Origin of the sequence: Protofrankia symbiont of Coriaria ruscifolia (assembly GCF_900634745.1) — a bacterium.
GTDB classification, from domain to species: domain Bacteria; phylum Actinomycetota; class Actinomycetes; order Frankiales; family Frankiaceae; genus Protofrankia; species Protofrankia californiensis.
This window is the reverse complement of sequence record NZ_CAAAFR010000173.1, coordinates 1-57671: the sequence shown is the minus strand read 5'-3', so window position 1 is coordinate 57671 and position 57671 is coordinate 1. Positions and strand designations below refer to the sequence as shown.

At 68.7% G+C, this 57671-nt stretch carries 44 protein-coding genes (1 of these 44 running past the window's edge); 29 read left to right on the top strand and 15 right to left on the bottom strand.

The window, feature by feature from the left end; translation table 11 throughout:
- From CV1CTNOD_RS19085 to pspM, 9 genes are all read left to right on the top strand, one after another.
- Nucleotides 1-1222: the 3' portion of a ribonuclease J gene (locus CV1CTNOD_RS19085; RefSeq protein WP_131787378.1), read on the top strand. It extends 464 nt beyond the left edge of the window; 1222 of the gene's 1686 nt are visible here — the last part of the coding sequence; its start codon lies beyond the left edge, outside the window; it ends in the stop codon at nucleotides 1220-1222.
- Nucleotides 1223-1589: 367 nt separating this feature from the next.
- Nucleotides 1590-4007 carry an FtsK/SpoIIIE family DNA translocase gene (locus CV1CTNOD_RS19080; RefSeq protein ID WP_242606834.1) on the top strand — a complete coding sequence of 806 codons (2418 nt, stop codon included), beginning with the start codon at nucleotides 1590-1592 and terminating at the stop codon, nucleotides 4005-4007.
- Nucleotides 4008-4102: 95 nt separating this feature from the next.
- Entirely contained in the window at nucleotides 4103-4945 is an 843-nt protein-coding gene (locus CV1CTNOD_RS19075) for a helix-turn-helix domain-containing protein (protein WP_131787376.1), read from the top strand.
- A 9-nt stretch (nucleotides 4946-4954) separates the two neighbouring features.
- Nucleotides 4955-6424 carry a MiaB/RimO family radical SAM methylthiotransferase gene (locus CV1CTNOD_RS19070; RefSeq protein WP_131787375.1) on the top strand — a complete coding sequence of 490 codons (1470 nt, stop codon included), beginning with the start codon at nucleotides 4955-4957 and terminating at the stop codon, nucleotides 6422-6424.
- Nucleotides 6421-7035: a CDP-alcohol phosphatidyltransferase family protein gene (locus tag CV1CTNOD_RS19065; protein WP_131787374.1), complete on the top strand. Its 615-nt coding sequence runs from the start codon at nucleotides 6421-6423 to the stop codon at nucleotides 7033-7035. Before CV1CTNOD_RS19070 ends, CV1CTNOD_RS19065 begins: the two co-directional genes overlap by 4 nt.
- A complete protein-coding gene (locus CV1CTNOD_RS19060) occupies nucleotides 7025-8302 on the top strand; it encodes a competence/damage-inducible protein A (protein WP_131787373.1) in 1278 nt (425 codons plus the stop codon). The genes CV1CTNOD_RS19065 and CV1CTNOD_RS19060 overlap by 11 nt, the downstream gene beginning before the upstream one ends.
- A gap of 119 nt (nucleotides 8303-8421) precedes the next feature.
- Nucleotides 8422-8769: a helix-turn-helix domain-containing protein gene (locus CV1CTNOD_RS19055; protein WP_131768258.1), complete on the top strand. Its 348-nt coding sequence runs from the start codon at nucleotides 8422-8424 to the stop codon at nucleotides 8767-8769.
- Nucleotides 8770-8831: 62 nt separating this feature from the next.
- A complete protein-coding gene (locus CV1CTNOD_RS19050) occupies nucleotides 8832-9629 on the top strand; it encodes a PspA/IM30 family protein (RefSeq protein ID WP_131768257.1) in 798 nt (265 codons plus the stop codon).
- Nucleotides 9630-9634: 5 nt separating this feature from the next.
- Nucleotides 9635-10381: a phage shock envelope stress response protein PspM gene (gene pspM, locus CV1CTNOD_RS19045; RefSeq protein ID WP_207386553.1), complete on the top strand. Its 747-nt coding sequence runs from the start codon at nucleotides 9635-9637 to the stop codon at nucleotides 10379-10381.
- A 31-nt stretch (nucleotides 10382-10412) separates the two neighbouring features.
- On the opposite strand, the gene CV1CTNOD_RS19040 is transcribed toward pspM, so the two are convergent.
- Nucleotides 10413-14912, bottom strand: a complete 4500-nt coding sequence (locus tag CV1CTNOD_RS19040) for an ATP-dependent helicase (RefSeq protein ID WP_131787371.1) — start codon at nucleotides 14910-14912, stop codon at nucleotides 10413-10415.
- Between the two features lie 40 nt (nucleotides 14913-14952).
- Here CV1CTNOD_RS19040 and CV1CTNOD_RS19035 point away from each other — a divergent pair, with 40 nt between their 5' ends.
- The 7 genes from CV1CTNOD_RS19035 (at nucleotide 14953) to CV1CTNOD_RS19005 (ending at nucleotide 22175) form a co-directional block, all read left to right on the top strand.
- Nucleotides 14953-15147, top strand: a complete 195-nt coding sequence (locus CV1CTNOD_RS19035) for a DUF3046 domain-containing protein (RefSeq protein WP_131768250.1) — start codon at nucleotides 14953-14955, stop codon at nucleotides 15145-15147.
- A 263-nt stretch (nucleotides 15148-15410) separates the two neighbouring features.
- Nucleotides 15411-16460 (top strand): recombinase RecA, encoded by a 1050-nt coding sequence (recA, locus tag CV1CTNOD_RS19030; protein ID WP_131787370.1) that lies wholly within the window; start codon nucleotides 15411-15413, stop codon nucleotides 16458-16460.
- 45 nt (nucleotides 16461-16505) lie between these two features.
- Entirely contained in the window at nucleotides 16506-17018 is a 513-nt protein-coding gene (locus CV1CTNOD_RS19025) for a regulatory protein RecX (protein WP_131787394.1), read from the top strand.
- Between the two features lie 267 nt (nucleotides 17019-17285).
- Nucleotides 17286-19043 carry a ribonuclease Y gene (gene rny, locus CV1CTNOD_RS19020; RefSeq protein ID WP_131787369.1) on the top strand — a complete coding sequence of 586 codons (1758 nt, stop codon included), beginning with the start codon at nucleotides 17286-17288 and terminating at the stop codon, nucleotides 19041-19043.
- Nucleotides 19044-19144: 101 nt separating this feature from the next.
- Entirely contained in the window at nucleotides 19145-20557 is a 1413-nt protein-coding gene (gene miaB / locus CV1CTNOD_RS19015; RefSeq protein ID WP_242606833.1) for a tRNA (N6-isopentenyl adenosine(37)-C2)-methylthiotransferase MiaB, read from the top strand.
- On the top strand, nucleotides 20554-21327 hold the full coding sequence (locus CV1CTNOD_RS19010) for a hypothetical protein (protein ID WP_131787367.1): 774 nt from the start codon (nucleotides 20554-20556) through the stop codon (nucleotides 21325-21327). The genes miaB and CV1CTNOD_RS19010 overlap by 4 nt, the downstream gene beginning before the upstream one ends.
- Before the next feature lie 65 nt (nucleotides 21328-21392).
- On the top strand, nucleotides 21393-22175 hold the full coding sequence (locus tag CV1CTNOD_RS19005) for an alpha/beta fold hydrolase (protein WP_242606832.1): 783 nt from the start codon (nucleotides 21393-21395) through the stop codon (nucleotides 22173-22175).
- Nucleotides 22176-22197: 22 nt separating this feature from the next.
- Here the strand turns inward: CV1CTNOD_RS19005 and hflX are convergent, their stop codons facing one another.
- The 4 genes from hflX to lexA all read right to left on the bottom strand — a co-directional run bounded on the left by hflX (nucleotide 22198) and on the right by lexA (nucleotide 26539).
- On the bottom strand, nucleotides 22198-23652 hold the full coding sequence (gene hflX / locus CV1CTNOD_RS19000; protein ID WP_242606828.1) for a GTPase HflX: 1455 nt from the start codon (nucleotides 23650-23652) through the stop codon (nucleotides 22198-22200).
- A 213-nt stretch (nucleotides 23653-23865) separates the two neighbouring features.
- Nucleotides 23866-24795: an EAL domain-containing protein gene (locus CV1CTNOD_RS18995; RefSeq protein WP_131787365.1), complete on the bottom strand. Its 930-nt coding sequence runs from the start codon at nucleotides 24793-24795 to the stop codon at nucleotides 23866-23868.
- A gap of 47 nt (nucleotides 24796-24842) precedes the next feature.
- The gene (gene miaA / locus CV1CTNOD_RS18990) at nucleotides 24843-25757 is read right to left on the bottom strand and encodes a tRNA (adenosine(37)-N6)-dimethylallyltransferase MiaA (protein WP_131787364.1); all 915 of its coding nucleotides are present in this window, start codon (nucleotides 25755-25757) and stop codon (nucleotides 24843-24845) included.
- A gap of 17 nt (nucleotides 25758-25774) precedes the next feature.
- A complete protein-coding gene (gene lexA / locus CV1CTNOD_RS18985; protein ID WP_131787363.1) occupies nucleotides 25775-26539 on the bottom strand; it encodes a transcriptional repressor LexA in 765 nt (254 codons plus the stop codon).
- 429 nt (nucleotides 26540-26968) lie between these two features.
- Here lexA and CV1CTNOD_RS26965 point away from each other — a divergent pair, with 429 nt between their 5' ends.
- The 3 genes from CV1CTNOD_RS26965 to CV1CTNOD_RS18970 all read left to right on the top strand — a co-directional run bounded on the left by CV1CTNOD_RS26965 (nucleotide 26969) and on the right by CV1CTNOD_RS18970 (nucleotide 30698).
- On the top strand, nucleotides 26969-27115 hold the full coding sequence (locus CV1CTNOD_RS26965) for a LysM peptidoglycan-binding domain-containing protein (protein WP_242606827.1): 147 nt from the start codon (nucleotides 26969-26971) through the stop codon (nucleotides 27113-27115).
- Between the two features lie 108 nt (nucleotides 27116-27223).
- Entirely contained in the window at nucleotides 27224-27685 is a 462-nt protein-coding gene (gene nrdR, locus CV1CTNOD_RS18975; RefSeq protein WP_131768233.1) for a transcriptional regulator NrdR, read from the top strand.
- A 91-nt stretch (nucleotides 27686-27776) separates the two neighbouring features.
- Nucleotides 27777-30698: a vitamin B12-dependent ribonucleotide reductase gene (locus tag CV1CTNOD_RS18970; RefSeq protein WP_131787361.1), complete on the top strand. Its 2922-nt coding sequence runs from the start codon at nucleotides 27777-27779 to the stop codon at nucleotides 30696-30698.
- 84 nt (nucleotides 30699-30782) lie between these two features.
- Here CV1CTNOD_RS18970 and CV1CTNOD_RS18965 read toward each other — a convergent pair whose 3' ends face one another.
- On the bottom strand, nucleotides 30783-32186 hold the full coding sequence (locus tag CV1CTNOD_RS18965; RefSeq protein ID WP_131787360.1) for an amylo-alpha-1,6-glucosidase: 1404 nt from the start codon (nucleotides 32184-32186) through the stop codon (nucleotides 30783-30785).
- Nucleotides 32187-32678: 492 nt separating this feature from the next.
- On the opposite strand from CV1CTNOD_RS18965, the gene CV1CTNOD_RS18960 reads away from it, so the two are divergent.
- Nucleotides 32679-33953 (top strand): RNA polymerase sigma factor, encoded by a 1275-nt coding sequence (locus tag CV1CTNOD_RS18960; protein WP_131787359.1) that lies wholly within the window; start codon nucleotides 32679-32681, stop codon nucleotides 33951-33953.
- A gap of 121 nt (nucleotides 33954-34074) precedes the next feature.
- Here the strand turns inward: CV1CTNOD_RS18960 and CV1CTNOD_RS18955 are convergent, their stop codons facing one another.
- Nucleotides 34075-36105, bottom strand: coding sequence for an acetoacetate--CoA ligase (locus CV1CTNOD_RS18955; RefSeq protein WP_131787358.1), 2031 nt, complete (start codon nucleotides 36103-36105; stop codon nucleotides 34075-34077).
- A gap of 654 nt (nucleotides 36106-36759) precedes the next feature.
- Here CV1CTNOD_RS18955 and CV1CTNOD_RS18950 point away from each other — a divergent pair.
- Together CV1CTNOD_RS18950 and CV1CTNOD_RS18945 are read left to right on the top strand one after the other, a co-directional pair.
- Complete coding sequence (locus tag CV1CTNOD_RS18950) at nucleotides 36760-40131, top strand: SpoIIE family protein phosphatase (protein ID WP_242606826.1); 3372 nt, start codon at nucleotides 36760-36762, stop codon at nucleotides 40129-40131.
- 283 nt (nucleotides 40132-40414) lie between these two features.
- Nucleotides 40415-41239, top strand: coding sequence for an ABC transporter ATP-binding protein (locus CV1CTNOD_RS18945; protein ID WP_131787357.1), 825 nt, complete (start codon nucleotides 40415-40417; stop codon nucleotides 41237-41239).
- On the opposite strand, the gene CV1CTNOD_RS18940 is transcribed toward CV1CTNOD_RS18945, so the two are convergent.
- The gene (locus CV1CTNOD_RS18940; RefSeq protein WP_242606825.1) at nucleotides 41236-41571 is read right to left on the bottom strand and encodes a hypothetical protein; all 336 of its coding nucleotides are present in this window, start codon (nucleotides 41569-41571) and stop codon (nucleotides 41236-41238) included. The genes CV1CTNOD_RS18945 and CV1CTNOD_RS18940 overlap by 4 nt on opposite strands.
- A gap of 538 nt (nucleotides 41572-42109) precedes the next feature.
- Between CV1CTNOD_RS18940 and CV1CTNOD_RS18935 the strand changes: the two genes are divergently transcribed.
- Nucleotides 42110-42451, top strand: a complete 342-nt coding sequence (locus CV1CTNOD_RS18935) for a histone-like nucleoid-structuring protein Lsr2 (protein WP_013874753.1) — start codon at nucleotides 42110-42112, stop codon at nucleotides 42449-42451.
- 257 nt (nucleotides 42452-42708) lie between these two features.
- Here CV1CTNOD_RS18935 and CV1CTNOD_RS18930 read toward each other — a convergent pair whose 3' ends face one another.
- Nucleotides 42709-44130 carry an aminopeptidase P family protein gene (locus tag CV1CTNOD_RS18930; protein WP_131787392.1) on the bottom strand — a complete coding sequence of 474 codons (1422 nt, stop codon included), beginning with the start codon at nucleotides 44128-44130 and terminating at the stop codon, nucleotides 42709-42711.
- Between the two features lie 270 nt (nucleotides 44131-44400).
- Between CV1CTNOD_RS18930 and CV1CTNOD_RS18925 the strand changes: the two genes are divergently transcribed.
- Nucleotides 44401-45516, top strand: coding sequence for a CaiB/BaiF CoA transferase family protein (locus CV1CTNOD_RS18925; RefSeq protein WP_131787355.1), 1116 nt, complete (start codon nucleotides 44401-44403; stop codon nucleotides 45514-45516).
- A gap of 384 nt (nucleotides 45517-45900) precedes the next feature.
- Nucleotides 45901-47037 carry an LCP family protein gene (locus CV1CTNOD_RS18920; protein WP_347402961.1) on the top strand — a complete coding sequence of 379 codons (1137 nt, stop codon included), beginning with the start codon at nucleotides 45901-45903 and terminating at the stop codon, nucleotides 47035-47037.
- 13 nt (nucleotides 47038-47050) lie between these two features.
- On the opposite strand, the gene CV1CTNOD_RS18915 is transcribed toward CV1CTNOD_RS18920, so the two are convergent.
- The 4 genes from CV1CTNOD_RS18915 to ppgK all read right to left on the bottom strand — a co-directional run bounded on the left by CV1CTNOD_RS18915 (nucleotide 47051) and on the right by ppgK (nucleotide 51184).
- Nucleotides 47051-48034, bottom strand: coding sequence for a YihY/virulence factor BrkB family protein (locus tag CV1CTNOD_RS18915; RefSeq protein ID WP_242606824.1), 984 nt, complete (start codon nucleotides 48032-48034; stop codon nucleotides 47051-47053).
- A gap of 420 nt (nucleotides 48035-48454) precedes the next feature.
- The gene (locus tag CV1CTNOD_RS18910; protein WP_131768226.1) at nucleotides 48455-48658 is read right to left on the bottom strand and encodes a DUF7455 domain-containing protein; all 204 of its coding nucleotides are present in this window, start codon (nucleotides 48656-48658) and stop codon (nucleotides 48455-48457) included.
- A gap of 168 nt (nucleotides 48659-48826) precedes the next feature.
- Nucleotides 48827-50155 carry a septation protein SepH gene (sepH, locus tag CV1CTNOD_RS18905; RefSeq protein ID WP_131787353.1) on the bottom strand — a complete coding sequence of 443 codons (1329 nt, stop codon included), beginning with the start codon at nucleotides 50153-50155 and terminating at the stop codon, nucleotides 48827-48829.
- Nucleotides 50156-50368: 213 nt separating this feature from the next.
- Nucleotides 50369-51184: a polyphosphate--glucose phosphotransferase gene (ppgK, locus tag CV1CTNOD_RS18900; RefSeq protein ID WP_131787352.1), complete on the bottom strand. Its 816-nt coding sequence runs from the start codon at nucleotides 51182-51184 to the stop codon at nucleotides 50369-50371.
- 266 nt (nucleotides 51185-51450) lie between these two features.
- On the opposite strand from ppgK, the gene moaA reads away from it, so the two are divergent.
- From moaA to CV1CTNOD_RS18885, 3 genes are read left to right on the top strand one after another with little or no spacing between them, the layout of a single operon-like run.
- A complete protein-coding gene (moaA, locus tag CV1CTNOD_RS18895) occupies nucleotides 51451-52437 on the top strand; it encodes a GTP 3',8-cyclase MoaA (protein WP_131787390.1) in 987 nt (328 codons plus the stop codon).
- Nucleotides 52434-53093, top strand: coding sequence for a molybdenum cofactor guanylyltransferase (gene mobA, locus CV1CTNOD_RS18890; protein WP_131787351.1), 660 nt, complete (start codon nucleotides 52434-52436; stop codon nucleotides 53091-53093). Before moaA ends, mobA begins: the two co-directional genes overlap by 4 nt.
- Nucleotides 53090-53341, top strand: a complete 252-nt coding sequence (locus tag CV1CTNOD_RS18885) for a DUF6457 domain-containing protein (RefSeq protein ID WP_131787350.1) — start codon at nucleotides 53090-53092, stop codon at nucleotides 53339-53341. The genes mobA and CV1CTNOD_RS18885 overlap by 4 nt, the downstream gene beginning before the upstream one ends.
- On the opposite strand, the gene CV1CTNOD_RS18880 is transcribed toward CV1CTNOD_RS18885, so the two are convergent.
- Together CV1CTNOD_RS18880 and CV1CTNOD_RS18875 are read right to left on the bottom strand one after the other, a co-directional pair.
- Nucleotides 53338-53841, bottom strand: a complete 504-nt coding sequence (locus tag CV1CTNOD_RS18880; RefSeq protein ID WP_165485625.1) for a hypothetical protein — start codon at nucleotides 53839-53841, stop codon at nucleotides 53338-53340. The genes CV1CTNOD_RS18885 and CV1CTNOD_RS18880 overlap by 4 nt on opposite strands.
- Before the next feature lie 107 nt (nucleotides 53842-53948).
- Nucleotides 53949-54770 carry a DUF5995 family protein gene (locus CV1CTNOD_RS18875; protein ID WP_278043941.1) on the bottom strand — a complete coding sequence of 274 codons (822 nt, stop codon included), beginning with the start codon at nucleotides 54768-54770 and terminating at the stop codon, nucleotides 53949-53951.
- A 344-nt stretch (nucleotides 54771-55114) separates the two neighbouring features.
- Here CV1CTNOD_RS18875 and CV1CTNOD_RS18870 point away from each other — a divergent pair, with 344 nt between their 5' ends.
- A complete protein-coding gene (locus CV1CTNOD_RS18870; protein WP_165485626.1) occupies nucleotides 55115-57601 on the top strand; it encodes a sensor domain-containing protein in 2487 nt (828 codons plus the stop codon).
- Nucleotides 57602-57671: the final 70 nt, after the last annotated feature.

Sequence of the window (57671 nt, the reverse complement as noted above, 5' to 3'; positions counted from 1 at the left end):
CGCCCTGGCCGTGGCGATCCGGACGCCGGCCGGTCTGGTGCTGCACACCGGCGACTTCAAGATGGACCAGCTTCCCCTCGACGGCAGGCTCACCGATCTGGGTGGCTTCGCCCGGCTCGGCCGGGAAGGAGTCGATCTTCTTCTGTCCGACTCCACCAACGCCGAGGTGCCCGGTTTCGTGACCTCGGAGCGGGAGATCGCTCCGGTCCTCGACGGTGTGTTCCGGAACGCGGGCAAGAGGATCATCGTTGCGTGTTTCGCCAGCCACGTGCACCGTGTGCAGCAGATCATTGATGCTGCGGAGGCGCACGGCCGCTCGGTGTGCTTCGTGGGACGCTCGATGGTCCGTAACATGGGGGTAGCCCGCGATCTCGGACTGCTGCGGGTCCCGCCTGGCATCATGATCGACATGCGTGACGTCGCCGCTCTGCCGGACCGCAACATCTGTCTGGTCTCGACCGGATCCCAGGGTGAGCCGCTGTCGGCCCTGTCCCGGATGGCGAACCGGGACCATGCGATCCAGATCGAGGCCGGCGACACGGTCGTGCTCGCCTCCAGCCTGATCCCGGGCAACGAGAACGCGGTCCATCGGGTGATCAACGGGTTGACCCGATGGGGAGCGAAGGTCGTCCACAAGGGTGTGGCCAAGGTGCACACCTCGGGGCATGCGCCAGCCGGCGAGCTGCTGTACGTCCTCAACGCCACCCGACCGTCCAACGTCATGCCCGTGCATGGTGAGTGGCGGCATCTGCGTGCGCATGGCGCACTTGCCGAGGCAACCGGCGTGCCCGCGGACAGGGTCGTGCTCGCCGACGACGGCATGGTCGTCGACCTGGTCGACGGGCAGGCGAACATCACCGGTGTCGTCCCGTGCGGCTATGTCTACGTCGACGGGCTTGCCGTCGGCGACGTCGGCGAGCCGAGCCTGAAGGACCGTCGCATCCTGGGCGAGGAGGGCTTCATCACGATTATGGTCGTGGTCGACGCCGCGTCCGGGAAGGTCGTGGGTGGCCCCGAGCTGTCGGCCCGGGGGTTCTCCGACGCCCGCGAGACATTCGAGCCGGTTCGCGCTCTGGTGACCGAGGCGCTGGCCGAGGCGATGCGGTCGGGCATGGTGGACGTAGGCGCGCTGCAGCAGCTGGTGCGCCGCACGGTCGGCCGCTGGGTGAGCGACACCTATCGGCGCCGGCCGATGATCGTTCCGGTGGTCGTCGAGGTCTGAGCTCGAGGTCCGAGCTGGCGGCGGTTTGAGAACGCAGTCCGGCGTGGGCGACGCGCCCGGAAGGTCGGGGTTGCCGGATGTCGCAGCAGGAGACCGGTACCGTCCTGGAGTGGCCACACGGGCGAGTGGCACGCGGACGCGTGCCCAGGCTGGGAGGTCCGCCTCCCGGGCGGCGCCCGCGCGGCGTCCACCGGCCGCGGGAAAGTCGACGGGGAGCAAGTCGACGGGGAGCAAGCCCCGGGCGAAGGCCAACCCCGCGAAGGCCGGTGCGAGCAAACCTCGTGTGCCTTTCACCCTGCTGACCGCCCGTGCCGCGATCCGGCTGACGATCCGGTTCTGGCGGACCGCGGCTGCGCTGCTGGGCAGCATGGTCCGCCGGATCGGTCGGGGCGCCCGTGACCTGCGCATCGACGAGACCCACCGGCGGGACGGCGCGGGGCTTGCCGCGTTCGGTGCGACCACGCTCACCACAGCCGCGGTCTGGTTCCACGCCGCTGGGCCCGTGGGCCGCGTCATTGCCGGCACATTGCACTTCCTGGTCGGTGCGGGAGCCGTGGTGCTCCCACTGTTCGGTCTCGGCGCGACGTGGCGACTGATCCGTAGTCCGAGCGATCCGGACAGCCGTGGCCGGGTGCTGATCGGTTGGACCGCGTTCGCGGCGGGTGTCCTGGGGCTGGTGCACGTCGCGCACGGGGTTCCCGATTTCGGCGCCGGTACCGGCGCCATCGGGCGGGCAGGCGGGCTGGCCGGGTTTCTCGTGAGTTCGCCGCTTTCCAGCGCAGTCACCCCGTACCTGGCGGTACCCCTGCTGATCCTGGTGAGCGTGTTCGGCATACTCGTGATCACCAAGACCCCGATCCGCGCGATCCCCGAGCAGCTGCGTGAGCTGCGGGACAGGCTCATGGTCGGCTACGAGCGCAGGGACGAGGTGGGCGAGCCGGCCTCTGACAGCCTGGCGCAGGCCCAGCCCCAGGCCCCCGGGTCGCTGGTGGAGGATCTGCTCGGGATCGGCCCTGCCGAGGATACCCAGGTCGGCGATGCTCGGGCCGGCCGGGGCCGGCGCTCCCGGTCGGTGCCGGACCCGGACGTGTTCGACATCGACGCGCTCGGTGGTGAGGCGTCCGATGGGGCCGGGGACGGCGTGCCCGCGGCCGGCGCGGCCGGGGATGAGGGGCCGCCGGCGGACGGTCCCGTGCCCGGCCGGGCCGGCGGACGGCGAGCACCGAAGGTGCGTGGGCGTGGGCCGGTACAGACGCGTCTTCCCGATCCGTCCGAGGTGGAGCACTTCGTCGCTCCCGACCTGAGCGGGATGGCGGACAGTGACTACGTCCTGCCGTCGCCGACCCTGTTGCAGCAGGGCACGCCCCCGAAGGTGCGGTCGGCGGCGACAGACGTGGTGATCGCCTCGTTGACGGATGTCTTCACCCAGTTCCGGGTGGACGCCAAGGTGACCGGTTTCACCCGGGGTCCGACGGTGACCCGTTACGAGGTCGAGCTGGGTTCGGCCGTGAAGGTCGAGCGGATCATCCAGCTCACCAAGAACATCGCATATGCGGTGAAGAGCCCGGACGTGCGGATCATCAGCCCGATCCCGGGCAAGAGCGCGGTGGGTATCGAGATCCCGAACACCGACCGGGAGCTGGTCTCCCTCGGTGACGTGCTGCGCAGTGAGGAGTCGACGGGCAACCCGCATCCGCTGCTGGTCGGCCTCGGCAAGGACATCGAGGGCGGCTATGTGGTCGCGAACCTGGCGAAGATGCCGCACATCCTCATCGCGGGGGCGACCGGGGCGGGTAAGTCGACCTGCATCAACACGTTGATCACGAGTGTGCTGGCGCGGGCCACGCCCGATCAGGTGCGGTTGGTGCTGGTGGACCCCAAGCGGGTGGAACTGACCAGCTACCAGGGGATCCCCCATCTGATCACGCCGATCATCACGAGTCCGAAGAAGGCAGCGGACGCGCTGGCGTGGGTGGTCAAGGAGATGGAGAACCGGTACGAGGATCTGGCGTCCTGCGGGGTCCGCCACGTCGACGACTTCAACCGCAAGGTCCGGACGGGGGAGATCGTGGCGCCGCCGGGGTCGGAGCGGGTGTATACGCCGTATCCGTACATCCTGACGATCGTGGACGAGCTGGCGGACCTGATGATGGTGGCGCCGCGCGACGTCGAGGACGCGATCTGCCGGATCACCGCGATGGCCCGCGCGGTCGGTATCCACCTGGTGCTGGCCACCCAGCGGCCCTCCGTCGACGTGGTGACCGGGTTGATCAAGGCGAATGTGCCGTCGCGGCTGGCGTTCGCGACGTCCTCGCTGGCGGACAGCCGGGTCATCCTGGATCAGGGCGGGGCGGAGAAGCTGGTCGGTCTCGGTGACGCGCTGTTCCTGCCGATGGGCGCGGGCAAGCCGGCCCGCATCCAGGGCGCGTTCGTCTCCGAGGAGGAGATAGCGGCGATCGTCGCCCATACCAAGGAGCAGGCGGCCCCGGCGTTCCGCGTGGACGTGTTCGACAGCGCAGCCGAGTCCAAGAAGGAGATCGACGAGGACATCGGGGACGACCTCCAGCTGTTCGTGCAGGCGGTCGAGCTGGTGGTATCGACCCAGTTCGGGTCGACGTCGATGCTCCAGCGCAAACTTCGGGTGGGGTTCGCCAAGGCTGGCCGCCTGATGGACCTCATGGAAAGCCGCGGCATCGTCGGTCCGACCGAGGGGTCGAAGGCGCGGGACGTGTTGGTCATACCGGATGAGCTTGAAGGTCTTTTGATAACTCTACGTAATGGCTAGCAGTGGCGACGGCGATCATCAGGGTGTGCTTTCGGCTACTGGCCAACCACCGTAGACTCGTCAGCACTGCCGATCCGACCGGGCGGAGGTTGGCCATGCAGTCCGCTGACCCGACGGCGTCCGCCGGCAGCCCGTCCCCTGAGGGTGTGGGTGCGGCGCTCTCGGCCGCTCGCACCAGGCAGGGTCTGTCGGTCGCGGATGTCAGTGAGCGGACCCGCGTCCGCGCCGCTCTGATCGAGCAGATGGAGATCGACGATTTCACCGGTTGCGGCGGTTCGGTGTATGCGCGTGGTCACATCCGCAGCATTGCCGGTACGTTGGGAGTCGATCCCGTACCGCTGATCGCCGAATTCGACCGGGCCCACAGCCGGACGAGCGAGCCGCAGGCGCTCTCTTCGCGGCCGTTCGACCCGTTGATCCCGAACGGGGCGGGAGCCCGTCGGGGATTCCCCTGGATGCCCGCGGTGATCGTCGCACTGGTCGCGATCTGTGTGCTGGCCGCTCTCGCCGTCCTCGTCCCGGACGGCTCCGACAGCGCGCTGCGCGACCCGGCCGATGTCCGGGCGGTGGCCACGGGCTCGCCGGTGTCACCTGGTGTCGGGGCTGCACCCGGGGCGTCCGCCTCGCCCGCGCAGTCCGTGACGACCGCACCGAGCGGGGTGAACGTCGAGGTGGCGGTGCGGGACGAACCGAGCTGGCTGGAGATGCGGGACGAGACGCAACGGGTCCTGCTGCAGCAGCTCCTGCAACCCGGCGACAGCCGGTTGGTGAAGGCGGCCCGCTCCGTAGAGATCAAAATTGGTAACGCCGGGTCGGTGGAGGTCTTCTGCAACGGGCGGGACCTGGGTCTGGGGGGCAATCCCGGTCAGGTTGTCACCGTACGTGTGGGTTTGGGCGCGTCAGGGGACTGTGCCGTTGGTAACCCGGCGTCCCGGTAGCCTGACGTCGTGCCCGATCGCCCCGTTCGTCGTGTCGCACTGATCACGTTGGGATGTTCCCGCAACGACGTGGACTCCGAGGAGCTTGCGGCGCGCCTGGGAGCGGACGGCTGGACCGTGGTCGACGATCCAGCTGCCGCCGACGCCGTGGTGGTCAACACGTGCGGCTTCGTCGACGTCGCCAAGAAGGACTCGATCGACACGCTGCTCGCCGCCGCCGACCTGCGCGATGCCGCCACAGGTGCCGCCACAGGTGCCGGCGGTGCTGCCGGCGGCCCGAAAGCGGTGGTCGCGGTGGGCTGCCTGGCCGAGCGGTACGGCCGGGAACTCGCCGACAGTCTGCCGGAGGCCGATGCCGTTCTCGGCTTCGACGCCTACCCGGCTCTCGGCAGCCATCTGGACGCGGTGCTGCGCGGCGAGACGCCCTCGGCGCACGCTCCGCGTGACCGGCGGACCCTGCTGCCGATCACGCCGGTCGACCGCCAAGCGGTGCGGGTGGGGCGAGCCGGGCCCGCATCCGGCCCGCCGGTCCTGCGACAACGTCTGGCCGGCGGGCCTGTCGCGCCGTTGAAGATTTCCAGTGGCTGTGACCGGCGCTGCTCGTTCTGCGCGATCCCGACGTTTCGCGGATCGCACGTCTCCCGGCCACCGCAGGACGTCCTCGCCGAGGCCGAGTGGCTCGCCGGCCAGGGTGTGCGGGAACTCGTCCTGGTCAGCGAGAACTCGACCTCCTACGGCAAGGATCTCGGGGACCTGCGGGCGCTGGAGAAACTGTTGCCTCAGCTGGCTGCGATCACCGGTGTGGTGCGGGTCAGGGCGGTGTACCTGCAGCCTGCGGAGGTACGCCCGTCCCTGCTGGAGACGTTGTTGACGACCCCCGGCATCGCCCCCTACCTTGATCTGTCGTTCCAGCATGCGAGCCCGTCGGTGCTGCGGCGGATGCGCCGCTTCGGCGGCGCGGACGCCTTCTGCGACCTGTTGGCGCAAGCCCGCGCATTGGCCCCGGACCTGGGCGCGCGCTCAAACGTGATCGTCGGCTTCCCGGGCGAGACCCGTGCGGACGTCACGCTCCTCGAGCGGTTCCTCACCGATGCCGACCTCGATGCCGTCGGGGTCTTCGGGTACTCCGACGAGGACGGGACCGAAGCGGCCACACTGACCGACAAGGTCGCGCCGGCCACGGTGCGCCGGCGCCAGGCACGCGTGACCGATCTGGTCGAGCAGCTGACCGCCGCCCGTGCGCAGCGGCGGATCTCTTCGATCGTCGAAGTGCTCGTGGAGGAGGTCGCCGGTGGGTTGGCGCATGGACGGGCCGCGCACCAGCAGCCCGAGGTCGACGGGGCGTGCACGATCCGCCTCCCGGGCGCCTCGGTCATGCAGGTACGAGTGGGTGATCTGGTGAGCGCGAAGGTGGTCGCCTCCGAAGGGGTGGATCTGACCACCGAGTTCCTCGACGTCGTCGATCCTGTGCTGACGTGAGCGAACCTCGGCCCGGTACTGCCGTCAGCCGACTGAACCTCGCCAACGCGCTCACTGTTGCGCGGGTCGCGCTCGTTCCGGTGTTCGTGGTGTTCATGTTTTCCGGTGGTGACAACACCTCCGGCTGGCGGGTGATGGCGTTTGCCACCTACGCGCTCGCGGCGGTCACCGATCAGGTAGACGGATATGTCGCCCGCAGCCGCGGGGTCGTCACGGATTTCGGGATCATCCTCGACCCGATCGCGGACAAGGCCCTCACCGGCGCCGCGCTGCTGTGCCTGTCGTTGCTGGGCGACCTGCCATGGCTGGTGACGGTGGTCGTCGCGGTCCGGGAGATCGGGGTCACGCTCCTGCGGTTACGGATGATCCGGTACGGGGTCATGGCGCCCAGCCGTGGGGGCAAGCTGAAGACCCTGCTGCTCAACTGCGCGATCGGTCTCTACGTGCTCCCGCTGGAAGGGCCCGCAGCCTCCGTCAGGGCGGTCGTTCTCGCCGCCGGGGTGCTGGTGGCGGTGGTCACCGGTCTTGACTATGTGGGACGGGCGCTGGCCCTGCGGCGGCAGGCGACGCATCCGGTCCCAGCGATCTCTGAGGAGAGCGATGCGGGCTGAACTGCTGGCTGTGGGTGACGAGCTGCTGTTCGGGGACATCGTCAACGGCAACGCGGCGTGGCTCGGGCGGCAGCTCGCCGACGTGGGCGTGGAGCTGACGACGTCGACGGTGGTGGGCGACAACGTCGAAATGATCGCGGCCAGGGTCCGCGAAGCGCTGGGTCGCGCGGACACGGTCATCCTGACCGGCGGTCTCGGGCCGACCCAGGACGACCTGACCCGGGAGGGGATCGCCCTGGCGGCCGGTGTGGCCCTGCGCCGGGACCCCTTCCTGGAGGCGGCCTTGCGCCGCCGGTTCCAGGCGCTCGGGCGGCAGGGGCCGGTCGGCGCGGGTTTCGAGGCACCGGAGATGAACTACCGGCAGGCGGATCTTCCCGGGGGCGCCGAACCGCTGCCGAACGAGGTCGGCACCGCCCCCGGTATCCGTCTGGAGACAGCCGGTGGTGTGGTGTACGCGATGCCCGGTGTTCCGGGCGAGATGTATCCCATGTTCACCGGATCGGTCCTGCCGGACCTGCTGCGCCGGGCGGGGGAGCCGGCGGTCGTGGTGCACCGGGTCCTGCGGACCGCCGGGGTCTGGGAGTCGGTGGTGGCCCAGGCCCTCGCCGGGGAGGTCGACAGGCTCGCCCCCGTCGGCAACCCGATGATCGCCTTTCTCGCCAGCGGCGGACAGACCCGGGTCCGGATCAGCGCCCGCGCCGGTGACCGAGCCGAGGCCCGCAGACTCATCGAACCGGTGGAGGAGGCGGCCCGCGCCGCCCTCGGGATAGCGCTCTACGGCGTCGACGACGACACGCTGGAGGGGACTGTCCTGCGGCTGCTTGCCGAGCGGGGTGAAACGCTCGCCGTCGCCGAGTCGATGACCGGCGGGCTGGTCGCGGGTCGGCTCACCGACGTCGCCGGTGCCAGTGCCGTGTTTCGCGGCGGGGTGGTCTCCTACGCCACCGAGGCCAAGGAGTCCGTGCTCGGGGTCGACCCGGATGTGCTGGCGACGTCCGGCGCGGTGTCCCCGGAGGCGGCCGCGGCGATGGCCGCGGGCGTACGGGATCTGCTGGGGGCGACCAACGGGCTGGCGGTGACCGGGGTGGCCGGCCCCGACGAGCAGGAGAGCAAGCCGGTCGGGACTGTGCACATAGGTATGGTCGGTGCCTTCGGCACGCTGACGAGGTCCCTTCGCCTCCCCGGTGACCGTCGTACGAACCGCATCTATGCGGTCGTCCAGGCGTTGGACGCTCTTCGGCGTACCCTGTCGGTTCATACTTGTTGACTGGGATGAAGTGCCGGACGCCTGTTGCTTACATGGTTACAGTCGTATCAACGGCCGGCCATCACGGTGGACAGCAGGTATACGGTAAGGCCCAGCCCGAGGACGAAGGAGGAGGCACGATGGTCCTGCTCCGACGCATGCTCGGCGAGGCATTGCGCCGCCGCCGTCAAGATCAACACAGGACCCTGCGGGAGGTGTCCTCCAACGCGAGGGTCTCGCTCGGGTACCTCTCCGAGATCGAGCGAGGGCAGAAGGAGGCAAGCTCGGAACTGCTCGCCTCGATCTGCGGTGCGCTCGGCGTCCGGCTTGCCGACCTGCTGCGTGAGGTGAGCGACGATCTCGAGCTCGCCGAGCTCACGGCTGGCGGACCGGCGCGGGTGGGCGCTCCGATGGCGGGGATGCCGCCGATGGCCGCCATGCAGACCCGCGGTGGCGCCACCACCGCGGTGGTCGATCGTGCCGCCTAACCGACTTTGTTTTCGACGGCCGGGGCTCACCAGCGTCCAGCTTGACGTGCGACGATCGATGTATGGCGAACGTCGTCCGCAAGTTGTACCGCTATCTGTCCGCTTCGGCGAACCGGAAGCTGGACGAGAAGGCTGATCCGCGGGTCCAGATCGACCAGGCGATCACCGAGGCACAGCGGCAGCACCAGGCGCTCGTGCAGCAGGCTGCCGCGGTTGTCGGCAACCAGCGGCAACTGGAGATGCGGATGGCCCGCCAGATCGACGAGGTCGAAAGCCTCACCGAGTCCGCGCGCCAGGCCGTCCTTCTCGCGGACGCAGCCAGCTCGAACGGTGAGGTGGACGCGGCCGGGCGCTACGAGCAGACCGCGCAGGCGTTCGCCAGCCAGCTCGTCGCCGCGGAGGGTGCCCTCGACGATCTCAAGGCCCTGCACCAGCAGGCCGTACTCTCGGCCGAACAGGCCCGCCGGGCGGTGGAGGACAACACCCTGCGACTGCAGGGGCAGCTTACCGAACGCGCCCGGCTGCTGACCCAGATCGAGCACGCCGCCATGCAGGAACAGATGAGCAAGGCGCTCGACGGCATGTCCCAGCTCACCCCGCCGAGTGACACCCCGACGCTCGCGCAGGTCCGGGACAAGGTCGAACAGCGCTACGCGATCTCCCTGGGACGGCACGAGCTCGCCTCCCAGGGGGTGGAGTCGCGGATGCTGGAGATCCGCCGGGCGTCGTTGGACGCGAAGGCGTCCAACCGTCTTGCCGAAATCCGTACGGCTCTGTCGGCCGGACCGAGGGCGGACGGCGCCGGCTCCGGTGATCAGTTGTCCCTGGACAAGGGATCTCCCGGCCGACCGGACGCCTGACGATGATGCCGGCAGGCAAGACCGGGCTGGGCAGCCGCCTGCCGGACTGGCTGCGCGCCGACATCGAACGCCGGAGCCTGCTGCGCGGCGAGCAGCGGCTGGTCCGTACCCAGGCCCGCCTGCGGCGGCGCGCCGCCGCGTCCGCGCGGGTGTGGGCCGGGGTCGCCGTCCTTACCCCGGCGGCCGCGGTCCTGGACGGGACGTGGAAGTGGCTGGTCGTGGGCGCCGGCGCGCTTGTGCGGGCCGGCCTGTCCTGGCGTCAGGCGCGGCTGGCCCCTGTGCTGCCGGCCCTGCCGCTGCCGATGGCGCCGCTGCCCTCGCGGTTGATGTTACGGGGTTCGGCCGCCGCGGAACCCCTGCGTCGCGGCGAGGCGGCGATGGTCGCGCTCGCCGCCATGCTGCGGGCGTTGCCACCCGGGGCCGCCGCTGAAACGGTCCGCGCGGCGATGGTGTCGGCCGCGCAGGTGGTCGACGGCCTTCGCGTCGAGGCCGGCCGGGTCCTGGCCTGTGAGTCGGCCGCTCGTACGGTCGCCGGCCCTGGCCGTCGGGCGGAGATCACTGCCACGATCTCGGATCTGGTGAGCTCGATGACAACCGCCGCGGATGCACTCGACGGGATGCTGGCCGCAGCCAGTGACCTGCTTGCCTCGACGTCGTCGACGCTGTCACCGGCGGGGCGCGACGGTGGCCTCGAACACGGGACCGCAGCCCTGCGCGGTTTCGCCGACGGCCTGCGCGAACTCATGCGCTGACCAGTTCTCCGGTTCGGCGACCCCGAGGTGGTCAGCCCCGCAGCCGCAGGCCGCGCGGAGTGGGATGGAAACCGGCGTGCTCCAGAGCACGACCGAGTGCGCTGGTGAGCACCGACTGGCCGTCGGCCTTCTCCACCGACAGCTGTCCGAGCCAGCCGTCCCGCACGGCGAGTGCAAGGGCGTCGACCGCCGGCTGCACCCGCTCGGGGTCGTCGGTCCAGGTCAGCAACGTCCTGCCACCGCGTTCGACGTACATCATCAGCTCGCCGTCGACCAGGACGACAAGCGCGCCCGGTGAGCGTCCCGGCCGATGCCCGCCGCCGGCTTGACTCGCCGGCGGCGCCGGCCAGGGCAATGCGGCGCCGTAGGGATTCGCCGGGTCGGTCGCGGCGAGCACGATCGCGCCGCAGGTCGGTGGGGCCGCCCGCAGCCGGTCGACCGCACCCGGGACGGCGAACTGGGCCGCGCCGAGGGACTCCACGAAGTAGCCGCGTCTGCACCGCCCACCGTCCTCGAAGGCGGACAGTACGCGGTACAACCCGGCGAAACCGCCCGGGACTCCCTCGGCCGTGACCGCGCCGCGGGTGACGATCCCGTACCGGTCGAGAAGCATCTCGGCCTGGGCGTGGGCTCGCAGGGTCGGATCAAGGTCCCGGTCGGGCAGCAGCGACCAGCGGCCTGCCACCGTAGGTGGGCCGGTCCGCGACGGCATGGTCGGGTGGGAGTAGCGAGCCGGACGCGCCCGGGGGCTGCGGCGGGTGGCCGGATGAGCGCCACGGCGGGCACCCAGCGAGGCCCGTAGCGGGGCGAGGCTGTCGTTGGTGACCAGGCCCGCCCACACCAGATCCCACAACGCGCTCGCGAGCGCGTTGTCGTCGAGGCTGCCGACCCGGTCCGACAGGGTCCGGAAGAACAGGGCGGCCCCTGTGTCGAGGGTGTCGAGCACCGCGGTGTGCAGGGGGGTGCTTGCGGCCTCCGGCGCGGGCGGTGCCAGCAGCAGGGCGGCGCTGTCGGCGAGGACCAGGGTCATCCAGCCGTCGTTTCCGGGCAGCCCGCCCGCGCCGGCCCACAGCACCTCGCCGGATACGCACAACTCGTCGAGCATGGCCGGGTGGTAGTCCGCCACTCGGGAGGGCAGGACGAGTTGCTCCCAGGCGCTGGCCGGCATCAGTGTGCCCTGCAGCTGCTCGACGGTCCGCACCACCGCGTCGACACCGTGTGCGCCGGCGCCCTGGCCACGTGACACCCCCTGCCAGGCGGGCAGGAAGCGGGCGAAGGCCTCCACCGCGACGGGTTCGACGTCCCGGCGGGAAGCCGCGAGGCTGCGCCGGCGCAGCGTGCGCAACACCGTGTCGTCACACCACTGCTCGCCGGTGCCACCCGGGCGCAGCTCGCCGCGGACGAGCCGGCCGGTGGCGAGTATCCGTTCCAGGCCCGCGGTCACCACGCCGACACCCAACCCGAACCGGCGGGCGATCGCCTCGGTGTCGAACGGGCCGTGCGTGCGCGCGTAGCGGGACAGCAGGTCACCCAATGGGTCGCGGACTGCTTCGGTGAAGGTCGTGGGCACACCGACCGGTACCGGGATGCCCAGGGCGTCACGCAGCCGTCCGGAGTCCTCGATCGCGACCCAGCGTTCCTCACCGGCGATGCGGACCCGCAGCGCACGGTGGGTGTCGGTGAGTTCGGCGAGCCAGGCCGGGGTCGCGCCCCGGGCCAGCGCCTCCGGCGTGCTGAGGTCGCCGACCACGCGCAGCAGGTCGGCGACCCCTTCGACGTCGCGCGCATGCCGGTAGGGCGCCAGGTGCTGCAGCTCGGCCTCTATCTGCGCGAGCACGTTCGTGTCGATCAGTTCCCGCAGGTCGGCCTGGCCCAGCAGCTGGGCGAGCAGGGAGCTGTCCAGTGCGAGTACCTGGGCTCGGCGCTCGGCCAGCGGGGTGTCCCCGGCGTACATGAACGCCGCTACGTAGCCGAACAGCATCGAGCGGGCGAACGGCGACGCCGCGGTGGTCTCCACCTCCACGACGCGCAGATTGCGCGACGCCACGTCACGCATCAGCCCGACCAGCGCGGGGACGTCGAAAACGTCCTGCAGGCATTCCCGCATGGTTTCCAGCACCATCGGGAAGTCGTCGAAGCGTGCCGCCACCTCCAGCAGGTGGGCGCTGCGCTGCCGTTGCTGCCACAGCGGGGTCCGGCGGCCTGGAGTGCGTCGTGGCAGCAGCAGCGACCGGCCCGCGCACTCCCGGAACCGGCTCGCGAACAGCGCGCTGGCACCGATCTCGGCCCGCACGAGCGCGTTGATCTCGTCGGGGTCGAACACGGCCACGTCGGCGGTGGGGGCGAGGTCGGCGTCGGGTATCCGCGCGACGACGCCGTCGTCGGAGTGCATGATCTGCACCTCGACGCCGTAGCGATCGCGTAGCCGTGCGCCGATGGCCAGCGCCCATGGCGCGGTCACGGGGGCGCCGAAGGGTGAATGGACCGCCAGCCGCCAGTCACCGAGCTCGTCCCGGAAACGCTCGACGACGATCGTCCGGTCGTCCGGGAGACGACCGGTGGCCTCCCGCTGTTCGGCGAGATAGGAGAGCAGGTTGTCGGCGGCCCACTCGTCGAACCCGGCTGCCCGGAGGCGCTCTCGTGCGCCCTCGGTGCCCAGGCGGGCCAGTTCACGGGTGAAGGTGCCGATCTCGCGACCGAGTTCGGCCGGACGCCCGGGTGCGTCACCGTGCCAGAACGGCAGTCGGCCCGGCCGACCCGGCGCAGGGGTCACCAGCACCCGGTCGGGGGTGATCTCCTCGATCCGCCAGCTGGACGATCCGAGCAGGACGACGTCACCGACCCGGGACTCGTACACCATCTCCTCGTCCAGTTCGCCGACCCGGCTTGCCTTCTCGCCAACCAGGAAGACGCCGAACAGGCCGCGGTCGGGGATGGTGCCGCCGCTGGTGACCGCCAGCCGTCCGGCGCCGGGCCGGCCGGTAAGCGTGCCGGTGGCCCGGTCCCAGACGACGCGGGGGCGCAGCTCGGCGAAGCCGTCGCTGGGGTACCGGCCGGAGAGCATGTCCAGTACCGCATCCAGGACGGAGGGTGGCAGCGTCGCAAACGGAGCTGCCCGGCGGACCAGCGCGGCGATGTCGTCGACCTGCCAGGGGTCCATCGCGACCATCGCCACGATCTGCTGGGCGAGCACGTCCAGTGGGTTACGCGGATACCGAAGTTCCTCGATCCCGCCGTCGCGCATCCGTTCGGCGACGACGGCGCACGGAAGCAGGTCGCCGCGGTGCTTGGGCAGGATCACCCCCCGGCTGGCGGCTCCGACCTGGTGCCCGGCTCGTCCCACCCGCTGCATGCCGGCGGCCACGCTCGGCGGTGACTCGACCTGGACGACGAGGTCGACAGCCCCCATGTCGATGCCGAGCTCCAGGCTCGACGTGGCCACGACCGCGGGCAGCCGGCCGGCCTTGAGATCGTCCTCGATGAGCGCCCGCTGCTGCCGGCTGACGCTGCCGTGATGCGCCCGGGCCACCTCCATCGCGTCGGCGGGCCGCCCGGCCCCGGCGTTGCCCATCATCTCGGCCGGCATGCGCTGCTCGGGCGGCATGTTCTGGAAGCGGTTGGCGTACGCCTCGTTCAGCCGGGCGCACAACCGTTCGGCGAGCCGCCGCGAGTTGGCGAACACGATGGTCGAGCGGTGCGCGAGGACGAGGTCGAGGATCCGTTCCTCCACGGCCGGCCAGATCGACGCCGTCGGTTCCGTGCCGGTGCCGGTGCCGGTCTCGGTGAGGCGGGTCATGTCCGCCACCGGTACGACCACGTCGATTCGCAGGGTCTTTCCGGTCGACGGGTGGACCACCGTGACCTCGCGGGCACCCCCGAGGAAGCGCGCGACCTCCTCGGTCGGGCTCACGGTCGCCGACAGGCCCACCCGCTGCGCCGGTCTGTCCAACAACGCGTCGAGACGTTCCAGGCTCAGGGCAAGGTGAGCGCCGCGTTTGGTACCGGCCACGGCGTGCACCTCGTCCACGATGACCGTCTCCACCCCACGCAGCGCCTCGCGTGCCCGGCTGGTCAGGATCAGGAACAGCGACTCGGGCGTGGTGATGAGTACATCCGGTGGGAGACGCCCGAACGCACGCCTCTCGGCAGCAGGAGTGTCACCGGACCGGATGCCCACCCGCACGTCGGGTTCGGGCCGGCCGAGGCGCGCCGCGGCAGCCTGGATCCCCGCGAGCGGGGCTCGCAGGTTGCGTTCGACGTCCACGGCCAGCGCCTTGAGCGGGCTGACGTAGAGCACGCGGCAGCGCCGGGAGGGTTCCGCCGGTGGGTCGGTGCGGGCGATCCGGTCCAGCGACCACAGAAAGGCTGCGAGTGTCTTGCCCGAGCCGGTCGGGGCGACGACCAGGACGTTGTCCCCGTGGCCGATCGCCTTCCACGCGCCTGCCTGCGCGGGAGTGGGCGCGGGGAACACGCTTTCGAACCAGGCCCGGGTGGGGGCTGAGAACAGCGCGAGGGGGGACGGGACGGGCATGCCTTCGAGTCTGCCTCCCGGGAAAGGCAGACTTGCAGCTGTGCGACTGACCGAATTCTGGGCGCGAATGAACAAGCAGTTCGGCTCCGGGTATGCGGAGTCGGTTGCCCGCGACCATGTTGTCGCCGGGCTCGGCGGGGCCACGGTCGACGAGGCCCTCACCCGCGGTGACGACGTCAAGGACGTCTGGCGGGCCGTGTGCGAGGAGTTCGACCTGCCCGCGCGCGAACGCTGAAGATCTGGGAGTGCTGAGATCCGGGACGGGTCCTGAAAAGCCGCTGGGGCCTCCGGTGTGTCGACCATGTGATCGAACGCGTGTTCGCCTACTGTGGATGTCGAGTACCGAGGTTCCCCGGTGGTGCGAGAAAGGCCATGATCGTGTCTCCTCCGACCATCCAGTTGTCCACAGGCACGACTCGGCGCTCGAAATTGTCGGACCCGCCCCCTACCGTCGCCATCGTGGCCAAGACTCGACGACCTCAGCCTGGAGCGACTCCCATGGCAGGACTCGACCGCGAGAAGGCGTTGGAGAACGCCCTCGCACAGATCGACAAGCAGTTCGGCAAGGGCTCGGTGATGCGGCTCGGTGACGACACCCGCCCACCGGTCCAGGTCATCCCAACCGGTTCCATAGCCTTGGACGTGGCGCTGGGCATCGGCGGGCTTCCACGCGGGCGTGTCGTGGAGATCTACGGCCCGGAGTCGTCCGGGAAGACGACCGTCGCGTTGCACGCGGTCGCGAACGCCCAGGCAGCCGGTGGGATCGCGGCCTTCATCGATGCCGAGCACGCGCTCGACCCCGACTACGCAGCCAGGCTCGGGGTCAATACCGATGCGCTGCTGGTCTCCCAGCCCGACACCGGTGAACAGGCGCTGGAGATCGCGGACATGCTCATCCGCTCCGGGGCGATCGACATCATCGTCATCGACTCGGTGGCGGCTCTCGTGCCCAGGGCCGAGATCGAAGGCGAGATGGGTGACAGCCACGTCGGCCTGCAGGCCAGGCTGATGTCCCAGGCGCTGCGCAAGCTCACCGGCGCACTGTCACACTCGGGCACCACCGCCATCTTCATCAACCAGCTCCGTGAGAAGGTCGGTGTCATGTTCGGTTCGCCCGAGACGACCACGGGCGGAAAGGCACTCAAGTTCTACGCGTCCGTGCGGCTGGACGTCCGTCGTATCGAGACTCTGAAGGACGGTACGGATGCCGTGGGTAACCGTACCCGCGTGAAGGTTGTGAAGAACAAGATGGCTCCCCCATTCCGTACGGCGGAGTTCGACATCGTCTACGGGGGTGGTATCAGCCGGGAAGGCTCTCTGATCGATATGGGGGTCGAGCACGGTATCATCCGCAAGTCGGGGGCCTGGTATACCTACGACGGTGATCAGCTGGGTCAGGGCAAGGAGAACGCGCGCTCCTTCATGCGTGACAACCCCGACATCGCCAACGAGATCGAAAAGCGAATCAAGGAAAAGCTCGGCCTGGTGCCGACGATTGATCTGGATCCAGCATCCCCGCCGCCGGTCGATCTTCGAGCTGATCTTTGATCTCCGAGTCGCTCCCTGGTCGGTGGAAAGGTGTTGATCGGCGTGATGCCATCAGATCATGGTCGGAAAGAGGCTGCGGACCCGGCTGCCAGGGCGCGGGAGATCTGCCTGCGCCAGCTTGAGACCCGCCCGCGAAGCCATGCGGAACTGGCTGCCACCCTAGGGCGGCGCGGGGTGGATCCCGATACGGCGGAGGCGGTGCTAGCCCGTCTGATCGAGGTGGGTCTTGTCGACGACAAGGCGTTTGCCACCGCGCTGATCTCTTCCGCGCGGGCGAACCGCAGCCTGGGGCGACGTGGGCTTGTTCATGAGTTGCGTCGCCGCGGGGTCGATGTGGAGGTTGCGTCCGCGGCGCTCGCCGACCTGGATACCCTGGACACCCATGATGAGGAGGCCGCCGCGCGGGAGCTGGTGCGACGCCGTATGCCGGCGATGGATCGGCTGCCGAACCAGGTACGTGCCCGACGCCTCACCGCGTTGCTCGACCGTCGCGGCTACCATCCTGATCTTGTTGTGCGGGTGGTCACCGAAGAGCTTACAGATGGTTCGCTTGACTAGCTTTTCTTGACCGTCCACGAGCCGCAGACCTACTCTCACCAAAGGTGAGAGGGCTCCCGCGATGACGCGGTTCCGATAGCGTGAAACAACTTCACACGAGGGTGGCTGGCCCGGATCGCGGCGTCTGTAGACGCCGCTGCATCCGCCTGGGCTCAATCGTTTGTCGGCAGCGACGCGCATTATAGTTCCGGAACAGCCCGTTTCGTGGGTCCTTCGCCGTTCCGGCCCGTTGATCGCGGGCCAATGTCGGCAGAGGGAGGAGGACCGATGAGCGTTCTCCTTGCCGTGCTCGCTGCCTGCATGCTCATGGGCTTGGTGGTAATTACGGTGCTTCTCGTTCGGGTCCTGGGTTCGGGGGTCCTGGGGGTCTCCCGATCCCGTACCGAGGCAGACACCGACCCCGACGTAAAAGAGACCGAGCCTCCCGACGGTCAGCGCACCGCGCTTCCCAACGCTGATCTCCAAACGGCGCAATCCGAAGCCACTGAGATCATCAGGCAGGCTGTCGAGCTTCGCGAGCAGGCGGAGCGGGATGCCGCGGAACTTCTCCGCCGCGCGGAGGAGAGTGCGCGAGCGGTACGGGAGCGGGCAGAGGCGGAGTCGGCGTTGCGTGGCTCCCTCGTCGAGGCGCAGGCACGTGAGGCCGGTCGGAAGTCGGCCGAAACCTTCCGGACGCAGGCCGAGGAGGAGGTGCGGGTGCTGCGGGCAGAGCTTCACGAGCGGGATGCCCGCCTCGTCCAGCGCGAACAGCGTCTGGAGGCCCGCGCTACCGCCGTTGACGAACAGGTACGTCAGATCGAGGCCAGGGACCACGACCTCGCGGCCCGGGAGGCCGAACTTGCCAGGCGGCGCGCGGAGGTCGTCGACCTGGAGGAAGAACGTCGCAGGACGCTGGAGAACGCCGCCCGGCTCACCGCCGCCCAGGCGCGTTCCGAGCTCGTCAAGGTTGTCGAGGCCGACGCCCGCCGGGATGCGGCCGTGCTGGTCCGCGACATCGAGGCGCAGGCCCGTGAACGGGGTGAGGAGCGAGCCAGGAAGATCGTTACACTCGCCATCCAACGGGTTGCCTCGGAGGCGACCACGGAGTCGGTCGTTTCCGTCCTGCACCTGCCCAGCGACGAGATGAAGGGCCGCATCATCGGCCGTGAGGGGCGCAACATCCGGTCGTTCGAGTCGGTCACCGGTGTGAACGTCATCATTGACGACACGCCCGAAGCGGTTCTGCTCAGCTGCTTCGATCCGGTGCGCCGCGAAATCGGTAAGATCACGCTGGAGGCCCTGGTCGGAGACGGGCGGATCCATCCGCACCGCATCGAAGAGGAGCACGACCGGGCCAGGCGTGAGGTCGAGGCGCGCTGTCTGCGGGCCGGTGAGGACGCGCTCGTGCAGACCGGTGTCGCGGAAATGCATCCCGAACTGATCGCCCTCCTCGGGCGGCTGCGGTACCGGACCAGCTACGGCCAGAACGTCCTGGCGCACCTCGTCGAGTCCGCTCACCTGGCGGGGATCATGGCTGCCGAGCTACGACTTCCACCGGCACTGGCCAAGCGGGGAACCCTGCTCCACGACCTCGGTAAGGCGCTGACCCACGAGGTGGAGGGCAGTCATGCTCTCATCGGCGCCGAGATCGCCCGCCGTTACGGCGAGGACGAGGAGGTCGTCCATGCCATCGAGGCGCATCACAACGAGGTCGAGCCGCGTTCGATCGGGGCGGTTCTCACCCAGGCCGCCGACCAGATCTCCGGTGGACGACCGGGTGCCCGTCGGGAGAGCCTGGAGTCCTACGTCAAGCGGCTCGAACGCATCGAGCAGATCGCCGCTGAACGTCCGGGTGTCGAAAAGGTCTTCGCGATGCAGGCCGGCCGTGAGGTCCGGGTAATGGTCGTGCCGGACCAGGTGGACGACATCGCTGCGCACATGCTGGCCCGTGATGTCGCCAAGCAGATCGAGGACGAGCTGACCTATCCCGGTCAGATCCGTGTCACGGTGGTTCGGGAGACCCGCGCCGTCGAGACCGCACGCTAGAATGATCGTCAGATGGTGGGAGTCGTCGTCTGGTTGCGCCTGCGCCGTAGGCTGGCTGCGTGAGTCCCCGCAGTTACCAGGTCCGGACATTCGGATGTCAGATGAACGTCCACGACTCCGAGCGGATCGCCGGCATGCTGGAGGCCGCTGGCTACGTGCCCGCAGCCGCTGATGTCACTCCGGACGTGGTGGTGTTCAATACCTGCGCCGTGCGCGAGAACGCCGACAACCGGCTCTACGGCAATCTTGGTCAGATGTATCCGGCGAAGAAACACCACCCGGGTATGCAGATCGCGGTCGGCGGCTGCCTCGCGCAGAAGGACCGCGGAACGATCACCGAGCGGGCTCCCTGGGTGGATGTCGTGTTCGGTACCCACAACCTGCACCGGCTGCCCGCACTGCTCGAGCGCGCGCGGCACAACGCGGCGGCCGAGGTCGAGATCGTCGAGGCGCTGGAGGTCTTCCCCAGCGCTCTTCCCTCCCGCCGCTCGACGCACCATTCGGCGTGGGTGAGTATCAGCGTCGGCTGTGACAACACGTGCACCTTCTGCATCGTGCCGAGTCTGCGGGGCAAGGAGGCCGATCGGCGTCCCGGGGATGTGCTGGCCGAGGTCGAGGCACTGGTCGACGAGGGCGTCCTCGAGATCACCCTGCTCGGTCAGAACGTGAATTCCTACGGCCGGTCACTGGGTGATCCCGGGGCGTTCGCAAAGCTGCTGCGTGCCTGCGGGACGATCGACGGGCTGGAGCGGGTGCGGTTCACCTCACCGCATCCGCGGGACTTCACCGACGACGTGATCGAGGCCATGGCGGCGACCCCGAACGTCTGCCCGCAGCTGCACATGCCGCTGCAGTCGGGGTCGGACGTCGTACTGCGACGGATGCGCCGCTCCTATCGGCAGGAGCGCTTCCTGGGAATCCTCGAGCGGGTCCGGACCGTGATGCCGCACGCCGCCATCACCACCGACATCATCGTGGGCTTCCCGGGCGAGACGGAGGCCGACTTCGTCGACACCCTGCACGTGGTGCGCGAGGCGCGGTTCGCCGGCGCCTTCACCTTCCAGTACTCCCCGCGGGAGGGAACACCGGCTGCCACGATGGACGGTCAGGTCGACCCGGTCGTCGTACGGGACCGTTACGAGCGGCTCGCGGCCGTCCAGGAGGAGATCTCCTGGGAGGGCAACCGCGCGCTTGTCGGCCAGCGGGTGGAAGTCCTCGTCGTCGAGGGGGAGGGGCGCAAGGACGCCGTCACCGGGCGGCGTTCCGGTCGCGCCCGTGACGGCCGGTTGGTCCATCTCGGTGCACCGTCGGCCGCCCTGATCCGTCCAGGTGACGTGGTACAGGCGATGGTCACGCGGGGTGCGCCCCACCACCTCGTTGGGGACGGTCCGCTGCTGGCCCACCGGCGGACCCGGGCCGGTGACCTGTGGTGGGAGACCGCTCAGGGTGCCCTCGAGGGCCCTGAGCAGGGCCGACGGTCGACCGATCTCGGTATGCCGACACTCCGACGGTGACGCTGGTCGCGGCGGCGGTCTGTCCGCATCCACCGTTGCTCGTCCCCGAGATTGCCGGTGGTGAACCCGTCGCGGTACGGGAACCGGCTATCCAGGCTGTGCGCCGGCTCGTGGCGGGTGCCCCGGACCTGGTCGTCGTCGTCGGTGACGCGCCATGGACCCAGCCCTGTGCCGCTGGCGAGTCCGGGACGCTGGCCGGTTACGGCGTGCCGCTGTCGGTCACGCTGGGACGCGCCGCGGGCTCCTGCGTACCAGCCCCGGCCCCGAACCGGCCGACCCTGCCGCTGTCGCTGACGGTCGGAGCCTGGCTGCTCGGACAGACCTCGTGGGAAGGGGCGGTCACCGGCTTCGGTGTGAGCGCGACGACCAGCGCGGCGGATGCCGCGCGGATCGGCGCCGAGCTTGCCCGCTCGGCGGAGCGGGTCGCCCTGCTGGTGATGGGCGACAGCAGCGCGCGGCGGACGGTCGGTGCGCCCGGCGGATTCGACAGCCGTGCAGCCGCCCACGACGGCGCGGTGGCGGCGGCGCTCGCCGGTGGCGACGCGGCCGCGCTGCTGCGGCTGGACCCCGGTCTCTCGCGCGAGCTGATGGCGGCCGGCCGTGCGTCGTGGCAGGTGCTTGCCGGTGCAAGCCTCGCCGTCACCACGCACGACCAGGACACGACCATGAGCGACACGCACACGTGGTCATGGACGTCTCGTGCTGAGTATGTCGCCGCCCCTTACGGTGTGGGGTACGTGGTCGCCGTGTGGGAGCGGGGGAGTTCTTAGCAATGGTCTCGACGTCGACGGAATTGCCGTCTGGGGTACAGCGCTCGACCTGCGCGGGCTTGGCGGTGCTGCGAGCCGGATCGTCCGTCGACCCGCCGGTGGTCCTGCTGCCCGGTTACACCGGAAGCAAGGAGGACTTTCTATTGATCATTCCTCGTCTTGCGCAGGCCGGGTTCGACGTGATCGCGGTGGACCAGCACGGCCAGTACGAGTCACCCGCTACCAACCCGGAATGGGAATGTACCGTCGAAGCTCTCGCCGGGCATGTCGGTCGGGTGATCGACGAGATCGGTCGGCCGGTGCATCTGCTCGGTCATTCCTTTGGGGGGCTGGTCGCAAGGTCCGCGGTCATTGCACGGCCGTCGGGTGCGGCAAGCCTTGTACTGCTCAGTTCCGGCCCCGCCGGGATCGTCGGTCCTCGGCGGATCGCGTTGCGGGCGATGCGGGTCGTGTACAACCGCAGCGGCCGGGACGCGGTGTGGGCTGCTGTCCGGGCCGCGGACACCGTCGTGTACCCACCCGCTGGCCTTGAGTTCCTCAAGCGCCGGTTCTTCGCGAGCAGTGATGTCGGCCTTCGGGTCATGGGGGAACAGCTCCTGGACGAGCCCGATCGCGTCAGCGAACTTGCTGCCACCGTCGGTGACGCGGATGTGCCCGTACTGGTCGCACACGGGATCGCTGACGACGCCTGGCCACCCCGTCTGCAGGCGGAGATGGCGGCGCGCCTGGACGCCCGCTATGAGGTGATCGCTGGGGCGGCACACTCACCGGCGACCGAGAACCCGAAGGCCACCGCCGCGGTGCTGGTCGAGTTCTGGCGCAATGGCGTGGGCCAGCAGGCTGCGTAGTTGTAAGCCGTAGTTGTAAGCCTCAGGCCGGCTCGAGGAGGAAGGCGGCGAGCTGGGAGGCAAGCCCGACCGGTACGCGTGCCCGCAGGAGTGTACCGGTCGCCGTGTGTTCGAGATCGAGGACCTCCCCCGAGGCGTACACCCGTGACACCAGATCTCCACGGGTGAACGGCACCAGCACGCACACCTCGACGTCGGGGTGGGGAACGCGCTCGGTCAACACGTCCACCAGGGTGGAAAGCCCATCCCCGGTGCGGGCCGACACGAAGACCGCGTCGGGGATGCTGCGGCGCAACCGGGCGAGCACGTCCGGATCGGCAGCATCGATCTTGTTCACCACCACCAGTTCGGGTACGTCCCCGGCGTCGATGTCGTTGACCACCGTGCGGACCGCGGAGATCTGTGACATCGGGTCGGGGTGCGAACCGTCGACCACGTGCAGCAGCAGGTCGGCGTCGGCGACCTCCTCCAGGGTGGAGCGGAACGCCTCCACGATCTGGTGCGGCAGGTGGCGGACGAAGCCGACGGTGTCGGCGAGGGTGAACGTCCTGCCGTCGGGAAGCGTGGCCCGCCGCACAGCCGGGTCCAGGGTGGCGAACAGCGCGTCCTCGACCAGTACCCCGGCGCCGGTCAGCCGGTTGAGCAGCGAGGATTTGCCGGCGTTGGTGTAACCGGTGATCGTGACTGCGGGGACACCGCTACGCTGCCGCGACGACCGTTTGGTCGCCCGGACGGTCTTCATCCCGGCGAGTTCCCGGCGAAGTTTGGCCATGCGCGCGCGCAGGCGCCGCCGGTCTGTTTCGATCTTGGTTTCGCCGGGGCCGCGGGTGCCGATGCCACCACCGGTCCCCATACCGCCACCGGACCGTGACATCGACTCACCCCAGCCCCGCAGCCGCGGCAACATGTACTGCAGCTGAGCGAGCTCGACCTGAGCCTTGCCCTCCCGGGACGTGGCGTGCTGGGCGAAGATGTCGAGGATCAGTGCGGTCCGGTCGATGACTTTGACCTTGACGACATCCTCCAGCTGCCGCAGTTGGCCGGGGGCCAGCTCACCGTCGCAGATGACCGTGTCGGCGCCGGTGGCGGTGACGACGTCACGCAGTTCGCGTGCCTTGCCGGAGCCGACGTATGTCGAGGCGTCGGGAGTGTCCCGACGCTGTACGAGCGCGTCCAGGATGACCGAGCCGGCCGTGGTTGCCAGCGCCGCGAGTTCGGCCATGGAGGTCTCCGCCTCGCCGGCCGTACCCGAGGTCCACACGCCGATGAGGACCACTCTTTCCAGGCGGAGCTGGCGGTACTCGACCTCGGTGACGTCGTCGAGCTCGGTCGCCAGGCCCGGTACCCGGCGCAGGGCGGAACGGTCGGCGAGGTCGAGCCCCTCACCGGAGGCGTCGAAGAACTCTTCACTCGAGGTGCTGAAAAGCCGGTCGTGGTCGTGGTCGTGGTCGGGGCGATCGGTGGCGGGAAACGTCATGTCGCTCTTCTCTGGTGGGGCTTATCCCTGGTGTTGCTGGGCGCCGGCCTCACGTCCGGTCGAGCCGGCTGCGGCTGCGGGGCGGTGCGCTCCGCCTGATCCCGGCGGCCGTCCGCGGCCGGCAACTCCTTTATCGCAGAGTCCCACGTCCAGTCAGAGGTCGCGACTGCTTTTTGCCGACGGCCGGGGCTGCGTCGGGTGAGGGCGTGCCGGTCAGCTGACAGCGGCCGGGGTCGGCATCGGGATCGTGCCGGTGGCTGTGGCGCGGTCGGCGGGGGTGGGCGCCGTGCGGCTCGTGCCGCCGCCGGCGGCGGCGCTGGCTGGTCGGGAGCGCTGGCGCCACCGGTTCGGTCGGCCCCGGCCCAGAGCAATCATCCGGGCGTCATCGGTAGGGACGGGCGGGCAGAACAGGCGGCCGGCTGCCCGGTCACAGTGCATCGCGGCCAGCCGGGACGCCGTGACCACGCTGTCGACGCCTTCGGCGGTTACGACCATCCGACGCCGGTGAGCCAACATGATAATCGAGGCCAGTACCGCCTCACCCTCCAGGTCCCGCTGCATCGCGCGGAGGAACCGGCCGTCGATCTTCACCATGTCCAGCGGCAGGACGTCGAGGGTGGACAAAGACGCGTACCAGGTGCCGAAACCGTCGACGCCTATGGCCGGTCCGAACGAGCGCAGCCGGGCCAGCAGCCGGGGCACCCCGACGCGCGCGAGGCCCAGGGTCTGCTCGGTGAACTCCAGTCCGAGCGCTCCCGGTGGCAGCGCACGGGCGTGCATGAGCTGTTCCACTTCGATCGCGAAGCTCGGTCGGGTCAGCTGGTCGGCGGTCACGTTCACCCACAGTCGGGGTGGGCGAATCGCGGTTCCCGCAGCCATTTCGTGCCATGTCCGTGCCTCAGCCACAGCGGTCCGTAACACCCAGCGGCCGACCTGTTCGGACAGGCCAGCGGCTTCGGCGACCGGCATGAACTGCGACGGGTTCATCAGCCCCTGGTCGGGATGTTGCCACCGCAGGAACGCCTCCATCGCGGGAACCGACCCGTTGCGCAGGTCGACCTCGGGTTGGTAATGCAGTTGTAACGACCCGTCGTCAAACGCGGCACACAGGGCCGGGACGAGGTTCAACTCGATCGCGGTCACAGATGTCTCCAGACGACGGGAAGAACGGGCCGCGGGCCCGTCGCACGTCAGGCCGAGCCGACCATGCCCGCCACCTGTTCGACGTCGGGACGGTCCAGCCAGATTATGCGAGGATCGCGCCGAAACCACGACCTTTGTCTGCGAGCTAATCGGCGCGTCGCGGCAATTGTCGCGAGCCGGGCCGACTCGGCCGAATCGAGCGCGCCGTCGAGCCAGGCGAGAACCTGGGCGTAGCCCACCGCCCGGGATGCGGTGGGACCGTCCCGCAGGCCCGTGCCGGTGAGTGCCCGGACCTCCTCGACCATGCCGGCGGCCCACATGCCCGCCACGCGGTCGGCGATCCTCGCGTCGAGCTGCGGATGGTCGACGCCGATCTGAACCACGTCATAGATCGAGCGGGGTTCCGGCAGGGAGGCGGTGAAGCTGCCGGTGAGCTCCACCACCTCCAGCGCACGCACGATGCGGCGGCCGTTACCGGGCAGGATGGCGGCGGCCGCGGCCGGTGCCCGCGCAGCGAGATCGGCGTGCAGCGCGGTCGCGCCCCGCTCGGACAGCTCCCGTTCCAGGCGCGCCCGGACAGCCGGGTCGGTGCCGGGAAAGGCGAGGTCGTCGATGACGGCCCGGACGTAGAGCCCTGATCCGCCCACGAGCACCGGCGTGCGGCCGACAGTCAGAAGATCGTCGATGACCCCTCGGGCCAGCCTCTGGTAGGACGCCACGTCAGCGGCACGGGTGACGTCCCAGACGTCGAGCAGGTGGTGAGGGATGTCTCTTCGTTCTTCCGGCGGCATCTTGGCGGTACCGATGTCCATGCCTCGGTAGAGCTGCATGGAATCGGCGTTGACGATCTCCCCGCCCAGTTCGACGGCCAGACTGATCGCCAGGTCGCTCTTGCCGGCCGCTGTCGGCCCGACGACAGTCACGACCCGACCGGCTGTGCGCCGGTCGACGCCTACGTCCATGTTCACCCCCGGGAGGATCAGACCCGACGAAGGACCGCGACGATCCGGCCGAGGATCGTCGCACTGTCACCCGGAATGTCAGCATAAGCCGGGTTCTGCGGTTCGAGCCACACGTGGCCGTCACGGCGGCGCAGCGTCTTGACCGTCGCCTCACCGTCGATCATCGCGGCGACGATCTCGCCGCTGTCCGCGACCGGCTGCTGGCGGACGACCACCCAGTCACCGTCGCAGATCGCGGCATTGACCATGGAATCACCGATGACCCGCAGGGTGAACAGCGTGCCCTCGCCCACGATCTCGCGGGGGAGCGGGAAGACGTCCTCGACTGCCTGTTCGGCGAGAATCGGGCCGCCCGCCGCGATACGGCCGAGGACCGGTACGTACGCCGCCTGCGCGGGAGCGTCCGGCGTGGCGTCGGTCGCCGGCAGGCCTTCCATGGGCGTGCCGACGGGAGGAGCCTCCCGTACCACCGGTCGTACCGGCGCCTGCGCGGACAGGACCTCCATGGCCCGTGGGCGGTGGGGGTCGCGACGCAGGAAGCCCTTCTCCTCCAGCGTCTTCAGCTGGTGCGCGACGCTGCTGGTGCTCGTGAGCCCCACCGCATCACCGATCTCACGCACGCTCGGCGGGTATCCTCGGCGCTCGACGGCGTTGCGGATCACCTCAAGCACCTTGCGCTGGCGGGGTGTCAGGGCCGAGGCGTTTGCCGGTCCATCCGGCAGGTCGCGTACGGAGCCACGTGGGGGCCGGCCACGGCGGGTGCGGTTCTGGTCGGTGGTCATGCCTGCCGCTCTCCTTCGTTGTCGGTCATGGCAGACTCCGATCCCGGCATACCTGACGTTTTGCCGTGAACCGGAGCTGGCGGTCACGACCTGGATCTGATCGCTACGACCGTAACCGCCGCGACTGAATATCTCAAACGCCTGTTCGAGCGTGTCATGACGATTCTGTCGGAGCCGTGCGGTACAAACTCAACCAGATATTCGATCGAACAGGTGTTCGATGATCATGTTGTTGGAAGTGGCACGTGCTGGTGAAAGTTGGGGAGGTGGATGGTGCAGAGGTCGGCTGAGCCCCCGTTGAGGCTGACCGGGCGGGGTCGAGTTGTCCTGGTTATCCTTGTTATGGCGGTGTCCTGCCTGGTTCTATCCGTAGCCCGGGTGACGTCGTCGGCCGCGCCGACCAGGGGTGACGGAGCAACTCGCGTTCACGTGGTTCGGCCCGGGGAGACGTTGTGGGGTATCGCCCGCGTGCTGGCTCCCGACGGTGACACCCGGGTGGGCGTGGCGCGCCTGGCCGGTCTGAACCGGCTTGAGACGATCGATCTCGTCCCTGGTCAGACGCTCCGTTTGCCATGAGGGGCCCACGCGCTGGCGACTTGCCAGGTCGTGGTGTCCAGTCCTACTGTTGACCACAACATCTTGTAGTTACGTGGCTGTAAGTCGACAAAATCTTGGGGGTTGTCCGTGCGGTGTCCGTTCTGTCGACACCCCGACAGCAGGGTTGTCGACAGTCGGGAGGCTGAGGAGGGCGCCGCGATTCGTCGACGTCGATCGTGTCCGTCCTGCGGCCGGCGTTTCACGACGATCGAAGAGGCGTCACTACGAGTCATCAAGCGCAGCGGTGTCACCGAGCCGTTCAGTCGCGGGAAGGTGATCGCGGGCGTGCGCCGGGCATGTCAGGGTCGACCGGTCGAGGCGGACGCGTTGGCCCAGCTCGCACAGCTGGTCGAGGACACGTTGCGTGCGTCGGGGGCTGCCGAGGTTCCCTCGGACGAGATCGGCCGGGCGATTCTTGGGCCGCTGCGGGAGCTCGACGAGGTCGCCTACCTGAGGTTCGCGTCGGTGTATCTGTCCTTCGGCTCCCTGGAGGACTTCGAGACGGCGATCGCCGATCTGCGGGGGCAGGCCAGGCAGTCGCCGTCGTAGCCACGTACCCCTGACACGACATGTCAGACAGCACGACACGTCAGACAGCCGGTGAGAGACACCATCCGACCGACGCCAGACGAGGAGCGCCATGACCGACAACCGTGGCACGAAAGCGAGCAAGTCCGCCACCAAGGCCGCCGGCCTGAAGGTGCGACGCGTCAACACCTCGCCGGGCGTCCACCCCTATGACGAGGTCACCTGGGAACTGCGGGACGTCGTCATGACCAACTGGCGGGACGGCTCGGTCAACTTCGAGCAACGCGGGGTGGAGTTCCCCGACTTCTGGTCGGTGAACGCCACGAACATCGTCACGAGCAAGTACTTCCGTGGTGCGCTTGGCAGCTCCTCCCGCGAGTGGTCCCTGCGTCAGCTCATCGACCGGGTCGTGCGCGCGTACGGCGCGGCCGGCGCTGAGAACGGGTACTTCGCCTCGGCGGCGGACGCCGAGATCTTCGAGCACGAGCTGACCTGGATGCTGCTGCATCAGGTGTTCAGTTTCAACAGCCCCGTGTGGTTCAACGTCGGCACGTCCGCGCCGCAGCAGGTCTCGGCCTGCTTCATCCTCTCGGTCGACGACACGATGGAGTCGATCCTCAACTGGTACCGGGAAGAGGGTCTGATCTTCAAGGGCGGGTCGGGCGCCGGGCTGAACCTGTCGCGTATCCGATCGTCCAAGGAGCTGTTGTCCTCAGGCGGCACCGCCTCGGGCCCGGTGAGCTTCATGCGCGGAGCCGACGCCTCGGCCGGAACGATCAAGTCGGGCGGCGCAACCCGGCGGGCCGCGAAGATGGTCGTGCTCGATGTCGATCATCCGGACATCGTCGACTTCGTCGAGACCAAGTCCCGCGAGGAAAGCAAGATCCGTGCATTGCGGGACGCCGGCTTCGACATGGACCTCGGCGGTCGTGACATCGTCTCGGTGCAGTACCAGAACGCCAACAACTCCGTTCGGGTGACGGACGAGTTCATGCGGGCCGTCATCGACGACACCGACTTCGGCCTGCGGGCCAGGCTCGACGGGTGCACGGTCGAGACCATCTCGGCCCGGTCGTTGTTCCGTACGATCGCCCAGGCGGCGTGGGACTGCGCCGACCCCGGGATCCAGTACGACGACACGATCAACGACTGGCACACCTGCCCGGAGTCCGGTCGGATCAGCGCCAGCAACCCCTGCAGCGAGTACGTGCATCTGGACAACTCCAGCTGCAACCTGGCGTCGCTCAACCTGATGAAGTTCCTGCGCAAAGACCTCAGTTTCGACGCCGACGCGTTCGTGGCAGCCGTTGAACTGATCATCACCGCGATGGACATCTCGATCTGCTTCGCGGACTTCCCGACCCCGGAGATCACACGGGTGTCCCGGATGTTCCGCCAGCTCGGCATCGGCTACGCCAACCTCGGCGCGCTGCTGATGGCCACCGGCCATGCGTACGATTCCGAGGGCGGTCGGGCCATGGGCGCGGCCATCACGTCGCTGATGACCGCTGTGGCCTACCGCCGTTCGGCCGAGCTTGCGGGTACCGTCGGTGCCTACGACGGTTTCGCGCGCAACGCCGACGCCCACCGTCGGGTGATCCGCAAGCATGCCGCTGCCACGGACACCGTCCGCACGGTCGGGACCGACGACGCGCGGGTGCTCGCCGTCGCCGTCCGCGAGTGGGAACGCGCGCAAAGTCTCGGAGAGAAGCACGGATGGCGCAACGCGCAGGTCAGCCTGCTCCCCCCGACCGGCACGATCGGCCTGGCGATGGACTGTGACACCACCGGCATCGAGCCCGACCTCGCGTTGGTGAAGATGAAGAAGATGGTCGGCGGTTCCAGCATGCGGATCGTCAACCAGACGGTTCCCGCCGCGCTGCGCGCTCTCGGCTACGCCGAGGAGACCGTCGAGGCGATTGTCGAGTACATCGCCGAGCACGGTCACGTTATCGACGCTCCCGGTCTGCGCCGCGAACACTACGAGGTCTTCGACTGCGCGATCGGGGAGCGGGCCATCAGCCCGATGGGCCACATCCGGATGATGGCGGCGGTCCAGCCGTTCCTGTCGGGAGCCATCTCCAAGACCGTCAACATGTCCACGTCGGCCACGGTCGAGGACGTCGAGCAGATCTACCTGGAGGGTTGGCGACTCGGTCTCAAGGCACTGGCGATCTACCGGGACAACTGCAAGGTCGGCCAGCCGCTGTCGGACCTGCGTGGCGCGAAGAAGTCCGCGGTCGCAGTCGTGAGGGGGGATTCGGCCGTGGACGTCGCCGTCGCACCGTCAGATGAGCACCGCCCGGTCCGACGCCGTCTGCCGAAGATCCGCCAATCGCAGACCGTCTCTTTCACTGTGGGTGGCGCCGAAGGGTACCTGACCGCCGGGTCATATCCGGACGACGGGCTCGGCGAGGTCTTCATCAAGATGTCGAAACAGGGCTCGACCCTATCCGGCGTGATGGATGCGTTCGCCATCGCGGTCTCGATCGCGCTCCAGCACGGCGTCCCGTTGGAGACCTACGTCCGCAAGTTCATCAACATGCGCTTCGAACCGGCCGGCATGACAGACGACCCGGACGTGCGGATCGCCCAGTCGGTGATGGACTACCTCTTCCGCCGCCTCGCCCTGGACTACCTTCCCGAGCAGACCCGTGCGGAGCTCGGTGTCCTGAGCGCGCAGGAGCGGGCTCGCCAGCTCACCGGACAGTACGGCGGGTCCGGCCCGGCGGATACGGCCGAAGTGGCCGATGCGGCTGACGCGGAGGCGGCCGGGGCAGCTGGTATCGGGGCGGCTCCTGGCGCCACCACCGGGTCCGTGCCGGTGCCTGTCGAGGCCATCCACACCCACCAGGTGGGGGTCTCGGCGCGGGAGGTACGGGCCGCGATGCCACGGGAGGTACCACCGGGTGAGTCGATGTCGGCCCAGAACGTGGTGGACGCGCCGCTGTGCTTCACCTGCGGGGTCACCATGCGTCCCGCGGGCAGTTGCTACGTGTGCGAACAGTGCGGTTCCACCAGCGGCTGCAGCTGATCGTTCGGGGTGGCGGGCCCGGGGTGGTGGCGGGTCTGTTCGGGGTATGGCCCTGACCTGTTGTCCGGTCGGCGCGGCGGCTGATCAGCCGTCGCGCCGGCTCAGGTGTTCCCCGTCCAGAACTTTCCGGGCGGACGGCATGTGGTGCGTGGGCCTCCGGCCGTCGAGCAGGTCCAGGAGCAGGGCCGCCGTCCAGGAGAAGTGGTTGCTACCCACCCCGGCACCGTCGAACGGCGAGTAGTACTCATACAGTCCTTCGGCGCCCGCAATCATGGAGATCGTGTCGGTGCGCAGCAGTTCGGCGAGCTCGCCGCGGCCGGCACGGTCGAGCCCGTCGGCGAGCAGCCAGTTCATGTTCACCCATACCGGACCCTGCCAGTAGCAGCGTGGCTGGAAGTCGGGATCGTCAGTGGGGGTGCTGGCGATGCCGTGGGTGGGCCAGAATCGCTGCGCGGTCATTCGGGTGACAAGGTCCTCGACACCGGAGGGGGGCACGACACCCGCGTACAGCGCGAGGAAGCCGGCGATCGTGGGCCTTCGGATCAGCTTGCCGGAACGTGCGTCACGGCTCCAGTACATGCCGTCGGCGAACAGGGTGGCGAACGCCGCCCTGGTCCGGCGGGCCGAGCGTAGGAGCTGATCGGGCAGCTTCTCGCCGATTTCGGTGGAGATGTCGCGCAGGTGGTCGTTCGCGCGGGCGAGAATCGCGTTGAAGGCAACGTCTTGAACCAGGGGAACACGGGAGGCCCGGATCCGGCGGAAGTCGTAACGGGCGTCGCGTAGCTCCCCGACCAGGTGGTAAAGAGTGAAAAGGTCGGTAGCGGACAGTCGCTGGCCGACTGGGACCTCCTTGTTGTCCCGGCGCAGCGCGTCGAGTGCGCTGTCCCCGTTGAGCCGGCGGATGAGCTTCAGGGGGATGGGAGCCGCACGACGCGTCAGCTCCATCCAGGTGGGGGTGTTGTCCATCCCCGACTCCCACGAGTGGACGAGGGCGACCAGCCCGGTGTCGTCGGGGTCGCGTTCCCGGTACAGCCAGCAGTGGTAGCGCACCAGGCCCGGGTAGACCGCGTGGTAGAAATCCCGTCGCCGGGCCGGGTCAAGCACCTCGCCGATGCGTACGACGGCCTCGGCGATCATCGGAGGCTGGGTGACGCCGGTCGTCTGCACCTGCCCCGGGGCGGTGTTGACAAGATCGGAACGCCACCGGTTGGGCCCGGCGTGATAACTGCCGGACCCGGAGAAGATGACATGCGGGATCATGCCGTTGGGCCATTGGCCCCGTAGCAGCGAGAGGATTTCCCGGCAGGCCCGCTCGGGATCGACGCAGCGAAGTCCGATGGCGATGAAGCAGCTGTCCCACAGCCACTGGTGGGGGTAGAGCGTCGGGGACGGTCGTGTCGCGTCGCCCAGATCGTTGTCTTGGAGTACCCGGATCGCGGACGTTCGGAGTTCGGCGAGCACCTCGGACGACAGGACCGGTAACGACATCGTGCGAGGGTACCGGGGGACGTGAACACCGCCCATCAGATTCCGCCTGCGCGTCCCCGGCCACGTCGTTGCCAGTTGTTGCCGGTCGTTGCCACGGCGGTTGCTCCAAGCGCCCGGTAACAGGGGCGGGTGCCAAACTCCGTGACCCGACTCCCCTGTTGTCAGTTGCTCTAAGTGATGATTGTTACGGTCCGTCTGTCATAATTGTGGTCATGTTGATGGATCGTCGTGGCAAGTCTTGTTCTTGCCTCGCGGATATGGAGAGCTGAAGAGATAATTAGTTATTCGTGACACACCGGCCGATCTGCGGAGTACTCTTCGCGACAGCGGGTGCAGCGTCCCGAGGGTGAGGGTCTACACTGCTTCGTAGACCCGGCGATCGCTTACGTCCGGTTGTGTCTGAACGCGGAATGGGAGAGACGTCTCCAGACGTTGCCCATACGTGCAAGCACCAAGACCCGCCACCCGCACCGACCTTCGGATCTGCTACTGATGACGCTGCCTGCCCTGGAACTTCATGAGCGCCCCGACGAGCCGCGTACGCGTGCCGTGAGCACGCGACGGACTCGTCGGTCATCCACTCCTGTACGCACGGCTCCCAGCCGCGGCTTGGCCGCCGTGCCCGATGATACCGACGAACTCGACGTTACTCAGGTCGCCGAGCTCGTCGCGCGTGGACGTGAGTCCGGCGAACTCAGCCGTGCCGAGCTTCGCGAGGCACTGGAGACCGCCGATCTCGGTCTTGAACTGCTGCCTGTCCTGGTCGCCCGGCTGACCACACTCGGGGTCGAGGTTCTCGACGAGGAGGAGGAAGCACCGGGTGGGGCTCCTGTCGCGCGTGCGACGTCCGAGCACGCCGGAACCGCCGACCTCGTCCGCATGTACCTGCGTGAGATCGGCAAGGTGCCCCTGCTCAACGCCGCGCAGGAGGTTGAGCTGTCGAAGCGGGTCGAGGCCGGGCTGTTCGCCGAGCACAAGATCGACACTGATCCCGACCTGGCCCCGGATCTACGGCATGACCTGCAGACCCTGGTCCGTGACGGGCATGCGGCAAAGCAGCAGCTGGTCTCGGCGAACCTGCGCCTGGTCGTCTCGGTCGCCAAGAAGTACAGCGGCCGGGGAATGACCTTGCTCGACCTGGTGCAGGAGGGCAATCTCGGCCTGATCCGTGCGGTCGAGAAGTTCGACTACGCCAAGGGTTACAAGTTCTCGACCTACGCCACCTGGTGGATCAGGCAGGCCATCGGTCGGGCACTGGCCGATCAGGCCAGAACCATCCGGATCCCGGTTCACGTGGTCGAGCAGATCAACAAGATCACTCGGCTGCAGCGGCAGCTCGTCTCCACGCTCGGTCGGGAGCCGACCGACGAGGAGCTGGCGCTGGAACTCGACATGCCGATCGAGCAGGTCGTCGAACTGCGGCGGTACGCGCAGGACACGGTCAGCCTGGAAACCGCGGTCGGCGACGACGGCGACTCCGTTCTCGGCGACTTCATCGAGGACGCCGACGCCACCTCTCCCGCGGACGCCGCCTCCTACGGCGCCATGCAGGACGAGATCGAAGGTGTGTTGAACGCGCTCACGCCACGTGAGCGCGAGGTCATGCGGCTGCGGTTCGGTCTTGCCGACGGCAAGCAGCACACCCTCGCCGAGGTGGGTAACCGCCTGGGGCTCACCCGGGAGCGGATCCGCCAGATCGAGCGTGACACCCTGCGTGAACTGCGCAAGCCGGCGGTCGCGAGCAAGTTGCGGGAGTTCCTCGACTAGCGCTTCCTGTGCCTTGTGCGAGACCGAGAGCCCCTGCCCGGGTACCCGGGCAGGGGCTCTCGCGTTGTACCGACCCGCTTGGACGGGTCCGGTCCATGGATCCCATCCGAGGGAGGCGGGGTCAGCGTGTTGTCGGCGGCACGAACGGCAGCAGTGCCTGGGGATTGGCGACGGCACCGAGGCTGACCGCATGATCCAGCGGTTCGCCCAGCAGCAGCCGCCTGATTGGTACCTCAAGCTTCTTGCCGTTGTGGGTGTGGGGAATCTCGGCGATCCGTTCGATGCGGTCGGGCACGTGACGTGGACTCAGCTCGTGACGGATCGTGGTTCGCAACACCTGGGTGAACGCATCGTCGAACACCGCGTCGTCGGCCAGGCAGACGTAGAGGACGAGTTCACCGGGCCGGTCGGCGGTCGAGGTGTCGATGACAAGACTGTCGGTCACACCAGGGGAGCTCTCCACCACCTGATACAGCTCGGCGGTACCGATCCGGATTCCCGCGCGGTTGAGCGTGGCGTCGGATCGGCCGTGTATGCACACGGTTCCGCGGGAGGTGATGCATGCCCAGTCACCGTGGCGCCACACGTCCTCATAGGTCGAGAAGTAGGAGGCCCGCAGCAGCGAACCGTCGTGGTCTCCCCACAGGAAGATCGGCATGGAGGGCATGGGAGCGGTGATCACCAGCTCGCCGACCTTGTCGACGACCTCTTTGCCCTGCTCGTCGAAAGTGGCCACTGCGCAGCCGAGCCCGCGCATGGGGGTCTCTCCGGCATGCACCGGCAGAGTCGGCAGGCCGAGCACGAACGCCGTGCACACTTCCGTCCCGCCGCTGATGGAGGACAGCATCAGGTCGGAGCCGACGGACTCGTAGACCCAGGCGTAGGTCTGCGGGGACAGCGGTGAACCGGTGGACCCCACGGTGCGCACCGCCGAAAGGTCGGCAACCTCGCGGGGGACCGTGCCCGAGCGCGCGCATTCGGCCAGGAAACCCGGGCTTGCTCCGAAACAGGTGACGCGGGCGGCCTCGGCGAGGCGCCAGAGAGCTCCCAGGTCGGGAAACTTCGGGCTCCCGTCGAAAAGCACCACGGTCGCGCCGACGAGCAGGCCGGAGACGAGCAGGTTCCACATCATCCAGCCGGTGCTCGTCACCCACAGGAAGCGGTCGTCCGGCCCGAGGTCGAGATGGAGCACCAACGACTTGAGATGTTCGAGCAGGATGCCGCCATGGCCCTGCACGATCGGTTTGGGCTGTCCGGTCGAACCGGAGGAGTACAGGATCCACAGGGGTGCGTCGAACGGGAGGCGATGGAAGACCGGGATGGCGTCGTCGCACCCGGCTAGCAGGTCGTCCCAGGCCAGGATGGCCGGCAGGCCAGTGGCGCGGGCGCGTTCGAGCGCGTCCGCGGCCAGGTAGGGAACGACGACGGTCGCGCGCAGGTCGGGTAGCCGTTCGGCCACCCTGGCGAGAACACCGAGTGTGTCGAACGACTTCCCACCGTATGTGTAGCCGTCGACGCCGATGAGTACCGCCGGGCGAACCTGGGCGAAACGATCCGCAAGGCCGGTAGGCCCGAAGTCGGGGGAGCAGGACGACCAGATCGCCCCGATCGCGGTGGTGGCAAGCATCGCCACCACCGCGTGGACACAGTTCGGCAGCACGGCGCAGACCCGGTCGCCCGGTCCCACCCCCAGCCGCCGCAGGCCCGCCGTCGTGGCCGCGACCTCGCGGCGCAGTTCGTCCCAGGACACCACGGCCGTGGTGGCGTCCTCGCGGACAGCGATCACCGCGGGTGCCGGGCCGTGTCGGGTGAGGGCGTTCTCGGCGTAGTTCACCCGTGCGGTCGGGAACCACCGGGCGCCCGGCATCCGCGCGTCCACGAGCGCGGGTCCGTCCCCACGTTCGCCCTCGACCGCGCAGAAGTCCCAGATCGAGTTCCAGAAACCGTCGAGATCCTCCACCGACCACTGCCACAGGGTGGTGGCGTCGGTCAGCCGTCGGCCTCGTTCGGCGGCCAGCCACTCGAGATAGGCGGTGACTCCGGCGGTGCGGACCCGTTGCGCGGACGGCGTCCACAACAGCCGTCCCCCGATGTCCGTATTTGCCCCGGTGCCTGATGCAGGTCCGCGTTCGTTGCCGTGTCCAACAGCCACGGAGTCAGACCTTAACGAATCCTGGGCTTGTCCAACGTCTGTGGAAGACCGGAAAACATCACGCCACGTGGCCGTCGCCGGTGTGGTCGCGAAACGACGTAGCGGGTCCGGAACCGTAAAGATCACGGGAGATGCGGCCCGACGTGGGCACGGGACACCGGCCTGCCGGAGGGGTGGTCGATGTGCCCTGGAAATTCGGTGGGGCCGATGTGAACAGGTCGAGCCGGCTACTGTCAGGACATGGGTGGTTCTGCGCGGTCGGACAATCCGGTCTTCGCTTCCATACGCATCGCTGCCTGTTGTGCCACCGCAGTGAGGCTGGTGGCAGTGGAAGGGGCACGGGCGGGCCATAACCATGCCGTGACCATCGCCGCCGGGCTGCACCATGTGATGCGTGACCGTGCGATGCGTGCCACCACTGTCGGTCGAGGGACAGCGCGCATCCCGTCTGGACCGGCACGATCTGGCACATGAGGTGTGTTTCGGACTGTCGACCGACCAGTGATATGCCGACCCACGGTGGGGCGTGACGGTGATCCGACACCTGCAGCCAGCGGTGATCCAGCGCCAGGAGCAGGTGGTGATCTAGTGCCCGAAAACGTCAGAGGTAGGGCCTTGGGAACAACGCTGCCACACCGGCCACAATCTTTTCCCATGACAACCCCGTTCCTTGAGGAGCCTCCTGGACATCCGCAGGCCGGATCGGCGGGTGACCGGACCGCCTGGAACGAGGCCCACCGGGTGAACGGCACCGGCGGCACCGGCACCGGCACCGGCACCGGCGGCACCGGCATGGACGGCGACGGCATGGACGGCGACGACGATGACACGGGTGCTGTCGGGGAAGAGTTCGAAGGAGCGGGCCCGGGGAGCCCACCCGGCGTCCATCAGCCGGTTCATGACCGGCGTGGCGCACATGATCCGACCGGCGCGCCCGGCTGGGCCGGTGTACCGGACCTGACCGGCGCGCTCGCTTCGGTGGAGTCGACCATCGCTTTGCTCGAGGCGCTGTTCGCCCAAGCGCCGGTCGGCTTCGCCTTCTACGACACCCGAGGACACTACCTGCGGGTCAACGACGTCCTGGCCAGGCTGAACGGACGGACGGTCGGCGAGCACATCGGCCGCACCATGCCGGAGCTCCTGGGTGACATCGGTCATGAGATGGACCGCTTGCTGCAGCGGGTGCTCACCACCGGTGATCCTGTGGCCAACCTCGAGGTCAGTGCCGCGACCGGCGGTTCACAACCGTCGCAGATCTGGACGATGAGCTGGTTTCCGGCCACGGACGCCCATGGCGTGCTGCTGGGTGTGGCTCTCGTGGCCACAGATGTCACCAGGATCAGCGACGCTCGTCACCAGCTGGCCCGCGCTGAGGCCCGGTACCGGGCGCTCGCGCAGGCCGGGGACGCGGACGTGTTTCATGCCGGTGCCCGGGGTGCCCTGGACGTGGACATGCCGCGGTGGCGGGCCGTCACCGGCCAGAGCCTCTCGGAGATCGCTGGGGCCGGGTGGCTCGCCGGGGTGCATGCCGAGGACCGTGACCGGGTCGCCGACGCCTGGCGCAAGGCCGTTGAGCAGCGCGCTGTTTTCGATGCCGAGTTCCGGCTCGACGCCGCGGACGGCACGGACCGGCTGCTTGTCATGCGGGTCATTCCTATTACGGAAGGTGATTATCCGCTCGAGTGGATCGGTATCAGCCGTGACGTGACCGAGGTACGTGCCGCTGAGGCGGTCCGCGGTGCGTGGGCGGCTCACGCGCATGGCACGACCGAACGAACCGAACGAACCGAACGGCTTCGCCTGGTCACGGCCGCACTGTCACGTGCGGTCACCATCGACGAGGTCGCCGCCCTGGTGCTGGACGCCGGGCGGCAGGCGTTGGGGGCGAGCGGCCGGGGGGTCGCGCTGGTCGACGAGGCCGACGACTGCCTGCACTTTCGATCTCTGCTCGGCTACCCTCCGCACTTCGTCCACGCGTGGTACGGGATCGGCCTCGGCGCGGTCCATCCGGTGGCGGAGACGGTCCGCAGCGCTCGGCCGCTGTTCCTGTCCGACCGGGAGGAGCTGACCGCGCGGTGGCCTGCGCCCGAACCTGCCGCAAGTCTGTCCGAGATCGACGAGCGTGCCTGGGCGATCCTTCCACTGGCTACCACCGACGCGCCGTTCGGCGTACTGATCTTCGGGTTCCGCGCTCCCCGCGAGTTCTCCGCGGTGGACCGCACGTATCTGACCGCGCTCGCCGACCAGTGTGCCAAGGCGCTGGAGCGGGCAACGCTGTTCGAGCGCGTTCTGGCCGAGGCCCAGTCCAGCCGCCGGGCGGAGGAGACGGCCCGCACGGCCGAGGCTGCCGCCCGGGAAGCCGGCCGTCGCCTCGAGCTGCTCGCCCGGGCGACCGGGGCGGTCGGCAGCGCACTGGAGCCCGAACGCGCGCTGCGGGCGCTCACCGACGTCGTCGTGGGTGAACTCGCTGACTCGTGCGCGGTCTATCTGGTCGAGTCCGGTCTGGTCGGCCCGGATGCCGCCGGCCCGACCGGCGCGCCGGCCGGGCCCCCGATCCTGCGGCGGGCGGTTGCCTCCGTGCGTCCCGGTCTCACCGGGCTGCCGATGCCCCGGGCCCGCATGGGCCAGTGGCCGCAGGACAGCCCGGTCAACCTCGCCGCGCTCACCGGACGTGGTCACATCGCTTCGCTGGAGGGGGCGTCCTGGCTGTCGTCCACCGACATGGCGCGGTGGATGCAGCATGTCGGCGCGCACACCCTCGCCGCCGTGCCGTTGATCCTGCGTGGCCAGGTGGCCGGTGTGGTCAGCCTGATGGCCGCCGGTGACCGGCCGCCGTACACCGAGGCCGATGTCGCCTTTCTCGAGGAGCTCGCCGCCCGTGCGGCGGTCGCGGTCGAACACGCGGAGCTCTACCGGCGTAGTCGAGACACCGCGTTGACCCTGCAGCGCAGCCTGCTCCCACCGACCGTGGTCGAGCCGGAAGGGCTGGAGATCGCAGCCCGCTACGTGCCCGGGGTCGAGGACACCGAGGTCGGCGGGGACTGGTTCGACGTCATCGACCTCGGCGCGGGCCGGGTCGGTCTGGTCATCGGCGACGTCATGGGACGAGGGGTCCGCGCCGCGGCGATCATGGGTCAGCTGCGGACCGCGGTGCGAACCTGCGCGCGCCTGGAGCTGTCGCCGTACGAGGTGCTGACGCTGCTGGACAGCGTTGTCAGCGAGATCGACGAAGGCCAGATCGCAACCTGCATCTACGGCGTTGTCGAGCCGCATACAGGCCTGCTGACGCTTGCGAACGCGGGGCACCCACCGCCGCTGGTGGTGGCACCCGACGGTCTGGTGTCACGGCTGTACATGGAGGTCGGAACCCCGCTCGGTCTCGGCCGTGGTGACGTCAAGGAGTACACGGTCCGGTTGCACCGGGGAGCGTTGCTGGTTCTGTTCACCGACGGGCTGGTGGAAAGCCGGGAACGGGACATCGATGCCGGCGTCTCGGATCTGGCCGCTGTACTCGCCCGTCAGGACGGTTCCCTGGGAAAGCGGGCCGACCAGGCGCTTGAGGCGCTCGGTCGGGACGAGGGCCACGACGACGACGTGGCCCTGCTGCTGGTGGGACTGCCCGACACCGACTCGGGCGGGGCGACCCGCTACGCAGACATCGCGGTGCCCGACGGGCCGGCCGGCCTCGGCGAGGCCCGAGGGCGTGCCTACGACCTGCTGACGAGGTGGTGGGTGGACGCCGACACGACCGATTCCGTGGTCCTGCTGATGTCGGAGCTCGTCACGAACGCGCTGGTGCACGGCAGATCCCCGCTGTCCGTGCGACTGCGCCGGACCGGCTCCCGGGTGATTGTGGAGGTGTCCGACTGTGACCCGCGGCTGCCCCGGCGCCGTCACGCCGACTTCGACGACGAAGGCGGCCGTGGTCTTGAGCTGGTTTCGCTCATCGCGTCTCGCTGGGGGACTCGATCGGTCGGTGACGGCAAGGTCGTGTGGGCGGAGATTGCCGCGCCGCCGCTGTCGTGAAGGCTCGCCTGTCGTGAAGGTTCGCGTCGACTGAACCGGTGGTCACCGGGCCGGTCCGCGTCGCGACCGGCCGCACAGCGGCAAACCCTCGTCCTCGCGGCAGAATGCGCAGGAATTCCACTGCGCGGTCCAGGCGAAGGACACCCGGAAGGCAGCCGCGCGTGCTGCCCGCACGCCGAAGGCGCAGTACCATCCGTGGACGTTCTGAGAAGTCGGTCACCTCCCGATGGACACACCATCCCGGTCAGCTCCGTGTCGGGACAGGGCGCGTAACGTGAGGCCCGTGACAGACGTGGTGTTGCGCCTGGACGCGGTAACTGTTGTGCGGGACGGCGCGACGCTCCTTTCCGACATCCACTGGACTGTTGCCGACGGTGAACGCTGGGTCATTCTCGGGCCGAACGGCGCCGGGAAGACAACCTTGCTCCAGGTCGCGGCGAGTCGGGTTTTCCCGACTCGAGGAACGGTCGACCTGCTCGGTGGTCGACTCGGCGAGGTTGACGTGTTCGACGTCCGTAGTCGGGTTGGCCTGGTGAGTTCGGTGGTGGCGGACCTCCTTCCCGTCGCCGAACGCGTCCTCGACGTGGTCATGACGGCCGCGTGGGCTGTGGTCGGGCGGGCCGGTGAAAAATATTCCGATGACGACCTGCGGCGGGCCTACGATCTTCTCACGCAGGTCGGGTGCCGGAATCTCGTCGAGCGGCGATACGGCACTTTGTCCGAAGGCGAGCGCAAACGCGTCCAGATCGCGCGTGCGCTGATGACCGACCCCGAGCTACTGCTGATGGACGAACCGGCGGCCGGGCTCGATCTGGGGGCCCGTGAGGCCCTGCTGGCGCGTCTGACCCGACTGGTCGCGGATCCACTGTCGCCGGTGACCGTCATGGTCAGCCACCATGTGGAGGAAATCCCGCCGGGTGTGACCCATGCGCTGCTCCTGCGTGCCGGTCGTGTGGTTGTGGCCGGGCCCGTCGAGACGGTCCTGACCGGTCCGTCGCTGTCGGCGTGTTTCGGCATTCCCCTTGAGGTCGGTGCCGGCGCCGGTCGGTTCTCCGCGCGCCTGATGCCAGTCTTCCAGCATCGAGGGCGTACCACGCCGTCCGTCTAACCGTTGTTGTCGAGGAGAGCCCACAGCCACCCCGGCCCCGCTGTGGCCGCGCCCACGGCGTGGACACGGCCACGAAGCTCGCGGTCGGCGGTGATGACGAGAACAGCACCACGCTGCCGCCGGACAGCCTCGATGGCCGCCTCGACGACCGCGTCGTCGCCCGATCCGGGGGCGTGGACGACAACGAGCCTGCCGGTGCGTGGGCCGGTGCGTGGGCCGGTGTGGGTGTCGGGGTCCGGGCCCGCGACAATTCCCGCCCGGGCCGCGCCTTCGAGCACCAGGACCACCTGAGCGGGCAGGTCGCCCCGGTCCGCGGTCCGCGACGCGGACACGCCCGAGCACATCTTGGACAAGCGCTTGTGGAGGCGTAAGGCAGCGGCTGCGCGATCGCGCCACCATCCGTCCGGACGTGCCCCTATCACATTTGCCGCATCGACGATCCATGTCCGCTCATCCACCGTGGCTCCTCGCTCTACTACCAGACCGTGAATCGGATGAGCGCATCCGCGGCCCATAGTGGTGTATGAGATTCGCGATCGCGGGATCCTTGATGGCGTTGCGTGGTGCTCACTGCCGCCGTCCGGACCGTGACGTCCTTGTCTGCGCAGACCACCGGCGTTTCGGATCGGAAGTCGTGATTCGGCGACAACTCATGATCAAAATTTATCCTGACAGTGGCCTCCGACGCTTTGGCTAGACGTGACTCACGTCTACCTGAGGGGTGTTGTGTGGTGTCGATGACGCGGTGGACGGCATGTCGCAGGCGATGGCAGTCGCGCGTGTCCGAACCAGCCGTTACAGTTCTTCCTGATGACGTGGTAATACTAGTCTCGAAGAGTTCCGCGGTTCGTTGACCTGAAGGAGAGTGGCATGGCGCAGAAGACCATCGTGTCGTTGATTGACGATCTCGATGGACACGAGGCTGATGAGACTGTTCGGTTCGGACTGGACGGTGCTTCGTACGAGATCGATCTGTCCGAGAAGAACGCCACCAAGCTGCGTGAGTCGTTGGCTCCGTTCGTTGGGGCGGCGCGTCGGTCTGGTGGCCGGGCAACTGCCGCCCGCCGCGGGCAGCGTGGTGCTTCTCGTCGTACCGGGGGCACCGACCGTACCGCCGACATTCGTGAGTGGGCGCGAGCCAACGGTTACACCGTCAGTGACCGTGGTCGTATCGCCTCCAACATCGTTGAGGCGTACGACAAGGCTCACTGAGTGGCTCTCGGTCGCATTCGTCCAGTTGCCCGAATCCCACGCGATCACGACTGTTTTCGCGTGGTCGCAGGCCCGCGGGACCTGTTGCGACCGAGCGGTGGACCATGGAGCGGGGGTTCAGTCGTACGGTGGTACCGGCACGAAGAGGCCGATCCTCTGGTTGGTGCCACTTGCGGCCAATTTGGGGCATGTGGCAGTGCTGTTTTCTGGGCGACAGGTTGCGGACCCGCAACCTGTCGCCCAGGTCATGTCGTGACTCAGTTGCTCAGCTGTCGGGCCATCCAGTTTTCCACCCCGGGCCGGGCCCGGGGAAGTGCCGCTGACAGGTTGCGGTGGCCCTGGGTGGTGACGAGAATATCGTCCTCAATCCGCACCCCGATCCCACGCAGCTCCGGAGGCACCGTAATGTCGTCGGGCTGGAAGTACAGTCCCGGCTCAACCGTCAGCACCATCCCCGCCGTGAGTGGGCCGTCGCGGTAAGCTTCGTCGCGGGCGTGGGCGCAGTCGTGGACGTCGAGACCCAACATGTGTGACGTGGAGTGCAGGGTATACCTGCGATGCAGGCCCGCGTTCGGTGCTTCGGGGTCTTCCGCGAGGGACTCCTCAACGCTCACCGGAAGCAGTCCCCAGTCGTGCAGCGCCTCAGTTATCACCCGCATTGCCGCCCGGTGCGGATCGAGGAACTTTGCGCCCGGTCGCACCGTTTCGATTCCGGCCTGCTGAGCCGCATGGACCACGTCGTACACCTGACGCTGCACGTCGCTGAAATGTCCGTCCACGGGAAGCGTGCGTGTGATGTCGGCGGTGTAAAGCGAGCGGGACTCCACGCCCATGTCGAGCAGCGCGAGGTCGCCGGGCCGTACCGGCCCGTCGTCACGAACCCAGTGCAAAGTCGTGGCGTGGTGGCCACAGGCGACGATGGAGCCGTACCCGACGTCGTTGCCCTCGACCCGGGCGCGGCGCCAGAACGTACCTTCCAGCCACCGTTCGCCGTTGGGCAGTGTCATTGCGTGGCTCATCTCACGCACGCACTCGGAAAAGCCCAGGACGGTCGCGGCGACCGCCTCCTCCAGCATGGCCGTTTCGTAGTCGTCCTTGACCAGCCGCAGCTCGGAGAGGGCCTGGGCCAGTTCCACGTCCCGGTCGACCGTGGTGGGCGTGGACGTCTGTCGCTCGCCCGGGACGTAACGCAGGACCTGGCGGTCCACCCGCTCGTCCTGGCCGCGTACCACCCGGGTCGTCGCCGGTGACAGCCGGGCCAGTGCGTCGGTGAGCGCGCCGAGCGGGCGGCACTCGATCTCGAGAGCCGTCGATCTCTCCCGCACCCCTGCACGCGGTCCCACCCACAGTTCGCCGTAGCGCCGGTCGGTGTAGAAGGCCGGGGTGGAACGGTCCGAGCGGTCGGCGACATACAGGACGGCGTCGTGGTCGCCACCGGGGTTCGGATGAAGAATCACCACGGCGTCCGGCTCGTGACAACCGGTCAGCCAGAAAAAATCGCTTCCCGGCCGGAACGGGTAATCGGTGTCATTTGCTCGCACCTTGAGTCCGCCGCTGGGCACCACCAGCGTCTCGGCCGGGAATCGTGAGCTCAGTAGCGCGCGCCGCTTGGCCGCGTACTGCGCCACATCGTCACAGGCCGGCGTCATCGCGGCGGTGGGAGCCCATCCGGTGGCCATGAATCGACGGAAGGCGGACGGTGGCTGCTGGTCGTGGCTGGCCTGTCCTTCACCCGAAGCCGACTGCGTGGTGGACGACATGACGACCGGGGCGCGCTCGGGAACGGTCTCACCGGTGTGGATCGCGGTTTGACTATCTGCGACGGTTGGCCGTTCGGATCTGTCGGGAGAAGGCGGAGATCCGCCCGGGTGCGTACTCATGGTTCCAACGGTAGGCCGCGGCGCTCCGTGGCGGGTAGCGTCCCAGGAGTGCCTACGTCACCGGGTCCTATGGATGGTCTTCTTGTTGTCGATCTCACCCGGGTATTGGCCGGGCCGTTGTCCACACTGATGCTTGCCGATCTCGGGGCGAGGGTCATCAAGGTGGAGCGTCCCAGGCACGGGGATGACTCCCGCTCCTACGGCCCGTTCCTGGACGACCGGTCGCTGTACTTCGCGCGGGTGAACCGCGGCAAACAGTCGATCGCGCTCGATCTGAAGGATCCGGACGATCACGCGACGTTACTTTCCATCATCGACCGTGCCGACGTGCTCGTGGAGAACTTCCGTCCCGGCGTGATGGACCGGCTGGGTCTCGGCTGGGACACGTTGTCACAACGTAATCCTCGGTTGGTTTATGTGAGCGTCTCGGGCTTCGGGCAGACCGGTCCGTGGCGAAACCGACCCGCCTACGACGCGGTCGTGCAGGCGGCCACCGGGATTATGTCGATCACCGGTTCGCCGGACGGCGAACCGGTGAAGCCCGGCGTCCCGATCGCGGATCTTGCTGCCGGTCTGTATGCTTTCGGCGCGATCGGGGCCGCATTGTACGGACGGACGACCACCGGCCGCGGTACCCATATCGACATCGCCATGTTCGACGCCACACTGTCGTTGCTCGAAGGCGCGGCGTTGTCCTATCTGGCGACCGGCGACACCCCGCCGCGCATTGGTAACGCACATTACTCGATCGCGCCGTTCGACACGTTCGCCTGCGCGGATCGCAACATTGTGATCTGTGCCGCGAACGACGGCCTCTTTGCCGGGTTGTGTCATGCCTTGGATCGCCCGGATCTCAGCGTGGATCCACGGTTCGTCACCAACAGTGCCCGGCTGGAAGGCCGGGACGCGTTCAAACGGGAAGCGGAGAAGACCCTTCGCACCCGGCCGGCTGCGCATTGGCTGAAGGTGCTGCAGGAGGCGGGCATACCCTGTGGTCCCATCAACAACGTGGCTGAGGCGGTCTCCTCTGACCAGGCTGCTTTCCGTGACATGGTGGTCGATGCCGGTGGCCTTCCCCTGCCCGGGAATCCGGTGAAGATGGCGGACTGGCCGCAGACCTCCCAGCGGCCGCCCGAACCGGAACTCGACGCGGACGGCCCCGCGATCCGAGCAGAGTTCGGCTGATCCGACGGTGTCAGCGACGATCACAGGCGTCCTGGGGACGACACCCGGGGCCGGGAACATTCCGGTGGCTACCGGACGTCGACAGGGATGGCGACCGGTGTCAGCGGGTCTGCAAGGTTCGGTCGCGTTCTGGTGCCGTGGCGCTGCGGTGGACGAGGGGACGTGGTCATGACGTGGCCTCCGGACGGGCCTGGGCGACCTGACAGGGGGTGGTCTCCGGACGGGCCCGGACGGCCGCCTGGTACGGGTTGGCCTCCGGACGCGCCCGGGCGAGCTGGCAGACAGTGGCCCCCGGACGGGGTCCCCGGATGGCATCAGCCGCAGGGGCCGTCTCCTGACCCGCAGCCCGACCCGTTACGGCCACGACGATCCACCCGGCGCCGCATGGTCACCGGGGTGGCGGCGCTGGTGTCCGTCCTCGTGCTGACCGTGTCTAATGGTGGGTGGTTGACCCTGCGCTACTACGACAACAAGGTCAGCCGTGTTCCGTTAACCTTTCCCACCACCGACCGGCGACCGGGTGGGGCCGGCGGCGGCACCCGTAACATTCTTCTCGTGGGCTCGGACAGCCGCGCCGGCACGTCCGGGGAGTTCGGTGAGGTCGAGGGCCAGCGATCGGACACCACGATCCTCGCTCACCTGGACGCGGACGGCTCCACCACGCTCGCCTCGTTCCCACGGGACCTGTGGGTGACGATCCCCGCCTACACCGATTCCACCGGCCGCGGTCACGCCGCGCAGAAGTCGAAGCTCAACGCCGCGTTCGCACTGGGTGGACCGTCCCTGCTGGTGCGGACCATCGAGGGTCTGACAAAGATTCGTGTCGACCACTACCTGCAGATCGACTTCGTCGGCTTCCAGCGGATGACCGACGCTCTCGGCGGGGTGACCGTGTGCGTGAAACCGCTGCCCGGTGGGAGCACGAGCAACCTCAACGACAAGATGTCGGGGTGGCACGGCCACGTGGGTGACAACAGGCTCAACGGCGAGCAGGCGCTGGCCTTCGTCCGCCAGCGGTACGGCCTGCCCGAAGGTGACCTCGACCGGATCCGGCGTCAGCAACAGTTCATCGGAGTGATCTTCCGAGCGGCGACCTCCACCGCAACGGTGACCAACCCGGTCAGGTTGGGGTCCTTGCTGGACGCGGCCACGTCGTCGGTCACCGTCGACACCGGCACCTCCCTGACCGACCTGCAGCCGCTTGCTGTCCGGCTGCGCGGTGTCGGCACCGGAGGCGTCCGGTTCGAGACCGTCCCGGCGTCGCCCGGTCAGGCCGGCGGCCAGTCCGTGCTTCTCATCGACCCGAACAAGCTGGCGGCCTTCCTGGCCGGCCTCTCCGGCCCGCGACCGTCCGCGAGCGCCATGCCCTTGGGTGCCGTGCCCGTGGATGCTGCCGTGCTCCTGCCCGGTGGGCCGGCCATCACCCTGGTGGCCGCCACGGCTGCGGCTGGGACTCCCGCCGGGGCTCCCGCGGTGACCACGGCCGCGGCCGGTGCCACCGGGGGATCGTGTACCTACTGAGCCTTTGGCCTACCTACTGCTGGATCTTCGGTGTACCTGCCGGCTCCTGAGGCCGTTGCCGAGGCCGTTTTCCAAGCCGTCGCCACCGGCGGGAGCGCGGGAATGGCAGGGCGGTGTGGGTGGGGGATGGCAGGACGTCGTCCACGGGCGGCTGGGTGCGCTCGTTCTGCTCGTCGATGGAGGCGTTCAGTTCGGCGCCGAGCAGTACGGCCAGGGCCGTGATGTAGAAGAACAGCAGTGCGGCCACAGGCGCCGCCACCGAGCCGTAGATCAGCTCGTTGCCGAAGACCATCTCCAGATAGAGCCGCAGCAGGTAGCTGCCCACGTTCCAGACCACCATGGCCAGCAGCGCACCGGGCAGCGCCCGCAGCCACGGGCGCCGGGACGGCAACGACAGGTGGTACAGCGAGGTCAGCATCGCCAGGGAGAGGGCGGCGACCACCGGCCAGAACAGGACCTTCAGCAGCCAGCCGACGAGATGGTGGCGATCGGCGTCCAGCAGCTCGGAGATCAGGCTCGGTCCGAGGACGAGCGCGGGCAGCAGGATCACCCCGCTGGTCACCTGAGCTATGTAGAGTCGTAGCGCCAGTAGCCGACTGCGTACAGCTGATCGCAGCTGCCGCTGTCCGTAGGCGATCGTGATGGTGTTGACGTAGGTTGCCATGGCCGACGACCCGGTCCACAGTGACAGCAGGAAGCCGATCGAGATCACGTCCGGACGTCCGTGGGTCAGGATCTCGTTGATCGTCGGGCGAACCACGTCGTCGACGACCGAGGGCGTCAGCAGGTCGTCGGCGGTGTTCAGCAGGCTCTGGCGGATGTTGTCGACGGCGTCCGCGCCGACGGCGTCCCCGACGTAGCCGATCGTGCCGAGGATCGCCAGTAGTAAGGGAGGCAGTGACAGCAACTGCCAGAAGCCGGCTTCGGCCGCGAGGCCGAGCACGCGGTCGCGCCACGCGCCAGCGGCGGTCCGGCGGGCGAGAGTGAAAGCACGCATCGACACCCGTCTGAGCGAGGCGGTCACTGCCGTCGAAGTCCGGGTTGCTGGAATCCGGACTGGCGATGGTGCAAGGCTCGGTAACGGAGCGGCAGCAGGGTGAGTCAGATCAGGTGACCGCGACGTATCGGACGCAGAACCAGGTGCCTGTAGCACCGCGGACAGCAACCTGTTCGCCAACCACACGGGACCCACGGTACGGCCTCGGGTCTGGAGCATCTTCGGTGGTCGTCGGTTGACCCTGAACTGACCCTGTCGACTGCCATCAATGTTACCGACCGTATTGGAACAGATAGCGGAGGCATGTCGCCGGTCGACGTTCCATGCCTCCGGACTACGTCAAAACGCCCCCGCTGACAACGCTTCATCGTGTCCGCGGGGGGTTCGCCGGGCGTGTGTTTGTCGCCGAGCAGCAGTCGGTCAGGGGGAGATGGTCAGTTTGTCGGTTTCGTCATGATACTCAGCGGCCACGGCCCGCAGCTTCGAGTCGTGGGACTTGGCGTGGTGTCGGCAGAACAGCAGTTCGCCGCCACCGGGAAGCACGACCCGCACATACGCCTGCGCGCCGCACCGGTCGCACCGGTCGAGGTTGGTCAGCGTCGGTTTGGTAGTGGTTCCAGTCACACCATCTTCAACAGTCTTCGTCGGGATTTGGTTCCGCCCCGGCAGTGTGACGGTTCCCTCAGGGCCGAGTTGGTGGGAGTTGTGGCGAAGGGCCGTCGTCGGATGCCCGATCATGCCGGCTGCCAGCTGACTGGGAGAAACAGGCGCAGACAGGGCTGTCACCGTCGGTCACGGACGGCGTGCACCAAAGACGATGTCGTCCCAGGCGGGCACGGGTTTGCGGTTCTTGCGGCCGCCGGAGCCGCGTTCTGGTGTCCGGCCGGCGGCACCTGCACGCCCGCGGGGTGCCGTCGATGCCCGTGCGGCCGTGTCGGCTGCGTCAGCGGCGTCGGTGATGTCGGTGATGTCGGCGGCGTCGATGCCGTCGTCAACACCCGTCGCCGGCTCGGGAGCCGCCGTGGCCTGCGGATGTGAACCGGATACGGCGGACGCCCGCGGCGCGGGTGCGGCCGGTCGCTCGGCACCGGCCGGTGCCGGACCAGCCGGTACCGGTTCCGGCGCGATCGATCCGGACACCGTCGGAGCCGGGGTGTCCACCCCGATGACTGGCACGTCCTGAATCGGCCGGGCGTCGCGCGCGCCGACCACCTCGACCGTGACGGAGGCGACAGGCGCGACGGGCACTGGGTTCTGTGGCTCGGCTGTCCTGGTCAACGGGGCTGCCGGAGCCGGTGGGCGGATGACCGGCGCTTCGCTGCGGGCTGCCGGCCGTGGCAGCCCGTGTGTCCGCCCCCGGGCCGCGGCCGGCTGGATCGGGGTGGGCGGCGGTGCGGCCGCCACCGTGGGCAGTGACGCCGACAGCGGGGCGCTCGTGGCATCGGAGGGGACCTGCATCTCGTGCACGGTGGCAGGCTCCTGCACGAGAGTCAGCGCGGGGCCGGCGGGACGCGCGAAGACCGGTTGCGGGGGTGGCTGCGAGGCGGTGGGTTCGATCGGCGCCTCCGGAGCCACCAGCGCCCGGGCCGCGTCGTCATGCGGACGGACGCGGCGTACCACCGGGTCCCAGGTCCAGCGCGCGCACCGGCTCTCCGAGGTGAGCTGCACCAGCCAGATCCCGTCCACCCGGCGCCAGGCGTCCCACTGCGCGCTCTCCGGGTCGTCCTGCACGGCCAGCAGCCGCGCGTCCACGACCTCGCCGAGGGGGCGACCGGGTGCGCCGCCGGGGTCCTTCGGCAGCAGTGCGGCCCGCGCCTCCTGCACCACCCGGGCCCGTTCGGCCAACACCGGGCCCTCGTAGCGTTCCACCCGTTCGACCGGGATGCCGGCGACCCGCGCGACTTCCGCGGTGGTCTCGCCGGCCCGGAGGCGGGCCTGGATCTCCCGGGGGGTCAGCGCGCTTTCCTGGCGCACCTCGTTGCGTCGTGCGCCGCGCAACGTGGCCCGAAGCCGGTCGTCGACCGGCACTCGGAACTTCTCCGCGTCGGGTCCGCCAGCGGTATCGGCGAGTACGAGGTAGCCGCCGTCCTCGCTGAGCGCGACCGCCCGCAGCTCACGCATGGCGCCTCCTCATCGGCGTGGTCCGAGTCTGCCACAGCGCGTTCGGTGACGATAGGTACTCGGGCTATCGAACCCGCCGTTCATGCCTACAACCACACCTTGCCATCGGCGCACCCGCGGTGTCTCACCTTGCCGAGTCGACACGCTCTGTCGGAGTTGCCGGCATGGCGACAGCATCCACTTTTTTTACGGTGAGTGACATTAACATTACTTTTAGGGGCGCCGGCCCCCGGGGGGGCGGGTGGCGGGCGGACGCCGGCGAGGGGATCGTGTCGTCACTTTCGGGCGGGTCTGATCGCTGGCCCCGGCGAACAGGGCCGCGCCGACGATTCCGGCCTCGTTCTGCAGCTGCGCTGGCACGATCTTCGTGCCTACCTCGAGACGATCGAGAAAACGATCAGCTTTGCGGCTGGCGCCGCCGCCGATGATAATAAGGTCCGGCCACAGCAGCGCCTCGAGCGCACTCAGATAGCGGGTGACGCGCTTCGCCCACTTCTCCCAGGAAAGATCTTCGCGTTCGCGGGCCGCCTCGGACGCCTTCGTCTCCGCGTCGTGACCGCCGATCTCCAGATGACCGAGTTCGGTGTTGGGAACGAGCTGTCCGTGAAGAAACACCGCCGTGCCGATACCGGTGCCGAAAGTCGTCATGACGACGACACCGCCGACGTCCCGACCGGCTCCGAAGGCCATCTCGGCGACGCCCGCGGCATCGGCGTCGTTGATCACGGCAACGCCGCCCGGCAGTACCGATCCGAGCGTCGCCGCGACGTCGGTGCCCACCCAGCTCGGGTCGATGTTGGCCGCGGTCCTGGCCACACCGCCCTTGATGACGGCGGGAAAAGCAGCCCCGACCGGACCCGTCCAGCCGAAGTGCGCCACGACTTCCGCGACGGTCTTGGTTATGGCCGCCGGTTGCGCCGGTTGTGGCGTTGGTAGCCGGAAGCGGGGTGCGGCGAGCGTTCCCTCGTCGATGTCGACGGGTGCACCCTTGATACCGGTACCGCCGATGTCGACACCGAAGACCTGCATTTCGCCTGTGTCCTCCTGTTACCACCGGCCGACGCCGATATGCCCAGACGCGGTACCTGCCATGCGCGGTGCGCACCGTACCGTCGGGACCGCCCTGCCAACCCCGTGCCCACTCCACCATAGATCAGCACACGTCGCCGGCCCATCCGAGTGTGACACCGATATTCGGGGGCATCCGGTCGCGGGCGCCCGCCGGAGGCGGGATCGAGGACGATCTTTCCGGGCCACCCGGCCTAAGCTGCCACCCGACCTAAGCTGTGGCGATGATGAGCTTGCGCGATTCCCTCGGTCGGGTAGCCACGGATCTTCGGGTTTCACTGACCGACCGCTGCAACTTACGGTGTTCCTACTGCATGCCTGCCGAAGGTCTGGCGTGGTTGCCGCGGGAGGAGATCCTGACCGATGACGAGGTCGTCCGGTTGGTGCGGATCGCGGTGACCCGGCTGGGTGTCAACGAGGTCAGACTGACCGGCGGTGAGCCGACAGTGCGGCCGCGTCTGGTCGACATCGTCGCTCGCCTGGCAGATCTGCGGCCCCGCCCCCAGCTGTCAATGACGACCAATGGCACCTCACTCGTCCGCATGGCCCCGGCGTTGCGCGCGGCGGGTCTGGACCGGGTGAACGTCTCCCTTGACACATTGCGAAACGATCGTTATTTAGCGCTCACACATCGGGATCGGCTCGGTGACGCGCAGGCGGGGCTGGCCGCCGCGGCCGCCACTGGGATGGCACCGGTGAAGGTCAACGCGGTGCTCGTCCGCGGCGTCAACGACGACGAGGCAGCCTCCCTGCTGCGGTGGTGCCTGCAACGGGGCTACTTTCTGCGCTTCATCGAGCAGATGCCGCTTGACCCCCAGCACTCCTGGGACCGGGGTGCCATGGTCACCGGGGCGGAGATCCTCGCCAGGCTGCGCAGTGAATTCACCCTGTCGCTGCTGCCTGGTCGGGGCAGCGCACCCGCCGAGCTGTTCACCGTCGACGGCGGGTGGGGCACGGTAGGGGTGATCGGCTCAGTGACCGCCCCCTTCTGCGCAGCCTGTGACCGGGTCCGGCTCACCGCTGACGGGCAGGTCCGGTCCTGCCTGTTCGCTCGGGAGGAAACCGACCTGCGTACCCCTATGCGAGCCGGGGCCGACGACGCACAGTTGGCGGCGTTGTGGGCGCGGGCGGTCCGTGGCAAGCGGGCCGGGCACGGCATCGACGGTCCGGCGTTCGTCCAGCCGGCGCGGCCGATGTCGGCGATCGGTGGATGAGCGATCCATGGATGAGCTGGGACGCGCTGGTGCTTGCCGGCGGCTCGGCCCGAAGGCTTGGCGGGGTGGACAAACCGGCGGTTACCATCGGTAATCAGACCCTGCTCGAACGCGTCCTGGCCGCAGTGGATGATGCCCGTGGCGTGGTCGTGGTCGGACCCCGACGTCCTGTCGCGGTGGCGCGCCGCATCGTCTGGACACGCGAGCAACCGCCTGGCGGGGGACCGGTCGCAGCCCTGGCCGCCGGCCTGGAGCTGGTAGGCGCACCGTTGGTGGCCGTGCTTGCCGCCGATCTTCCGTTCGTGACGGCGGAGACCCTCGGCGCGCTCGTGCGGGCCGCCGGCGGATGCGATCATGACGGTTCCCATCCCGCGCCCGGCGGCCGGGCCGTCGACAACGTCGACAGTGTCGACAACGATGCCGTGCAGGGTGCCATGCTGGTCGACCCGGCGGGTCGCCGGCAGTACCTGACCGGTGTGTGGCGGACGTCGGCGCTGCTGGCGCGGCTACCAGCGGTCACCTCCGGCGTCCCGCTGAGGTCGGTCCTGACCGACCTGCGGGTGCGGATGCTGTCCGCTGACGCGCGTACCACCCTGGACTGTGACGAGCCGTCGGACGTCGAACAGGCGCGGCGCTGGGCCAGGATGGCCGGATGAGTCCTCTTGACGACTGGGTGGTCGACGCGGCCGGTGCGCTCGACCTCGACCCGGCACTCCTTGACGTCCACGGCGTTCTGGATCTCGCTCGTGACGTGGCGCACACCATCGCGCGGCCCGCGGCTCCCCTGACCGCCTTCCTCGTCGGCCTCGCGGCAGGATGCAACGGCGGTGATCCGCAGGCGGTCCGGCTGGCCACCGAAAAGGTGCTCGCTCTTGTCGCGGCCCGCACACGCACTGATGGCTAACGCATCCAGGCCGGGTTGTCCTCCAGCAGCGCTCGCATGTCGATGACCATCGTCTGCATGGTGAGTGGGTCGTCCAGCCCCAGACCACCCGGGGCGGACAGGGGCAGCACGTCGTCCGCGGCCGGCGCCGGGCCACGGTTCGCCCCGCGGCCCGGTTTGCCCACCGGTGGGTCAGGCGGCGGCAGGCGTGGCAGCGCAGTCGTGGCAGCGTCGGGGTCGACGCCGCTGGGGCCGAAGGCGTGGCCAGGATCCAAGGCAGAATGATCATGTTTTTCGCGTGCCGCTGGGAAGCCCTCGCGTGCCGCTGGGAAGCCGAGGGGCTCGGCTCCTGCCCGTGCCTGTGACCGGGCCCGCGTCGTGACGATCGCCTGGTCCAGCCCGCCAAGCCCGGCGATCACCACGAACCCCGGCAGCGCGAAGATCGCCGGTCGCCATGCGGTCAGCGCCACGAGAGCGAACACGATCACGATCGTGAATGCTCCGATCGTGTGGCGTTGCACGGGTGGCAGCGCCGGAACCTTTCGACCATGTCGGTAGTGCGCCACGGGCTCGAGTGTGCCTCTCTCGGACGAACCAGCCAAAGCCCGGCCTCGACGAACCCATTCCTCTACCGGCCGTAAGCAGAGCAGGGTGGGGCGGAAGCGGACGCCGGTGTCGGCGCGTCGGCGAACAATGACCGGAGACCCTGGGCGCCGGCGTCAGCATGGGCCTCGATCGTCCATGCGATCATCGCGCGCTCCCGGTTGTTGCGGGCGGAGGCCAGGCGCTCGGCGTCCTGCCAGGCGTTCTCCCGAGCGGCGACCAGCGTCGGTATGAGACCTTCGCGATCGAGCCCGAGCAAGGCCGCCACCTCGTCGGGCAGCGAGCCCAGTGGAGTCCTTGCCTGCGCGAGCAGGGAGACCGTCACCCCTGCCAGGATCTCGTTGATCCGGTCGTGGTCGCCCTTGTGGCTGCTTCCGTCGGGGCCGACCAGGCCCATGTCGGCAAGGACGAACGGAAGGTCACGGGTGATGTGCGCGTGCATGCCGAGTATCAGGTCACCGGCGGGGGGGACCGCGGGCGTCGAGGCTGCCGCAAAGGCTGTCCGCCACACCGGTGGCACGCCGGCCTGCCCGCCGGTGGACCACCCGTCGAACGCCCGGAAGTAGTACTCGGCGAACCGCGCGGCCTCGGCGTGGACCCAGGCAGGGTCGGCGAAGTAGCCCGGTGTCGCGGCCGCGTCGCGGAACGCCTCGGTCGTGCGCAGGTAGACGAGGGCGAAGAGCGCCCTGGGATCGCAGTGGTCTTCCAGCGGCCGGAGTCGGTTACGCATTGTGTTCAACGTTTCGTCTGTGCACGTTGCCGAACCGGTTGTGCAGGGTGATGGAAACACCCGTTCTGCCTGCTGTGCTCCGTCGCGGACGGCCGGCGTCGCGGCCCAGGCGGGCATAGCAGTGATCAGCAGGCCCGCCGTCAGAGATATCATGACTGCGGTGCGTAGCCGGCTCATGAGTCTCATAGTAGCCTTGTGGCTACTTGAAGTATTTACAATCCGGCAGCGAGTCGCGATACTGCTGCGCTATGTCCCTCAATGGTCACACTTCGAGTGAGGTGGCTACGCTGTGCGGTTCTCGGCGTTGTCAGGGTGCTGGTGGTGAATCCGCTCGCCATGGCCTGGTCGAGGACGGTCCGGCAGGCCGAAACCCCGCCGGCCCCGGGGAGCGCGCCGGCCCTTCGACCACAGCGGGCCTTCCGGCCACGGCGGACAGTACCGCTCAGGACATTCTCGGCAGCTTGACCGAGATCGTCTTCCGGACCGATGCCCAGGGCCGCTGGACCTACCTCAACCCCGCGTGGACGACGGTGACGGGCTTCGACGTCGCATCCTGCCTGGGCAAGCACTTCCTCGACTACGTGCACCCGGAGGAACGCGAACGCACGGTGGCGCTGTTCATGGCTGTGGTGGCCGGCGGCGCCGACCACTGTCACCACGTGACGCGCTATCGGACCCGCGGTGGGTCCTACCGCCGCGTCGAGATTCGCGCCAACCTGCTGCGCGGGCCGGACGGCCAGGTCACGGGCAACCTGGGGACGATCGTCGATGTGACCCGCGGTCACATCGACGCCGAGACGGTCGGCGAGCACACGGCGTTGCTGGAGCTCGTCTCCGACAGCGCCCCAGCCGACGATCTTCCGGTGGGCATCCTGTTCTTCGACCGTGCCTTCGGAGTCCGCCGCGCGTCGCCGGTCGTGGACCGTCTGATCGATGATCATCTGCGGCTCGGTGAGCCGTTGGAGCGGCTGGCCGGACTGCTCAGGCCGCACGGTGAGGGGGTTGCGCTGGAGGGCGAGTGGGGGCTGGTCGCGACGGCGATCAGGACCGAGCGGCCGCAACACGCCGATCTGAGCCTCCTCGCCCGGCCTGTGGGTACTTTGCCGCCGGCTGCCGCTGGTCCCGCGACTGCCGCCGGGTATGCGCGGGAGCGGGCGTTGCGGGTCTCGGTGATCCCCAACCTCGGTGGGTCCGAGGAGCTGCTGGCCATGGTGCTGCAGGACGTGACGGACCTGCGACAGGCCGAACGGCGACAGGCTGCTGTCGCCCAGCTCGGTCAGCGCGCACTGTACGGGACGACGATCTCCAGCCTCCTGCGGGAGGCCACTCAGGTGGTGCGCGACACCCTGAGCCTGCCGCACTGCGAGGTGCTGGAACCCGCCGCGCAGGATGATTCGATCATCGCTGCGGCCCTGGCCGCGGACAGCCCGGTGGTCGTCGACCACAGCGCGACGCCCTTGGGCGTGCTGTTGCGGGGTGCGTCCACGGCCTCCGGCGGCACCGATGCGGCCGGCGGTGTCGCCGCCCGCATCGGAGCGCCCGGTCGAAGCTTCGGGGTGTTGGTGGCGTACACGACGCATCCACGGGAGTTCGCCGCGGACGAGGCGGATTTCGTCCAGTCGGTCGCCAACGTCCTGGCGGCGGCGATCGAACGCCACGGCGCCGAGCGGGAAGTCCGGCACCAGGCCCTGCACGACCCGCTGACCGGCCTGGCCAACCGGGTTCTCCTGCATGACAGGATCTCCCAGGCGCTGCGGGAGGTCCAGGCCGAAGACGGCCAGCTCGCTTTGCTGCTCATGGATCTCGACCGGTTCAAGGAGATCAACGATACGTTGGGTCACAGCGTGGGCGACGACGTGCTGCGCGAGGTCGCAGCGCGGCTGGGACATGCCACGCGGCATACCGACACGATCGCCCGCCTCGGCGGGGACGAGTTCGCGATCCTGCTTCCGTCGACGCCAGGGGGTGTCGCTGACGCGCTGGCGGTCGCGAACTCCGTCCGGGCGGTGCTGGCCGAGCGCATCGACGTCGGCTCCCTGCCACTGCACGTGGACGGCAGCATCGGGATCACGGTCGCTCCCGGTGACGGGCGCGATCCCGGGACGCTGGTGCGGTGCGCGGACGTGGCCATGTACCGGGCGAAGCAGCTGTCGCTCGGCGTCGCCGTCTACGCCCCTGAGACCGACCAGAACCGTCGGGAGCGTCTCGAGCTGCTCGGTGGGCTGCGTTCGGCGATCGCGGGCGGTCAGCTCGTCCTGCACTATCAACCCAAGGTGGACCTGCGTACCGGCCGGACCACGGCGGTCGAGGCGTTGGTCCGCTGGCAGCACCCCGCCCACGGGCTGGTCGAGCCGGGCCGCTTCGTCCCCTTTGCCGAGCAGAGCAACCTGGTCAAGCCGCTGACCCGCCGGGTGCTCATGCTCGCCCTCGACCAGGCGCGATCATGGTGGGACGCGGGAAGGCTGCTGCCGGTCGCGGTGAACGTCTCGGCCCGGATGCTGCACGACGCGGAACTGATCTCGACCGTGCGGGCGGAGCTGGACCGGACTGGCATGCCGCCCCAGGCTCTCGAACTCGAGCTCACCGAGAGTGCGGTCATGCTGAACACGCGCAACGCGATGAACGTCATCACCGAGTTACGCGGTGAGGGAATCCGGATCTCCGTGGACGACTTCGGGACGGGATACTCGTCCCTGGCCTACCTACGGGACCTTCCCGTCCACGATCTCAAGATTGACAAATCGTTCGTGGTCAATGTGGCGCACCGCACAAAGGACTTCTCGATCGTCCGGTCGATCATCGATCTTGCCCACAATCTCGATCTTCGAGTGGTTGCCGAAGGCATCGAGTCGAGCGAAGTCTGTAGCTTGCTGCGTGACCTCGGTTGTGACGAGGGGCAGGGTTTCTACCTCGGCTACCCGGTGCCGCCCGCGGATCTTGTGGCCTAGCGGGTCGGGAGACCGGGTCTGGGGGCCACTGAGGTTCGAGGAGGGGTTCAAGGGGTCAGGGGGTCAAGGG

Coding starts and splice junctions, on each gene's coding strand:
- CV1CTNOD_RS18935 (WP_013874753.1), top strand. CDS start 42,110: ATGGCGCAGAAGACCATCGTGTCGTTGATTGACGATCTCGATGGACAC.
- CV1CTNOD_RS19025 (WP_131787394.1), top strand. CDS start 16,506: ATGCCATCAGATCATGGTCGGAAAGAGGCTGCGGACCCGGCTGCCAGG.
- CV1CTNOD_RS19040 (WP_131787371.1), bottom strand. CDS start 14,912: ATGCCCGTCCCGTCCCCCCTCGCGCTGTTCTCAGCCCCCACCCGGGCC.
- moaA (WP_131787390.1), top strand. CDS start 51,451: ATGAGCTTGCGCGATTCCCTCGGTCGGGTAGCCACGGATCTTCGGGTT.
- mobA (WP_131787351.1), top strand. CDS start 52,434: ATGAGCGATCCATGGATGAGCTGGGACGCGCTGGTGCTTGCCGGCGGC.
- rny (WP_131787369.1), top strand. CDS start 17,286: ATGAGCGTTCTCCTTGCCGTGCTCGCTGCCTGCATGCTCATGGGCTTG.
- recA (WP_131787370.1), top strand. CDS start 15,411: ATGGCAGGACTCGACCGCGAGAAGGCGTTGGAGAACGCCCTCGCACAG.
- CV1CTNOD_RS18930 (WP_131787392.1), bottom strand. CDS start 44,130: ATGGCCACCGGATGGGCTCCCACCGCCGCGATGACGCCGGCCTGTGAC.
- CV1CTNOD_RS18950 (WP_242606826.1), top strand. CDS start 36,760: ATGACAACCCCGTTCCTTGAGGAGCCTCCTGGACATCCGCAGGCCGGA.
- CV1CTNOD_RS19075 (WP_131787376.1), top strand. CDS start 4,103: ATGCAGTCCGCTGACCCGACGGCGTCCGCCGGCAGCCCGTCCCCTGAG.
- CV1CTNOD_RS18960 (WP_131787359.1), top strand. CDS start 32,679: ATGACGCTGCCTGCCCTGGAACTTCATGAGCGCCCCGACGAGCCGCGT.
- CV1CTNOD_RS18875 (WP_278043941.1), bottom strand. CDS start 54,770: ATGCCCGCCTGGGCCGCGACGCCGGCCGTCCGCGACGGAGCACAGCAG.
- CV1CTNOD_RS18970 (WP_131787361.1), top strand. CDS start 27,777: ATGACCGACAACCGTGGCACGAAAGCGAGCAAGTCCGCCACCAAGGCC.
- miaA (WP_131787364.1), bottom strand. CDS start 25,757: ATGGACGTAGGCGTCGACCGGCGCACAGCCGGTCGGGTCGTGACTGTC.
- lexA (WP_131787363.1), bottom strand. CDS start 26,539: ATGACCACCGACCAGAACCGCACCCGCCGTGGCCGGCCCCCACGTGGC.
- ppgK (WP_131787352.1), bottom strand. CDS start 51,184: ATGCAGGTCTTCGGTGTCGACATCGGCGGTACCGGTATCAAGGGTGCA.
- CV1CTNOD_RS19060 (WP_131787373.1), top strand. CDS start 7,025: ATGCGGGCTGAACTGCTGGCTGTGGGTGACGAGCTGCTGTTCGGGGAC.
- sepH (WP_131787353.1), bottom strand. CDS start 50,155: ATGCGTGAGCTGCGGGCGGTCGCGCTCAGCGAGGACGGCGGCTACCTC.
- CV1CTNOD_RS18920 (WP_347402961.1), top strand. CDS start 45,901: ATGGTCACCGGGGTGGCGGCGCTGGTGTCCGTCCTCGTGCTGACCGTG.
- hflX (WP_242606828.1), bottom strand. CDS start 23,652: ATGACGTTTCCCGCCACCGATCGCCCCGACCACGACCACGACCACGAC.
- CV1CTNOD_RS18965 (WP_131787360.1), bottom strand. CDS start 32,186: ATGTCGTTACCGGTCCTGTCGTCCGAGGTGCTCGCCGAACTCCGAACG.
- CV1CTNOD_RS19080 (WP_242606834.1), top strand. CDS start 1,590: ATGGTCCGCCGGATCGGTCGGGGCGCCCGTGACCTGCGCATCGACGAG.
- miaB (WP_242606833.1), top strand. CDS start 19,145: ATGAACGTCCACGACTCCGAGCGGATCGCCGGCATGCTGGAGGCCGCT.
- CV1CTNOD_RS19050 (WP_131768257.1), top strand. CDS start 8,832: ATGGCGAACGTCGTCCGCAAGTTGTACCGCTATCTGTCCGCTTCGGCG.
- CV1CTNOD_RS19055 (WP_131768258.1), top strand. CDS start 8,422: ATGGTCCTGCTCCGACGCATGCTCGGCGAGGCATTGCGCCGCCGCCGT.
- pspM (WP_207386553.1), top strand. CDS start 9,635: ATGCCGGCAGGCAAGACCGGGCTGGGCAGCCGCCTGCCGGACTGGCTG.
- CV1CTNOD_RS18915 (WP_242606824.1), bottom strand. CDS start 48,034: ATGCGTGCTTTCACTCTCGCCCGCCGGACCGCCGCTGGCGCGTGGCGC.
- CV1CTNOD_RS18925 (WP_131787355.1), top strand. CDS start 44,401: ATGGATGGTCTTCTTGTTGTCGATCTCACCCGGGTATTGGCCGGGCCG.
- CV1CTNOD_RS18885 (WP_131787350.1), top strand. CDS start 53,090: ATGAGTCCTCTTGACGACTGGGTGGTCGACGCGGCCGGTGCGCTCGAC.